55 protein-coding genes and 3 pseudogenes (2 of these 58 cut by a window edge) are annotated in these 56,193 nt (G+C 67.1%); 30 read left to right on the plus strand and 28 right to left on the minus strand.

Annotated features, from left to right (window positions below; translation table 11 throughout):
- The 3 genes in view from EPN51_RS11245 to trmB are tightly spaced (at most 49 nt apart) and all read right to left on the minus strand, a layout consistent with a single transcriptional unit that may run on beyond the window.
- Positions 1-607 carry the beginning of an MMPL family transporter gene (locus EPN51_RS11245; protein WP_293042074.1) on the minus strand. Its footprint begins 2,267 nt before the window's first position, so only the first 607 of its 2,874 coding nucleotides appear in the window; the start codon lies at positions 605-607; the stop codon falls past the left edge of the window.
- Between the two features lie 49 nt (positions 608-656).
- Entirely contained in the window at positions 657-1,379 is a 723-nt protein-coding gene (locus EPN51_RS11250; RefSeq protein ID WP_293042076.1) for an NYN domain-containing protein, read from the minus strand.
- Between the two features lie 14 nt (positions 1,380-1,393).
- Positions 1,394-2,176, minus strand: a complete 783-nt coding sequence (gene trmB / locus EPN51_RS11255; RefSeq protein ID WP_293042309.1) for a tRNA (guanosine(46)-N7)-methyltransferase TrmB — start codon at positions 2,174-2,176, stop codon at positions 1,394-1,396.
- Positions 2,177-2,369: 193 nt separating this feature from the next.
- Here trmB and EPN51_RS11260 point away from each other — a divergent pair, with 193 nt between their 5' ends.
- From EPN51_RS11260 to EPN51_RS11285, 6 genes are all read left to right on the plus strand, one after another.
- Entirely contained in the window at positions 2,370-3,470 is a 1,101-nt protein-coding gene (locus tag EPN51_RS11260; protein ID WP_293042079.1) for a hypothetical protein, read from the plus strand.
- The gene (locus EPN51_RS11265) at positions 3,467-5,032 is read left to right on the plus strand and encodes a hypothetical protein (protein WP_293042082.1); all 1,566 of its coding nucleotides are present in this window, start codon (positions 3,467-3,469) and stop codon (positions 5,030-5,032) included. The genes EPN51_RS11260 and EPN51_RS11265 overlap by 4 nt, the downstream gene beginning before the upstream one ends.
- Before the next feature lie 139 nt (positions 5,033-5,171).
- Positions 5,172-6,998, plus strand: coding sequence for a phosphoenolpyruvate carboxykinase (GTP) (locus EPN51_RS11270; protein WP_293042084.1), 1,827 nt, complete (start codon positions 5,172-5,174; stop codon positions 6,996-6,998).
- 173 nt (positions 6,999-7,171) lie between these two features.
- Entirely contained in the window at positions 7,172-8,713 is a 1,542-nt protein-coding gene (gene fadD4 / locus EPN51_RS11275) for a fatty-acid--CoA ligase FadD4 (protein WP_293042087.1), read from the plus strand.
- Between the two features lie 3 nt (positions 8,714-8,716).
- The gene (locus EPN51_RS11280; protein WP_293042090.1) at positions 8,717-9,658 is read left to right on the plus strand and encodes an enoyl-CoA hydratase/isomerase family protein; all 942 of its coding nucleotides are present in this window, start codon (positions 8,717-8,719) and stop codon (positions 9,656-9,658) included.
- Between the two features lie 249 nt (positions 9,659-9,907).
- Positions 9,908-11,281 (plus strand): HNH endonuclease signature motif containing protein, encoded by a 1,374-nt coding sequence (locus EPN51_RS11285; RefSeq protein ID WP_293042092.1) that lies wholly within the window; start codon positions 9,908-9,910, stop codon positions 11,279-11,281.
- 46 nt (positions 11,282-11,327) lie between these two features.
- On the opposite strand, the gene EPN51_RS11290 is transcribed toward EPN51_RS11285, so the two are convergent.
- Both EPN51_RS11290 and EPN51_RS11295 read right to left on the minus strand, forming a co-directional pair.
- Positions 11,328-11,798: a CD225/dispanin family protein gene (locus EPN51_RS11290; RefSeq protein ID WP_293042095.1), complete on the minus strand. Its 471-nt coding sequence runs from the start codon at positions 11,796-11,798 to the stop codon at positions 11,328-11,330.
- Positions 11,799-11,883: 85 nt separating this feature from the next.
- The gene (locus EPN51_RS11295; RefSeq protein ID WP_293042097.1) at positions 11,884-13,029 is read right to left on the minus strand and encodes an acyl-CoA dehydrogenase family protein; all 1,146 of its coding nucleotides are present in this window, start codon (positions 13,027-13,029) and stop codon (positions 11,884-11,886) included.
- 134 nt (positions 13,030-13,163) lie between these two features.
- Here EPN51_RS11295 and EPN51_RS11300 point away from each other — a divergent pair, with 134 nt between their 5' ends.
- From EPN51_RS11300 to EPN51_RS11310, 3 genes are read left to right on the plus strand one after another with little or no spacing between them, the layout of a single operon-like run.
- Positions 13,164-14,180, plus strand: a complete 1,017-nt coding sequence (locus tag EPN51_RS11300; protein WP_293042100.1) for a MaoC family dehydratase — start codon at positions 13,164-13,166, stop codon at positions 14,178-14,180.
- Positions 14,181-14,203: 23 nt separating this feature from the next.
- The gene (locus EPN51_RS11305; RefSeq protein WP_293042103.1) at positions 14,204-15,394 is read left to right on the plus strand and encodes a CoA transferase; all 1,191 of its coding nucleotides are present in this window, start codon (positions 14,204-14,206) and stop codon (positions 15,392-15,394) included.
- Positions 15,388-16,701 carry an amidohydrolase family protein gene (locus EPN51_RS11310; protein ID WP_293042105.1) on the plus strand — a complete coding sequence of 438 codons (1,314 nt, stop codon included), beginning with the start codon at positions 15,388-15,390 and terminating at the stop codon, positions 16,699-16,701. The genes EPN51_RS11305 and EPN51_RS11310 overlap by 7 nt, the downstream gene beginning before the upstream one ends.
- A 7-nt stretch (positions 16,702-16,708) precedes the next feature.
- Here EPN51_RS11310 and EPN51_RS11315 read toward each other — a convergent pair whose 3' ends face one another.
- On the minus strand, positions 16,709-17,608 hold the full coding sequence (locus EPN51_RS11315) for an alpha/beta hydrolase (RefSeq protein WP_293042108.1): 900 nt from the start codon (positions 17,606-17,608) through the stop codon (positions 16,709-16,711).
- A gap of 50 nt (positions 17,609-17,658) precedes the next feature.
- Between EPN51_RS11315 and EPN51_RS11320 the strand changes: the two genes are divergently transcribed.
- The 7 genes from EPN51_RS11320 (at position 17,659) to EPN51_RS11350 (ending at position 25,161) form a co-directional block, all read left to right on the plus strand.
- Positions 17,659-18,492, plus strand: coding sequence for an alpha/beta hydrolase (locus tag EPN51_RS11320; protein ID WP_293042109.1), 834 nt, complete (start codon positions 17,659-17,661; stop codon positions 18,490-18,492).
- 251 nt (positions 18,493-18,743) lie between these two features.
- The gene (locus EPN51_RS11325; RefSeq protein ID WP_293042111.1) at positions 18,744-19,406 is read left to right on the plus strand and encodes an SAM-dependent methyltransferase; all 663 of its coding nucleotides are present in this window, start codon (positions 18,744-18,746) and stop codon (positions 19,404-19,406) included.
- A 168-nt stretch (positions 19,407-19,574) separates the two neighbouring features.
- Entirely contained in the window at positions 19,575-20,780 is a 1,206-nt protein-coding gene (locus tag EPN51_RS11330) for an alpha/beta hydrolase (RefSeq protein ID WP_293042113.1), read from the plus strand.
- Between the two features lie 44 nt (positions 20,781-20,824).
- Entirely contained in the window at positions 20,825-22,234 is a 1,410-nt protein-coding gene (locus EPN51_RS11335) for a wax ester/triacylglycerol synthase family O-acyltransferase (protein WP_293042116.1), read from the plus strand.
- Positions 22,235-22,364: 130 nt separating this feature from the next.
- Positions 22,365-23,150, plus strand: a complete 786-nt coding sequence (locus EPN51_RS11340) for a crotonase/enoyl-CoA hydratase family protein (RefSeq protein WP_293042118.1) — start codon at positions 22,365-22,367, stop codon at positions 23,148-23,150.
- Positions 23,151-23,308: 158 nt separating this feature from the next.
- Positions 23,309-24,844 (plus strand): long-chain fatty acid--CoA ligase, encoded by a 1,536-nt coding sequence (locus EPN51_RS11345; protein WP_293042120.1) that lies wholly within the window; start codon positions 23,309-23,311, stop codon positions 24,842-24,844.
- A 20-nt stretch (positions 24,845-24,864) separates the two neighbouring features.
- Positions 24,865-25,161, plus strand: coding sequence for a hypothetical protein (locus EPN51_RS11350; RefSeq protein WP_293042122.1), 297 nt, complete (start codon positions 24,865-24,867; stop codon positions 25,159-25,161).
- Between the two features lie 5 nt (positions 25,162-25,166).
- On the opposite strand, the gene EPN51_RS11355 is transcribed toward EPN51_RS11350, so the two are convergent.
- The 4 genes from EPN51_RS11355 to EPN51_RS11370 form a co-directional block, all read right to left on the minus strand.
- Positions 25,167-25,754, minus strand: coding sequence for a TetR/AcrR family transcriptional regulator (locus EPN51_RS11355; protein WP_293042312.1), 588 nt, complete (start codon positions 25,752-25,754; stop codon positions 25,167-25,169).
- An 89-nt stretch (positions 25,755-25,843) separates the two neighbouring features.
- Positions 25,844-25,975: a hypothetical protein gene (locus EPN51_RS11360; protein ID WP_293042125.1), complete on the minus strand. Its 132-nt coding sequence runs from the start codon at positions 25,973-25,975 to the stop codon at positions 25,844-25,846.
- A 297-nt stretch (positions 25,976-26,272) separates the two neighbouring features.
- Positions 26,273-27,742 carry an aldehyde dehydrogenase gene (locus EPN51_RS11365; protein WP_293042314.1) on the minus strand — a complete coding sequence of 490 codons (1,470 nt, stop codon included), beginning with the start codon at positions 27,740-27,742 and terminating at the stop codon, positions 26,273-26,275.
- 92 nt (positions 27,743-27,834) lie between these two features.
- Positions 27,835-28,596 carry a class I SAM-dependent methyltransferase gene (locus tag EPN51_RS11370; RefSeq protein ID WP_293042317.1) on the minus strand — a complete coding sequence of 254 codons (762 nt, stop codon included), beginning with the start codon at positions 28,594-28,596 and terminating at the stop codon, positions 27,835-27,837.
- 125 nt (positions 28,597-28,721) lie between these two features.
- Between EPN51_RS11370 and EPN51_RS11375 the strand changes: the two genes are divergently transcribed.
- Positions 28,722-29,951: a TerC family protein gene (locus EPN51_RS11375; RefSeq protein WP_293042127.1), complete on the plus strand. Its 1,230-nt coding sequence runs from the start codon at positions 28,722-28,724 to the stop codon at positions 29,949-29,951.
- Between the two features lie 46 nt (positions 29,952-29,997).
- Here EPN51_RS11375 and EPN51_RS11380 read toward each other — a convergent pair whose 3' ends face one another.
- Both EPN51_RS11380 and EPN51_RS11385 read right to left on the minus strand, forming a co-directional pair.
- A complete protein-coding gene (locus EPN51_RS11380; protein WP_293042130.1) occupies positions 29,998-30,810 on the minus strand; it encodes a class I SAM-dependent methyltransferase in 813 nt (270 codons plus the stop codon).
- Positions 30,807-32,390, minus strand: a complete 1,584-nt coding sequence (locus EPN51_RS11385) for a radical SAM protein (protein WP_293042133.1) — start codon at positions 32,388-32,390, stop codon at positions 30,807-30,809. The genes EPN51_RS11380 and EPN51_RS11385 overlap by 4 nt, the downstream gene beginning before the upstream one ends.
- Positions 32,391-32,574: 184 nt before the next feature.
- Between EPN51_RS11385 and EPN51_RS11390 the strand changes: the two genes are divergently transcribed.
- Both EPN51_RS11390 and EPN51_RS11395 read left to right on the plus strand, forming a co-directional pair.
- A complete protein-coding gene (locus tag EPN51_RS11390) occupies positions 32,575-32,943 on the plus strand; it encodes a DUF427 domain-containing protein (RefSeq protein WP_293042136.1) in 369 nt (122 codons plus the stop codon).
- Complete coding sequence (locus EPN51_RS11395) at positions 32,940-33,329, plus strand: hypothetical protein (protein ID WP_293042139.1); 390 nt, start codon at positions 32,940-32,942, stop codon at positions 33,327-33,329. Before EPN51_RS11390 ends, EPN51_RS11395 begins: the two co-directional genes overlap by 4 nt.
- A 58-nt stretch (positions 33,330-33,387) precedes the next feature.
- Here the strand turns inward: EPN51_RS11395 and EPN51_RS11400 are convergent, their stop codons facing one another.
- Positions 33,388-33,783 carry a metalloregulator ArsR/SmtB family transcription factor gene (locus EPN51_RS11400; protein WP_293042142.1) on the minus strand — a complete coding sequence of 132 codons (396 nt, stop codon included), beginning with the start codon at positions 33,781-33,783 and terminating at the stop codon, positions 33,388-33,390.
- Between the two features lie 103 nt (positions 33,784-33,886).
- On the opposite strand from EPN51_RS11400, the gene merA reads away from it, so the two are divergent.
- Positions 33,887-35,293, plus strand: coding sequence for a mercury(II) reductase (merA, locus tag EPN51_RS11405; RefSeq protein ID WP_293042145.1), 1,407 nt, complete (start codon positions 33,887-33,889; stop codon positions 35,291-35,293).
- 23 nt (positions 35,294-35,316) lie between these two features.
- A complete protein-coding gene (merB, locus tag EPN51_RS11410; protein ID WP_293042148.1) occupies positions 35,317-36,108 on the plus strand; it encodes an organomercurial lyase MerB in 792 nt (263 codons plus the stop codon).
- On the opposite strand, the gene EPN51_RS11415 is transcribed toward merB, so the two are convergent.
- The 6 genes from EPN51_RS11415 to EPN51_RS11440 all read right to left on the minus strand — a co-directional run bounded on the left by EPN51_RS11415 (position 35,998) and on the right by EPN51_RS11440 (position 39,485).
- Positions 35,998-36,315, minus strand: a complete 318-nt coding sequence (locus tag EPN51_RS11415; protein ID WP_293042151.1) for a glutaredoxin domain-containing protein — start codon at positions 36,313-36,315, stop codon at positions 35,998-36,000. The two genes, merB and EPN51_RS11415, sit on opposite strands and share 111 nt — an antisense overlap.
- 16 nt (positions 36,316-36,331) lie before the next feature.
- On the minus strand, positions 36,332-36,544 hold the full coding sequence (locus tag EPN51_RS11420; RefSeq protein ID WP_293042154.1) for a hypothetical protein: 213 nt from the start codon (positions 36,542-36,544) through the stop codon (positions 36,332-36,334).
- Between the two features lie 65 nt (positions 36,545-36,609).
- Positions 36,610-37,488, minus strand: coding sequence for a cytochrome c biogenesis protein CcdA (locus EPN51_RS11425; RefSeq protein ID WP_293042157.1), 879 nt, complete (start codon positions 37,486-37,488; stop codon positions 36,610-36,612).
- Positions 37,485-38,033 (minus strand): protein disulfide oxidoreductase, encoded by a 549-nt coding sequence (locus EPN51_RS11430; protein WP_293042160.1) that lies wholly within the window; start codon positions 38,031-38,033, stop codon positions 37,485-37,487. Before EPN51_RS11430 ends, EPN51_RS11425 begins: the two co-directional genes overlap by 4 nt.
- Positions 38,030-38,602 (minus strand): peroxiredoxin-like family protein, encoded by a 573-nt coding sequence (locus tag EPN51_RS11435; RefSeq protein ID WP_293042163.1) that lies wholly within the window; start codon positions 38,600-38,602, stop codon positions 38,030-38,032. The genes EPN51_RS11430 and EPN51_RS11435 overlap by 4 nt, the downstream gene beginning before the upstream one ends.
- Positions 38,603-38,750: 148 nt before the next feature.
- Positions 38,751-39,485 carry a Crp/Fnr family transcriptional regulator gene (locus EPN51_RS11440; RefSeq protein ID WP_293042166.1) on the minus strand — a complete coding sequence of 245 codons (735 nt, stop codon included), beginning with the start codon at positions 39,483-39,485 and terminating at the stop codon, positions 38,751-38,753.
- Between the two features lie 448 nt (positions 39,486-39,933).
- Here EPN51_RS11440 and EPN51_RS11445 point away from each other — a divergent pair, with 448 nt between their 5' ends.
- Positions 39,934-40,986 carry a heme-binding protein gene (locus tag EPN51_RS11445; RefSeq protein ID WP_293042169.1) on the plus strand — a complete coding sequence of 351 codons (1,053 nt, stop codon included), beginning with the start codon at positions 39,934-39,936 and terminating at the stop codon, positions 40,984-40,986.
- Here the strand turns inward: EPN51_RS11445 and EPN51_RS11450 are convergent.
- Positions 40,979-41,176: a hypothetical protein gene (locus EPN51_RS11450; RefSeq protein ID WP_293042173.1), complete on the minus strand. Its 198-nt coding sequence runs from the start codon at positions 41,174-41,176 to the stop codon at positions 40,979-40,981. The genes EPN51_RS11445 and EPN51_RS11450 overlap by 8 nt on opposite strands.
- A 76-nt stretch (positions 41,177-41,252) precedes the next feature.
- On the opposite strand from EPN51_RS11450, the pseudogene EPN51_RS11455 reads away from it, so the two are divergent.
- The 3 genes and pseudogenes from EPN51_RS11455 to EPN51_RS11465 form a co-directional block, all read left to right on the plus strand.
- Positions 41,253-41,402: pseudogene (locus EPN51_RS11455) on the plus strand (hypothetical protein); the annotation flags it as partial.
- 179 nt (positions 41,403-41,581) lie between these two features.
- Positions 41,582-42,002, plus strand: a pseudogene (locus EPN51_RS11460) (transcriptional repressor).
- Complete coding sequence (locus EPN51_RS11465; protein ID WP_293042176.1) at positions 41,999-43,450, plus strand: catalase; 1,452 nt, start codon at positions 41,999-42,001, stop codon at positions 43,448-43,450. Before EPN51_RS11460 ends, EPN51_RS11465 begins: the two are co-directional and overlap by 4 nt.
- A 135-nt stretch (positions 43,451-43,585) precedes the next feature.
- Here the strand turns inward: EPN51_RS11465 and EPN51_RS11470 are convergent, their stop codons facing one another.
- Together EPN51_RS11470 and EPN51_RS11475 are read right to left on the minus strand one after the other, a co-directional pair.
- Positions 43,586-43,936, minus strand: a complete 351-nt coding sequence (locus EPN51_RS11470; RefSeq protein WP_293042179.1) for a respiratory nitrate reductase subunit gamma — start codon at positions 43,934-43,936, stop codon at positions 43,586-43,588.
- A gap of 3 nt (positions 43,937-43,939) precedes the next feature.
- On the minus strand, positions 43,940-44,269 hold the full coding sequence (locus EPN51_RS11475) for a cupin domain-containing protein (protein ID WP_293042321.1): 330 nt from the start codon (positions 44,267-44,269) through the stop codon (positions 43,940-43,942).
- Between the two features lie 337 nt (positions 44,270-44,606).
- Here EPN51_RS11475 and EPN51_RS11480 point away from each other — a divergent pair, with 337 nt between their 5' ends.
- From EPN51_RS11480 to EPN51_RS11490, 3 genes and pseudogenes are all read left to right on the plus strand, one after another.
- On the plus strand, positions 44,607-46,436 hold the full coding sequence (locus EPN51_RS11480; protein ID WP_293042182.1) for a pyruvate kinase: 1,830 nt from the start codon (positions 44,607-44,609) through the stop codon (positions 46,434-46,436).
- 76 nt (positions 46,437-46,512) lie between these two features.
- Positions 46,513-46,620 (plus strand): annotated as a pseudogene (locus tag EPN51_RS11485) (acyl-CoA dehydrogenase N-terminal domain-containing protein); the annotation flags it as partial.
- Between the two features lie 203 nt (positions 46,621-46,823).
- Positions 46,824-47,963, plus strand: coding sequence for an FAD/NAD(P)-binding oxidoreductase (locus EPN51_RS11490; RefSeq protein WP_293042185.1), 1,140 nt, complete (start codon positions 46,824-46,826; stop codon positions 47,961-47,963).
- 70 nt (positions 47,964-48,033) lie between these two features.
- On the opposite strand, the gene EPN51_RS11495 is transcribed toward EPN51_RS11490, so the two are convergent.
- The 5 genes from EPN51_RS11495 to EPN51_RS11515 all read right to left on the minus strand — a co-directional run bounded on the left by EPN51_RS11495 (position 48,034) and on the right by EPN51_RS11515 (position 52,213).
- Positions 48,034-48,180, minus strand: a complete 147-nt coding sequence (locus EPN51_RS11495) for a hypothetical protein (protein WP_293042187.1) — start codon at positions 48,178-48,180, stop codon at positions 48,034-48,036.
- Between the two features lie 134 nt (positions 48,181-48,314).
- Entirely contained in the window at positions 48,315-49,586 is a 1,272-nt protein-coding gene (locus EPN51_RS11500) for a dihydrolipoamide acetyltransferase family protein (RefSeq protein WP_293042189.1), read from the minus strand.
- A gap of 12 nt (positions 49,587-49,598) precedes the next feature.
- Positions 49,599-50,582, minus strand: coding sequence for an alpha-ketoacid dehydrogenase subunit beta (locus EPN51_RS11505; protein WP_293042323.1), 984 nt, complete (start codon positions 50,580-50,582; stop codon positions 49,599-49,601).
- Between the two features lie 5 nt (positions 50,583-50,587).
- Positions 50,588-51,655, minus strand: a complete 1,068-nt coding sequence (pdhA, locus tag EPN51_RS11510) for a pyruvate dehydrogenase (acetyl-transferring) E1 component subunit alpha (RefSeq protein ID WP_293042192.1) — start codon at positions 51,653-51,655, stop codon at positions 50,588-50,590.
- 51 nt (positions 51,656-51,706) lie between these two features.
- Entirely contained in the window at positions 51,707-52,213 is a 507-nt protein-coding gene (locus EPN51_RS11515) for a CBS domain-containing protein (protein ID WP_293042195.1), read from the minus strand.
- Positions 52,214-52,590: 377 nt separating this feature from the next.
- On the opposite strand from EPN51_RS11515, the gene EPN51_RS11520 reads away from it, so the two are divergent.
- Complete coding sequence (locus EPN51_RS11520; protein ID WP_293042198.1) at positions 52,591-52,950, plus strand: DUF488 family protein; 360 nt, start codon at positions 52,591-52,593, stop codon at positions 52,948-52,950.
- 149 nt (positions 52,951-53,099) lie between these two features.
- Complete coding sequence (locus EPN51_RS11525) at positions 53,100-55,469, plus strand: glycosyl hydrolase family 65 protein (RefSeq protein WP_293042201.1); 2,370 nt, start codon at positions 53,100-53,102, stop codon at positions 55,467-55,469.
- A 340-nt stretch (positions 55,470-55,809) separates the two neighbouring features.
- On the opposite strand, the gene EPN51_RS11530 is transcribed toward EPN51_RS11525, so the two are convergent.
- A protein-coding gene (locus tag EPN51_RS11530; RefSeq protein WP_293042204.1) for an NAD(P)H nitroreductase crosses the window boundary here: on the minus strand, positions 55,810-56,193 show its 3' end. It continues 600 nt past the right edge of the window; only the last 384 of its 984 coding nucleotides appear in the window; its start codon lies beyond the right edge, outside the window; it ends in the stop codon at positions 55,810-55,812.

The raw sequence follows: 56,193 nt of genomic DNA on the forward strand, positions 1-56,193 counted from the left end.
GGAACAGCACCACCGCCACCAGCGGCACCGCAAGGACCTCCATGCGGCGCTGGTCGGTGGCGATGGTCCCCGTCAGGGCGTTGGCGATCGGCTCGAGGCCGGCGAGTTGGACCGTGCCGCCATTGAGTTTTTGCAGATCCGGTGCGACGGCCTTGTAGTTGTTGAGGATGGTGTCGTCGTCGTCGCCCTTCAGCGGAACGCTGACGAAGGTGTGCTTCTTGTCGTCGCTGACCATTCCTTTGATGAGCGGGTTGGTGCTGTCCGGAGCCGCCAGCCAGCCGGCCCAGCCGACGACCTGGTCGGGATGATCGGTCTTGAACTTGTTGAGTTCGGCGACGAGTTTGTCCCGCCACGCCGAATCATCGACCGTTTTTCCGTCGGGAGCGGTGAACGTGGCCACGACGTGGCTGGTGCGGTCACGGCCGTAGGTCTGGTCACCCAGCACCGAGGCCTTGACGGATTGACTGCCTTCGTCGTAGAAGCCGCTCTGTGTAACATGCTTGCCCAGGCTGATTCCGAAACCGCCGCCGAGAAGACACAGAGCTACCGTGACCCCGATCACGATGTACCGATATCGGTACACAGTTCGACCCCACCAGGCGAACACGCAAGCTCCTTACTGGATCGTCAACGACCCGCGCACTGGTTTTCCAGTGTCACACACGCGCGGTCAACAGCGCTGACAGCGGCCGGAACGGCTGCAGCCACGCACCCTGATCAGGCAGCGAATCTAGTCCGATCCGCGGCAACGGTTCCCGGAAGACGCCGGCGATGTCCTCTAGGTCAACGAAGTCCAAGGTATCCGACGCTAGCGCCCAACTCGCATGTTCGCGAAATCCGATCACTTGGACGCTGATTCCGGTTCGGGCGATCTCCTCCAGCGGTTGGCGGAACGCTTGGCCGTCGGCCGAAGCCACCACCAGAGCCGCCAGCCCTTCGGTGCGGCGCAGGTCGATATGGGCCAGCATGTCGCGGTCGACGTCGCTGTCCTCGTCGATCTTCGGTTTGGCGAACACCGCGAACCCCACGTTCCGAAGGGCGTCCACCCAGGGCCGGACGACGTCGGCGCTGCCCGGCGCGATGTTGGTGAAGACGGTGGCCTCGGGCTCGATCACGACGCCCGGGCGCTCGGCGCTGACCTCGGCGGTGCGGGACAGTAGCCAGCGGCCCAGCGCGTCGAACCGCGGGCGCTCCAGCGCCGTCGGGCGGCGGCCCAGGATCGAACCCAGGCCCATGTCGAGGTTGGGGGCGTCCCAGACCAGCAACACGCGCCCACCCGGAGGCGAAAAACCACCCAGCGCCGCGACGGCATCGCCGGACAGCGCCGCCGGCGGCGCGGCGGGTTCCGCTCCGGCGGCGGCCGCTTCAGTCAGGCTCATCACTCATCGCCTACTCATCGTCTAACCCAAACGAACTCGGTGACGGCGCTGCCCGCTTCCTGGGCCTTCGTCTCGTACTTGGTGGTCGGGCGGGCGGTCGAGATGGGCAGCCGGTCGCCGGGGTCGGCCCGGCGCAGCCCGAACTCGCCCGCGCTGAGGGCGGCGATGTGTTCGGCGTAGCCGGCGTGGTCCGTCGCAATATGCAGGACACCACCGGGGAGTAGCCGGTTGGCTATCAAGCCAACTGTGCCCGGCTGCAGGAACCGGCGTTTGTGATGCCGCGCCTTGGGCCACGGATCGGGGAAGAAGACGCGGACCCCGGCCAGCGAGGCCGGGGCGATGAACCGCTGCAGCACGTCGAGCGCGTTGCCGCGGATCAACCGGATGTTGCTCACGTTGTCGCGGTCGATCGCGCACAGCAACTGTGCCAGCCCCCGCCGGTAGACCTCCACCGCGATCACATCGACATCGGGCTCGTCCTTGGCCATCGCCAGCGTCGATATACCGCTGCCGCAACCGATTTCGAGCACCAGCGGTGCCTGGCGGCCGAACCACGAGCGGGTGTCGAGCGGCGGTTCGTCGCCGTCGGGTTCGTCGGCCGGAGCGCCCACCGACAGGCCGAGTTCTGGCCAGCGCCGTTCCCAGGTCTGGCGCTGGGCATCGGAGAGGGCGGATCGTCGTGACCGGAACGCGGTCGCCGGGAGATAGCGAGCCTCGGGGCGGCCCGATTCCCCGATCGGCGTGTCGGCAGGCATTGCCGCCCCGCGCTGCGCGTGCATTTGTCCATGGTGGCCCATAAACCCCGGATGTAGCCGCCCCTGGTCCGGATTGATATCCAACAGTTGCCTTCAACTGGTAACTGATAAACGGTGGCTCGCATCTTGGTGACGTGGATGCCACCATTCGGTGGGACCGCCCGGCACCGGCGCTGCACGCAGTAGCGGCAAAGCCGGCCGGGCGATCGGGTCATTCGGACCGGACAGGCGGGATATGAGGGGACAAGGACACCAGAGTTTCGTCGATGAGCTGGCCCGGTTCGCCGACGGCCTCGTCGACCCGCGCGTGACGGCGATCGCCCGGCGAGCCGCCGCGCCCCTGCGCGTGGTCGTTCGCGGCCGCCGGGGCGTCGGTCGCCGCACGGTCGCCCGCGCCCTGGACCGGGCCGGAAGCGCGTCGGGGATCTCGGCCGACCTCCCGGTGCCGTCGCCGGCGCCCGACCCCGGCGCCGACGCGGTGGTCTACGTGGTCGCGGAGGTGGTCAAGCCCGAGGACGCCCACGCCATCGCGGCCGCCGAGCACCCCGTGGTGGCGGTGCTGAACAAGGCCGATCTGGCGGGCTCGTTGTCGGGCCGGGGCGGCGACGGGCCGGTCGCGGCGGCGCGGGCGCGGTGCGCCGATCTGTCGGTGCTGATCGGCGTGCCCATGGAGCCGATGATCGGCCTGCTGGCGGTCGCGCTCGACGACCTGGATGACGGTCTGTGGGAAGCGCTACATGCGCTGGCCACTCATCCCGGCGCCGCCGCGTGCCTCGACGGCTCGTTCGCCGGGTTCCTGGCGGCGGACGGCCCGGTGCCGACCGGCGTGCGTCAGCGCTTGCTGGACACCCTGGACCTGTTCGGCACCGCGCTGGCGGTCGCCGCCATCCGCCAGGGCAGGACCCCGGCGCAAGTGCGCACCCTGTTGCGCCGGATGAGCGGCGTCGACGCTGTCCTGGCCAAGATCGGCGCGCTCGGCGCCGAGGTTCGGTACCAGCGGGTGCTCGAGGCCGTCGGGGAACTGGAGGCGCTGGGCGCGGGCGGGGGCGGGCTCGGCGAGCAGATCGGCGGATTCCTGTCCCGCGACGACACGGTGGTCGCCCGGATGGCGGCGGCCGTGGACCTGGCCGAGGCGGCCGGGTTGGATGCGGACAATTCCGGGTTGGCCGACGCGGATCGCGACCCGTCCGCGCACCTGCCCCGCGCGGTGCGATGGCAGCGCTACAGCCGCGCCTCGGTGAGCGAACTGCACCGCACCTGCGCCGCGGACGTCGCCCGCGGATCGCTGCGGCTGTGGTCGCGGGCCTGCGCGTCGCTGCCGGGGGAATCCTGGTGAGCGGCGAGGGAAACAACGATCCCGTCGCACAGGTGGACGCCCTGGTGGCAGCGGTCGCGCCGGGCCTGGATCCGCCGGCCGTTCACCGCAGCGACGTGGTGCTGGTGACCGGCCCGTGGATGGCCGGGGTGAGCGGGGTGGCCGCGGCGCTGCGGGAGCGGCTGCCGCAGCACAAGTTCGTGGAGTCGACGGACCTGGGACCCGGCGAGGTGCCGATGGCGGTGGTGTTCGTCGTGTCCGCGGCGGCCCACCTGACGGGCTCCGACTGTGCCCTGCTGGAAGCCGCGACCGAGCACACCGACGCGGTGGTGGGGGTGGTGTCCAAGATCGACGTGCACCGCACCTGGCGTGAGGTGGTCGCCGCCAACCGCGCCGCGCTGGCCGCGCACGCGCCGCGCTATGGCCGGGTGCTCTGGGTGGGTGCGGCGGCGCTGCCCGATCTGGGTGAGCCGGACGTCGACGAGCTGGTCGACGCCGTCTCGGCGCAACTCGACGACGCCGACCTCGCGCGGCGAAACAGGTTGCGGGCGTGGGACTCTCGCTTACGGGCGGTCAAGGGGCGGTTTGACCGCGACGTCGAGGGCTCCGGCCGGCGGGCGCGGGTCGAGGCGCTGCGCGAAGAACGCAGCACCGCGTTGCAGGAGCGGCGCCAGGCCAAGAGCGAACGCACCATCACGCTGCGCGGTCAGATCCAGCAGGCCCGGGTGCAGTTGTCCCACTCCGCACGTAACCGGTGCGCGACCGCGCGCACCGAACTGCAGGAACACGCGGCGGGAATGTCGCGGGGCGACATGTCCGGCTTCGAGGCGCACGCGCGCGCCCGGCTCGACGAGGTGGTGGCCGAGGTCAGCGACGGCACCGACACGCAACTGGCCGACATCGCACGGGTGGTGGGTGTGCCGATGGACCTGCCTGCGCTCGAGAAGCTCCCGGAGGTGGACGTCTCGGCGCCGCCGCTGAAGCCGCGCCGGCAGGAAACCTGGTTGATGATCCTGCTCGGCGTCGGGTTCGGACTCGGGGTGGCGCTCACGCTGAGCCGGCTGATGAGCGGCGTGGTCTCGCGGCTCAACCCCGCACTGGCCGTCGTCGCGGCCGTGGTGTGCGTCGCGATCTCGGTGGCGCTCACCTTCGTGGTGATCAACATCCGTGGCCTGCTGCGCGACCGGGCGCTGCTGGACCGCTGGGCGGGCGACGCGACATCCTCGCTGCGGTCGGTGGTCGAGGAGCTGGTCGCGACCCGGGTGCTGGTCGCCGAGGCGTTGTTGAGCAAAGCGTTGCTGGCCCACGACGAGGCCGAGAACGCGCAAGCGTCCGCCGCCGTCGACGTCATCGACACCGAACTGCGCGAGCACGCGCTGGCGGCGGCGCGAGCCGCGGCCGCGCGGGATCGCGAGATGCCCGCCGTCGCCGCCGCGCTGCAGGCCGTGCGTGCAGAACTCGGAGAACCGGGTATACAACCGCCTGAAAGTCCAGCCGAAGACGTCGGCGGTGAGGAGACCGAAAAACCCGCTGCGAGGAGCGAAGATGGCGACCCGTCGGGAGCTTCTGAATCGTTGTTGTGAGAAGGCTTATACCCGCCCGAGACTTCCCCGACAAGTTCCTCACGATAACCTGTAGTTAACGCCACCAAGTCCTTAATTATGTGGGCGACGGCATACCGAGCAGCACCAGCCCGATACGCAACGAATCCAGGAGAGTTCGATGACCTCAGCGACCATTCCCGGTTTGGACACAGCACCCACGAACCACCAGGGCCTGCTGTCATGGGTGCAGGAGGTTGCCGAGCTCACCCAGCCCGACCGGGTGGTTTTCGCTGACGGCTCCGATGAGGAGTTCAACCGGCTGGCCGGGCAACTGGTCGAGGCCGGCACCCTGAAGAAGCTGAACGAGAAGAAGCACCCCAACTCCTACCTGGCGCTGTCCGACCCGTCGGACGTGGCGCGGGTGGAGTCGCGGACCTTCATCTGCTCCGAGCGCGAGATCGACGCCGGCCCCACCAACAACTGGATGGACCCGGCCGAGATGCGGGCCACCTTGACTGACCTGTACCGCGGCTGCATGCGTGGCCGCACCATGTGGGTGGTGCCGTTCTGCATGGGTCCGCTCGGCGCCGACGACCCGAAGCTGGGTGTGGAGATCACCGACTCCGAGTACGTCGTCATGTCGATGAAGGTGATGACCCGGATGGGCAAGGCCGCCCTGGAGAAGATGGGCGACGACGGGTTCTTCGTCAAGGCGCTGCACTCGGTCGGTGCGCCGCTGGACGAGGGCCAGAAGGACGTGCCGTGGCCGTGCAGCGAAACCAAGTACATCACCCACTTCCCGGAGACCCGCGAGATCATGAGCTACGGCTCCGGCTACGGCGGTAACGCGCTGCTGGGCAAGAAGTGCTACTCGCTGCGGATCGCCTCGGCGATGGCCCACGACGAGGGTTGGCTGGCCGAGCACATGCTGATCCTCAAGCTCATCTCCCCGGAGAACAAGGCGTACTACTTCGCCGCGGCGTTCCCGTCGGCGTGCGGCAAGACCAACCTGGCCATGCTGCAGCCCACCATCGAAGGCTGGCGCGCCGAGACGCTCGGCGACGACATCGCGTGGATGCGCTTCGGCAAGGACGGCCGGCTGTACGCGGTCAACCCCGAGTTCGGCTTCTTCGGCGTCGCACCGGGCACCAACTGGAAGTCCAACCCCAACGCCATGCGCACCATCGAGGCGGGTAACACCGTCTTCACCAACGTGGCACTCACCGACGACAACAACGTGTGGTGGGAGGGCCTGGAGGGCGACCCGCAGCACCTGATCGACTGGAAGGGCCGCGACTGGACGCCCGAGTCCGACGAGAAGGCCGCCCACCCGAACTCGCGCTACTGCACGCCGATGTCGCAGTGCCCGATCCTGGCCCCGGAGTGGGACGACCCGCAGGGCGTGCCGATCTCGGGCATCCTCTTCGGCGCCCGCCGCAAGACCACGGTGCCGCTGGTGACGCAGGCGCGCGACTGGCAGCACGGCGTGTTCATGGGCGCCACCATGGGCAGCGAGCAGACCGCCGCCGCCGAGGGCAAGGTCGGCACCGTGCGCCGCGACCCGATGGCCATGCTGCCGTTCCTGGGCTACCACGTCGGCGACTACTTCCAGCACTGGCTCGACCTGGGCAAGAACGCCGACGAGTCCAAGATGCCGAAGGTGTTCTTCGTCAACTGGTTCCGTCGCGACGCCGACGGCGGCTTCCTGTGGCCGGGCTTCGGCGAGAACAGCCGGGTGCTCAAGTGGATCGTCGACCGCATCGAGCACCGGGCCGGCGGCCAGGACACCCCGATCGGGATCGTGCCGAAGGCCGAGGACCTCGACCTGGACGGGCTCGACGTCAGCAGCGACGAGGTGGCCCAGGCGCTGGCGGTCAATGCCGCCGAGTGGCGCGAGGAACTGCCGCTGATCGAGGAGTGGTTCGACTTCGTCGGCGAGAAGCTGCCGACCGGCGTGCGCGACGAGTTCGAGGCGCTCAAGCAGCGGCTGTCCGAAGCGGGCTGAGCCCGCGGCGTGCGGATCGGTTGATCAGCCGTCCAGCCGGCGAATCGGGGCAGGGTCAAAGGCGGTCTACCCGACTGCATTATGGCTGGTGAAGCACGCCGCGCACCGGGCTCGCCCATCGCCGGCCGCGACCACTTAACACCCGTCAAGTTCGGCGGCGGTACAGTCTGCGCATGCAGATCCGCCCGTACACTTCCGGTCACGGAGGCGCCGACAAACCTGCTGTCATCCTGTACCCGTCCGGGACGGTCATCACCTTCGACGACCTCGAGGCCCGCGCCAATCGATTGGCGCACCGGTTCCGCCAGGCGGGTCTGCGCGAGGGTGACACGGTCGCCATCCTGATGGAGAACAACGAGCACATCCACGCGGTGATGTGGGCGGCTCGACGCAGCGGCTTGTACTACGTGCCCATCAACACCCACCTGACCGCGGCGGAGGCCGCCTACATCGTCGACAACAGCGCGGCCAAGGCGATCATCGGCTCGGCCGCGCTGCGCGAGACCTGCGCCGGCCTGGCCGAGCATCTGCCGCGCGGGCTACCGGAGCTGTTGCTGATCGCCTCCGGGCAAGGGGACGCCGACCTGCCGGGCTGGGAGCGTTACCCGGAATGCGTTGCCGGCCAACCGGATACCCCGATAGATGACGAGATCGAGGGTGACCTGCTGCAGTACTCGTCGGGAACCACCGGCCGGCCCAAGGGCATCAAACGCGAATTGCCGCACGTCCCCCCGGCCGAGGCGCCCGGCATGATGTCGGCGCTGGTCGGTTTCTGGATGACGCCCGATTCGGTCTATCTCAGCCCGGCCCCGCTGTACCACACGGCGCCGTCGGTGTGGTCGATGAGCGCGCAGGCCGGCGGCATCACCACGGTGGTGATGGAGAAGTTCGACGCGGAAGGCTGCCTGGATGCCATCCAGCGCCACCGGGTCACCCACGGCCAGTTCGTGCCGGCGATGTTCACCCGCATGCTGAAACTGCCTGAGAAGGTTCGTCATTCATACGATCTGGGCAGCCTGCAGAGGGTGATGCACGCGGCGGCACCGTGCCCGGTGGAGATCAAGAAGCAGATGATCGACTGGTGGGGGCCGATCATCGACGAGTACTACGCCTCCTCGGAAGCGATCGGCGCGACGTTGATCAGCGCCGAGGAGTGGCTGGCGCATCCGGGTTCGGTCGGCAAACCGATGGACTGCGAGACGCACATTCTCGACCAAGACGGCAACGAGCTGCCGCCCGGCCAGGCCGGCGAAATCTACTTCGAGGGCGGGCACTCGTTCGAATACCTCAATGACCCAACCAAAACCGCGTCATCGCGTTCCAAGCACGGCTGGGCCACCGTCGGCGACATCGGCTACCTCGACGACGAGGGCTACCTGTATCTGACCGACCGGCGCCACCACATGATCATCTCCGGCGGGGTGAACATCTACCCGCAAGAAGCCGAGAACCTTCTGGTCACCCACCCCGAGGTGATGGACGCGGCGGTGTTCGGTGTTCCCGACGACGAGATGGGCCAGCGCGTCGTGGCGGTCGTGCAGACCGTCGATCCCGCGGACGCCACCGACGCGTTCGGCGAGGAGCTGCTGGGCTGGCTGCGGGATCGCTTGGCGCACTACAAATGCCCGCGATCGATCGCCTTCGAAGCGCAGCTGCCACGCACCGACACCGGCAAGCTCTACAAGAACGGGCTGATCGAGAAGTACTCGGTGTGACCGATGCTGCGGGTGGTCGACCTGTCGAGCGCGCCGGCGGACGGCCCGGCGTCACCGCCCGGCGTGATCGTCGCCGTCGGCTCGGCCGCCGACATCGCTCTCGCCGGATTCTGGCTTGACGCAGCGACTTTCACCCTGACCGAGGACGCCTGCGCCGACCGCCGGGTCGTCACCGTCGATTCCGTGTCCGATGCGCTGGGCGAGCTGACCGAACGCTGCCGACGCTGGCCGCACGCCAGCGGGATCTGTGACGACGTGTTGCGCGCGGTGGACCCGCGGGGGCCGACGCTGTCGGCGGTCGTGACCGAATCGTTGGGGTATTCGACGCTGCAGGCCGGCCCGGAGTTCGCACGGTGGCTCCACGAACGTGGCCCGGTCCGCATGCCCGACATCACCGACCCGGTGCGCGCGCGCCGCGACGGCGACATCGTGCGCATCGCCTTCAACCGGCCGCAGCGCCACAATGCGTTCTCCACCGATGCGCGCGCCGCGCTGTTGGAGGCGCTGGCCGTCGCGCAGCTGGACCCCTCGGTGGCCGGTATCGTGTTGAGCGGCAACGGTCCGTCGTTCTGCAGCGGCGGGGACCTCGCCGAATTCGGCACCTTCGCCGACCCGGCCAGTGCCCATCTGGCCCGCACCCGCTACAGCCCCGCGCTGGCACTCGATGCGCTGACCACCCGGCTCGGCCGGGCGTGCCGCGCCGAGGTGCACGGCCGGGTGATGGGCAGCGGCTTGGAGATGGCGGCCTTTTGCGGGTGGGTCACCGCTCGCGGCGACACGGTGTTCGGCCTACCCGAATTGTCGCTGGGGCTGATCCCCGGCGCCGGTGGCACCGTCAGCGTCACACGCCGGATAGGACGTTGGCGCACAGCGTATCTCGTGCTCTCCGGCCACACCGTCGACGCCGAAACCGCGCTGGCCTGGGGGCTGGTGGACGAGGCCTAGCGAGCAAGGTCCGCTCGTCCCGCATCCCACGTCCCGCATCCCACGTCCCGCATCCCACGTCCCGCCTCCCACGTCCCGCCTCGCCTCCCGTGTCCCGCCTTCCGCGTCGCGCCTCGCGCCTCGCGCCTCCCGCGTCCCGTGGACAAGATTACGGATATCGAAAACATATATCGAAATCCCTTGTGTCACTGTCGTTTGAGGGGTAACAATGCGCCGGTTCTTGTCGGTGGGCCCCGATAGTTTCGCTGTATGAGTTCGGGCGCCATCATCGATCGGGACGCGATCACCGCGGTCTTCGATGCCCTCGATGACGCGATCGAGGGCGTGGGGGCACTGTGTTTCGACGCGTTGACCCCCCGAGAGTGCCTGGCGCTCTTGGAGCGCTGCGAAAGCGTACGTCGGCGGCTGCCGGTCCCAGAGCATCAGTTGATCAATCACCTTGCCCGCCAAGCCAGCACTCAAGAACTGGGCGGCAAGCTCGATCACGCGCTAGCCGATCGGCTCAGGATCAGCCGCGCCGAGGCCGCCCGACGCGTCAAAGAGGCCGCCGATTTGGGTCCACGCCATGGCCTTACCGGTGAACCGTTGCCGCCGTTGCTGGCCGCCACCGCCGCCGCCCAACGCCGCGGCGAACTCGGCGCCGGTCACGTCGTGGTGATCCGCCGCTTCTACCGCCGCCTGCCCGGCTGGATCGACCAGGGCACCCGCGAGCGCGTCGAAGCCGACCTGGCCGGCCACGCCGCCCACCACCGGCCCGAGGAACTCGACGGCTTGGCCTACACCCTGGCCGATTGCCTCAACCCCGACGGCCTCTACCGCGACGAGGACCGGGCCCGCCACCGCGCCCTGACCCTGGGTCGCCAGCAACCCGACGGCATGTCGGAACTGCGCGGCCTGATCACCCCCGAACTACGCGCCACCATGGAAGCCGTCGTCGCCAAACTCGGCGCCCCGGGCATGTGCAACCCCCTCGATGACACCCCGTGTGTCGATGGCGCACCCAGCCAAGACGCCATCGACCGCGACCCGCGCTCAGCGAGCCAACGCAACCACGACGCGGTCAATGCGGCACTGCGCGCACTGTTGGCCTCGGGCGAGCTCGGCCAGCACAATGGGTTACCGGCCTCCATCATCGTCACCACCACCCTGGCCGAACTGGAGGCCGCCGCCGGGTGGGGTCTGACCGGTGGGGGCACCATCGTGCCGATGAGCGATGTGATCCGCCTGGGCCGCCACGCGCATCATTACCTGGCGATCTTCGACAAGGGCAAAGCCCTGGCGCTCTACCACACCAAACGCCTCGCCTCCCCCGGGCAGCGAATCGTGTTGTACGGCATGGCCCGCGGCTGCACCGCACCGGGCTGCGACGTCAAGGGCTACTACTGCGAGGTCCACCATGTCACCGACTACGCCACCTGCGGAACCACCGACATCAACAACCTCACCTTCGCCTGCGGCCCGCATCACCGCATACTCGTGCCCGGCGGCTGGAGCACCCGCAAAAACTCCCGCGGCGACACCGAATGGATCCCACCCCCACACCTCGACCGGGGACAACCCCGCACCAACACCTTCCACCATCCCGAAAAACTGCTACACGACGGAGACGACGACCCCGGTTGACGTTGGGACAGAGCGCCTTCGGCGTCGCAGGCTATTGACGCTCGGCTCAGAAGCCCGAATAGGTGGTGGTGGTCGTCGACGGGATGGACGAAACGATCGCTGCGAACATGGCGAACCACAGCACGACGCCGATCACCACGGCGACCGCGCCCACGATCGCGCCGATGATCGCCCACCTCTTGGCGTTGTTGGCCGCCTCGTGCGCCTCGGCGTAGCGGCCCTGCGCCCATAGCCCGGAGACCTTGGTGGAGTAGACGATCGAGACGATCCCCAACGGCAGGCAGCACAGCACCGTGCACAGGATCGCCCAGACCAGATAGTTCTCGGGCTCCTGCTGGCCCTGCCAGCCCGGCTGGGGCGGTGGCCATCCCGGTGGCTGGCCCGGCCACCCCGGTGGCTGCTGCGCCTGATACCCCGGCGGCGGCTGGCCTCGCCAGTCCGGTTGCTGGCCTTGCCATTCCGGTTGCTGACCCGGCCATTCTGGCGAACCTCCGGGCGGCGCGGGAGGATAACTCATGGCGGCTGCCTTTCCCTTGGGTTCAGAAGTCAGGTAAATATACTCCCAAACCTCTTTCTCGGGCCGCGAGATTGGCGACGCCGGGTCAGATCCCACCCCGCGTCACCAGTTGCCGGGCAATCACATTGCGCTGGATCTCATTGGTGCCCTCGCCGACGATCATCAGGGGCGCGTCACGGAAGTAGCGTTCGACGTCGTATTCGGTGGAATAGCCGTAGCCGCCGTGGATTCGCACCGCGTTCAGCGCGATTTCCATCGCCACCTCCGAGGTGAACAGTTTGGCCATCCCGGCTTCCATGTCGCAGCGTTCGCCGCTGTCGTAGCGCTCGGCGGCATAGCGGGTGAGCTGACGCGCCGCGGTGAGTTTGGTCGCCATGTCGGCCAGGTAGTTGCCCACCGACTGGTGCTGCCAGATCGGCTGCCCGAAGCTCTCCCGCTGCTGGGCGTAGGCCAGCGCGTCCTCGAGCGCGGCGGTGGCCACGCCGAGGGCGCGGGCGGCCACCTGGATGCGCCCCGTCTCGAGACCCTTCATCATCTGTGAAAAGCCTTCGCCCGCAACGCCACCCAGTATCGCGGTTTCCGGTACCCGGAAACCGTCGAACGACAGCTCGCAGGACTCCACGCCTTTGTAACCCAACTTGGGCAGATCCCGGGAAACCGTCAGGCCCGGCCCGTGCTCGACGAGCACGATCGAGATGCCCGTGTGGCGCGGCTTGGCGTTCGGGTCGGTCTTGCACAACAGGGCGATCAGCCCGGAGCGGCGGGCGTTGCTGATCCAGGTCTTGGAACCGTTGATCACCAGTCCACCCGTGTCGTCGCTGAGCGCGGTGGTCGCCATGTTCTGCAGATCCGATCCGCCACCGGGCTCGGTCAACGCCATGGTGGCGCGCACCTCGCCGCTGGCCATCCGCGGCAGGTAGGCCCGCTTCTGGTCCTCGGTGCCGAACAGCGTCAGCAGCTTGGCGACCACGGTGTGCCCGCCCATCGCACCGGCCAGGCTCATCCAGCCGCGCGCCAGTTCCTCGGTGACCCGCACGTAGCACGGCATGGACACCGGCGAGCCGCCGTATTCGTCGGGCACGGCCAGCCCGTAGATGCCTATTCGTTTCATCTGCTCGATCCACGCCTCGGGATAGGTATTGGCGTGTTCGACCTCGCGAACGCTCGGTTTGACCTCACGGTCGACGAACGCCCGCACCGTGGCGACCAGCATGTCCTCTTCGTCATTCACCTGTGAGCACCTCACCGATTTGCGCCGAACGTCGACTTGATGAGCAAAAACCAGCGAATTGACACCAACAAGCCGACGTTGGGGGCTTGATCCGGATTGACCCCCGATTCCACAGCCTGCCAGCATGTGGCGTTGTGACTAGTGATGGGTATGCGCGGATTCGCGAGGGTGGACCGTACTTCGACGACCTCTCGGTGGGGCAGGTGTTCGACTGGGCGCCATCGACGACGCTGTCGTCCGGCTTGGCGGGCGCGCACCAGGCGATCGTGGGAGACCGGCTGCGCCTGGCGCTGGACGCCGACCTGTGCACGGCCGTGACCGGCCTGCCCGCGCCGCTGGCGCACCCGGCGCTGGTGTGCGACGTGGCGATCGGGCAGTCGACGCTGGTGACGCAGCGGGTCAAGGCCAACCTGTTTTACCGCGGCCTGGTGTTTCACCGGTTCCCGATCATCGGTGATTCCCTCTATACCCGCACCGAAGTGGTTGGGCTGCGGGCCAATTCGCCCAAGCCGGGCCGGGCCCCGACGGGTCTGGCGGCGCTTCGGATGATCACGATCGACCAGGCCGATCAGTTGGTGCTCGACTTCTACCGCTGCGGCATGCTGCCTGCCGGCCCGGATTTCCATCCAGACAACGCGCCGCACGACGATCTGTCCACGATCGGCGCCGACGTGCCCGGCCCGGCCCACGATCCGGCCGCGCAATGGGACGGCGAGGTTTTCCGCACCAAGGTGCCCGGGCCGCACTTCGATCCCGGCCTGGCGGGCTCGGTGCTGCACAGCACCGCAGACGTCGTCAGCAGCGCCCCCGAACTCGCCCGGCTCACCCTGAATATCGCTGCGACCCATCATGATTCGCGGGTCGGCGGGCGCCGGCTGGTGTACGGCGGGCATACCATCGGCCTGGCGCTCGCGCAGGCGAGCAGACTGCTGCCCAACCTGGTGACCGTCCTGGGTTGGGAGTCGTGCGATCACACCGGTCCGGTGCACGAGGGTGACACCCTCTACAGCGAGCTGCACGTCGAATCCGCCGAGCCGACCGATCACGGCGGCGTGCTGGGGCTGCGGTCGCTGGTGTATGCGGCCGGCGACGCGGCGGGTGAGCCGGGCCGGCCGGTGCTGGACTGGCGGTTTCGCGCGCTGCAGTTCTGACGCCGATGTGCGCCACGAGCACAATGGGGGGCGTGAGCTCGGCCGCAACCGACTGGGGAAGTAGCGGGCTGGCATACCTGACCGGCCTGCCCGGCGGGCCCGCCGACTTCTCCCGCGCCCGCGTGCTGTCCCGTGCGCACGAGGTGGCCGGGGCCGTCGCCGACCGGTGGGACATCGGCGTCGACGCGGCCGGGCTGCTGACCGGACGTGCCGCCCTGCTGGGGTTGACCCGCGCCGGCCGGGTGTCACCGGGCGGGGCCACCCGCTTGCTGGCGGCGTGCGACGGCTGGTGCGCGCTCACCCTCTCCCGCGCCGACGACCTCGCTGCCGTCCCCGCGCTGCTGCAGGTCGACGAGGTACCCGTCGACCCGTGGCCGGTGCTGCAACGGTGGGCGGCCGCCCGTGCGGTGTCCGGGATCGTCGAGCGGGCGGCGCTGCTCGACATCCCGGCGGGTGGCCTGGGCGAGGTGACGGCCGCGCCGCCGCGCATACGGCGAACCGGACCGCCGGCGGGGCCGCGTGCGCCGCGGGGTCTGCTGGTGGCCGATCTGTCCTCGATGTGGGCGGGCCCGCTGTGCGGGCAGCTGCTGGCCCGCGCCGGGGCGACCGTCGTCAAGGTGGAAAGCCCGCGGCGCCCGGATGGCACCCGGGCCGGCGACCGCTCCTTTTTCGACTGGATGAACAGTGAAAAACTTTGCTATGGAATCGATTTCGATAACCAAACCGACGAACTGCGCGAGCTGCTCGCCGTCAGCGACATCGTCATCGAAGGCTCCCGCCCGGCGGCGCTGGCGCGCCGGGGCCTCGGGCCGGACGACGTCGCACCGCGGCCTGGCCGAATCTGGTTGCAAGTCACCGGTTATGACGGACGCAGGCCGGGATTCGGGGACGACGCCGCGGTGGGCGGCGGCCTGGTGGGGACCAGCGCCGAGGGGCCGGTGTTCTGCGGCGACGCCATCGCCGACCCGCTGACCGGGCTGCAGGCGGCGTGGGCGGTGGCGGAATCCCTGGCCCGGGGCGGCGGTGAGCTGATCGCCCTGTCCATGGCGGCCGTCGCCGCGACCTACGCGGCGTTGCCGATCGAGCCGTCGGTCTCGCCGGCTCCCGTGTCGGCCCCGCCGGCGCCGCCGGCATCGCGGCCGGCGTCCGGGCCCGGCGCCGACAACGGGGCCGTGCGCCAGCTGGTCGGCCAAAGGCGTTGCCTGCCATGCTGATTCAGCGGGCAACCCTGCTGGACGGGACGGTGACCGACATCCGGGTGGGCGCGCAGATCGAGGAGATGGCGCCTCCGGATGAGGGTCTGACCCCCAGGGCGGGGGAGGGTGTGCTCTACGCGCGCGGCGGAACCGTGCTGCCCGGGCTGCACGACCACCACGTGCACCTGCGCTCGGCGGCCTCGGCGCTGGATTCGTTTTTCGTCGGGCCGCCCGGGGTCAGCACCGAATCACAGCTCACCCAATTGCTGGCGAACGCCACACCGGGACCCGACGGGTGGATTCGCGCTGTCGGCTACCACGATTCGGTCGCCGGAGAACTCGACCGGACCGCGCTGGACGCGATGGTCCGCAACGTTCCGGTGCGCATCCAGCACCGCAGCGGCGCGCTGTGGATCCTCAACTCCGAGGCGCTGGGCCGGGTCGGCTTGGCCGAACACCCCGACGGGCGCCTGCGCAGCGCCGACCGCGGGTGGTCGCAGGCGCTGGACCGACGCGAAACCGACCTCGCCGAACTCAGCCGCCGCATCACCGCGACCGGCGTCACCGGCGTCACCGACGCCACCCCCGATCTCGACGCCGACGACATGGCCTCGCTGTCCGCGGCACACGGCCGCGGCGAGTTTCGGCCGCGTCTCAGCTTTTTGTCCCCGGGCAAGAAAATTCTGTACGACGACCGCCTTGACCTCGATGACCTCACGGAATGGATTGTCCGGCAGCACAACACGGGGCAGGCGGTCGCCGTGCACTGCGTCACCGCCGCCCAGCTGGTGGTGACCATCGCGGCCCTGCGCGCGGCCGGTGGCCACCCGCAAGACCGTATCGAGCACGCCGCGGTGGTGCCCGACGAGAACTTGGCCGACCTGGCCGACCTCCAGATCACGGTGGTCACACAGCCCAACTTCGTCGTCGAGCGCGGCGACCAATACCTCGCCGAGGTTCCCGCCGACGAGCACGATCAGCTGTGGCGCGTCGCCGCGCTGCGCAACGCGGGGGTCCCGGTCGCGCTGTCCACCGACATGCCGTTCGGCCACGGCGACCCGTGGACGGCGATGCGCGCCGCGGTGCACCGCACCACACCGAGCGGTGCCGTCCTGGGTGGCGGCGAATGTGTCTCGGCGTCAGCGGCTTTGGCGATGTTTCTGGGCCGGCCGGATCAGCCGGACCGGGTGCGCGCCGTGCATACCGGGCAGCCCGGGGACCTGTGCGTGCTCAGTGAGCCACCGGCGACGGCGCTGGCCGAACTCGACGCCGGCATGGTGGCGGCCACCGTCATCGGCGGTGAGCTGGTCTACTTCGGGATGTGACCGGCGATCAGGGAGCCGGGGTGAGCGCCGAGCGCAGAATATCGCATTGGCTGTCGAAAAACTGTTGCGACACTTGCAGTTTCGGTGCGATCAGATCGAATCCGTGGAAGGCGCCCGGAATGATCTCGACCTGGCATGGCACCCCGGCTGCCCTCAGCCGTTCGGCGTAGGCCAGGTCTTCGTCGTGGAACAGGTCGTGCGTGCCCACACCGATCCACGCCGGCGGCAGTCCGCTCAGGTCGTCGCGCCGTGCGGGCACGGCGACCTGCGGGTCCGCGCTGCCCAGGTATGCGGCCCAGCCGAATCGATTGCTGCGGTTGTCCCACAGCCGGTAGTTCGCGCTGGGCGCGGTGGCCGAACTTCGGTCGTCGAGCATGGGATAGGTCAACAGCTGGAACGAGGGGCTCACCTCGGCGCGGTCGCGGGCCAGCAGGGCCAGGGCCGCCGCAAGGCCGCCGCCGGCACTGGCGCCCCCGATGGCAACCCGGTACCGGTCCACCGACGGCAGTCCGGCCAGCCAGGTCAACGCGGAATAGCAGTCTTCCAGCGGCGCCGGATACGGATGTTCGGGCGCCAGGCGGTATTCCACCGATGCGACGGTGATGCCCAGCCGCCTGCTGAACCCGCTGCACAACCGGTCGTCCTGCCGGGCGTCGCCGATCACGTATCCGCCGCCATGGATCCACAGCAGCGCGGGCGCCGGCTCGCTGACGCCGACGGGCCGGTACAGCCGGACGCCGGTCCCCGAATTCAGCGTGATCACCTCGACGTCGCGGACGGGCTTGCCGAGGCGGCTACGCAGCGGCATCAACGCCCGCATGATCGGCAAGCTCCTGGGGCCGACGAGCCGCCGGGGGGCGAAACGGGCAATTCGTCGCAGGTCGGGGTGAACATCGTTGTTCGGCACCGATCAAGTATCACCGACGGGGAGAATCAAAGGACCGCTATCTGTCATTCATGACATCGGGAGGCAGCGTGCCCCAGCTTGCGGCGCGGTTCGTCGACACCACCCTCGGCACGCTCAGGGTCCAGGTGAGCGAGGGACCCGGGCCCGCCATCCTGCTGTGGCCGAGCCTGCTGATGACGGGCGACCTGTGGGCCGGCCAGGCCGCCCGCTTCGGCGACAGCCATCGCCTGGTGCTCATCGATCCGCCCGGCCACGGCGGCAGCACGCCGCTGCGCGCGTCGTTCAGCTTTCCTGACTGCGCGCGCTGCGTGGTCGACCTGCTGGACGGGCTCGGCATCGATCGGGCCCACTTCGTGGGCAATTCCTGGGGCGGGATGATCGGCGGCACCTTCGCCGCGCTGCACCCGGACCGGCTCGATCGCGCGGTGCTGATGAATTGCACGGCGTCCAAAGCTGGTGTCGCGCAAAAGGTGCAGTATGCGGCCATGCTGTGGCTGGCGCGAATGCTCGGCGGCATCCGGGGGCCGCTGACGCGCTCGAGCATTCGCGCCTTCCTGGGGCCGACCACGCTGCGCACCCGCCCGGATGTCGTCGATACCGTGCGGGCGAACGTGGCGGCGGTGGACGCCGATTCGGTCCGCTGGGCGGTGCGCAGCGTGGTCTCGGCCCGGCCGGATCAGCACGCCCTGCTGGGCCGTGTCACGGCGCCGGTGCTGGTGGTCGCCGGCGCCGAGGACGCCACCTTCCCGGTGGCCGAAACCCGGGCCATGGCCGAGTCGATTCCCACCGCGTCGTTCACGGTGCTCGACGGGGTCGCGCACCTCGCGGCGCTGGAGGACCCCGCCCGCGTGAACGAGCTGCTGGAGTCGTTCCTGTTCGGATGACGGCGCGCCCACAGCGCCGCACCGCGACACATCCGTCGAACCGAAACGGCCGCCGCCACGTGGCCCCGAACGGGCCCGCGCAGGGCCCGTAAAGCAGTGGATTAACCGGGCCGCGATCGGGGTATCGGTGCAATGCTGGCGAACGTACTTGCCGTCAGCTTGTTGGGGTTTGCCGGCTCGTGTTCGCGACGTCCCGCATGGGGCCGAGCGTCCGCAGGCCGCCCGATCGGCCGCGACGCGAGGGACGTGACATGCTGGGGCAACTTTACGATCGGGCACTTGGCGGGGAGCGATGTTGGATCCGCCATGACGACGGCGAACTGCGGCCGCTGCCGGCACACCGCTGGCTGGGTGTGCGATGTCCCCCGAACGGCTCAGACGTATCCGGTGACGCCTTCGACGAGGTTTTCGACGAAGCCGTCACGCGGCTGTGCACCGGGCCGACCATCGAGCTGGGCTGCGGTCCGGGACGGTTGGTGGCGAGGCTGATCCAGCGGGGCATACCCGCGCTCGGTATCGACCGGTCCGCGACCGCGATCCAGCTGGCGGGCCGCGGCGGCGCGCCGGCCCTGTTGGGCGACGTGTTCGAGGAGCTGCCCGGAATGGGCCTGTGGCAGACGGTGTTGCTGGTCGACGGCAATGTCGGGCTCGGCGGTGACCCGCTGCGCATTCTCGGGCGCGCCTTCGAGCTGCTGGCCCGTGGCGGCCGCTGCGTCGCCGAATTCGAGGCCGAGACCATCGGCATCCGGTCGCGATGGGTCCGCCTCGAGTCGGCGTGCGAGGTCGGGCCCTGGTTTCGCTGGGCGACCGTCGGGGTGGACAGCGCCGCCGCGCTGGCCGCGCAGGCGGGACTCACGCTGACCGGTGTCCGCCTGATCGGCGACCGGGTGATCGCCAGCCTGGCGGCGGTGTGAGCGTGTCGTACGCAGCTAAATCTGCTTTGCGCAGCGAACCGCCAAATATGTTCCAAACAGGGTGAATAGCCCGTTTAGCGACACCGTCGGGCAAAGCGTGATCGCAACCACGGCCGGTTCTGGGTAAACGTCGGTTTCGGCGACCTACCCGGGGGTACAGTTCCCGACATGACGGCGAACCAACGGGGCATCACACCGTGGGTGAAATGGTTGCTGCGGGCCGGTCCCGCCGACTATGCGCTGGCGCTGAGCGTGGCCGGGGCGTCGCTGCCGGTGGTCGGCAAACACCTCGAGCCGCTGGGCGGCATCACCGCGATGAGTGTGTGGGGTGCGCGGCACGCGCCGGAGGCGATTTCCGCCGCCACCAAGGACTGGTTCACGCCGGGAATCGGCGACGTGCGGCGCCGGGACCGGGAGAGCACGCAGCAGGTCTCCCTCGCGGCGTTGCGGGGGGTCGTGTCGGCGGCGGACCTCGAGATGGACTGGCCCGCGGCCGAACGGACACCGCCGATTTGGGACAGCCTGCGCCAGCGCCGCCACCTGTATCGCCGCGGCGTCCACTACGGGGACCACCCCGCGCAGGTGCTCGACGTCTGGCGTCGCAAAGACCTTCCCGCGCAACCCGCGCCGGTCCTCATCTTCCTGCCGGGCGGCGCCTGGGTGCATGGCAAGTGCATGGGTCAGGGGTCCGCCCTGATGTCGCGGCTGGCCGAGCAGGGGTGGGTGTGCCTGGCGGTGGACTACCGCGTCGCGCCGCACCACCGCTGGCCCCGCCACATCGTCGACGTCAAAACCGCCGTCGCGTGGGCGCGCGCCAATGTCGACAAGTTCGGCGGCGACCGCAATTTCGTTGCGATAGCGGGGTGTTCGGCCGGCGGTCACTTGTGCGCGCTGGCCGGGCTGACCCCCGACGACCCGCAGCATCGGGCGAAGCTGCCCGAGGGCGCGGACACGTCGGTGGACGCGGTCGTCGGGATCTACGGCCGCTACGACTGGGAGGACCGCTCGACGCCGGAGCGGGCCCGGTTCGTCGATTTCCTGGAGCGGGTCGTGGTGCGAAAGTCGATGGCCCGTCACCCCGAGGTTTACCGGGCCGCGTCGCCGATCGCCCGCGTGCACCGTAATGCGCCGCCGTTCCTGGTGATTCACGGCAGCAAGGACAGCGTCATCCCCGTCGAGCAGGCGCGCAGCTTCGTCGAACGCCTGCGGGCCGTGTCGCATTCGACGGTGGGCTACCTGGAGTTGCCCGGCGCGGGCCACGGATACGACCTCATCGACGGCGAGCGCGCCGGCGCCGCGGCCCACGTCGCCTCGCTGTTCCTCAACCAGGTTTATCGCACCAAGACCCGGATCGCGGCAAAAGAGGTTATCTGAGCTGGCGCCGCTGAGTATTGTCCCTCTATGGGTAAGGGGCAGCGGTGAAGAGGCTTAGCGGCTGGGACTCGGTGCTGCTGTACAGCGAAGCACCGAACGTGCACATGCATACCATCAAAGCCGCCGTGATCGAGCTGGACGCCGATCGGCGTTCCTTGGACGTCGACGCGTTTCGCGAAGTCATCGGCGGTCGGCTGAACAAGCTCGAGCCGTTCTGCTACGAGCTCATCGAGGTGCCGCTCGACTTCCACCACCCGATGTGGCGGGAGAACTGCGAGGTCGACCTCGACTACCATATCCGCCCGTGGCGGTTGCCGTCGCCCGGAGGCCGCCGCGAACTGGACGAGGCGATCGGGCAAATCGCCAGCACCCCGCTCGACCGCAGCCGCCCGCTGTGGGAGATGTACTTCGTGGAAGGCTTGGCCAACAACAGGATTGCGGTGGTCGGCAAAATTCACCACGCGCTCGCCGACGGGGTCGCGTCGGCGAATTTGTTGGCCCGCGGCATGGACCTGCAGCCGTGCCCGGAGGGCCGACCGTACCTGTGCGACCCGCCGCCCACCACGCGGCAACTCGTGGCCTCGGCGTTCGCCGACCACGTGCGCCACGTCGGGCGGCTGCCGCACACCATCCGCTACACCGCGCAGGGTGTCGGCCGGGTGCGCCGCAGCGCCCGCAAATTCTCCCCGGAACTGACGCGGCCGTTCGAACCGCCGCCGACTTTCATGAACCACAAGATCACCCCGGAGCGGCGGTTTGCCACCGCCACGCTGGCGTTGGCCGATGTCAAGGAGACCGGCAAGCGGCTGGGGGCGACGATCAACGACATGGTCCTGGCCATGTCGACCGGCGCGCTGCGCACCTTGCTGTTGCGCTACGACGGCCAGGCCGTACCGCTGCTGGCGTCGGTGCCGATGAGCTTCGACTTCTCGCCCGAGCGGATCTCCGGCAATCGTTTCACCGGCGTGCTGGTGGGCTTACCGACCGATTCCGACGATCCACTGGAGCGGGTGCGGTGCAGCCACGAGAACGCCATCGCGGCCAAGGAAAGTAACCAGTTGATGGGACCGGAGCTGGTCAGCCGGTGGGCGGCCTACATGCCACCCGGTCCCACCCAGGCCTTCTTCCGGTGGGCGTCCGGCCGCGACGGCCACAACAAGATCCTCAACCTGAACATCTCCAATGTCCCCGGACCGCGGGAGCGCGGCCGGGTGGGCGGGGCGCTGGTCACCGAGATCTATTCGGTGGGCCCGTTGACCGCCGGCAGCGGGCTCAACATCACCGTGTGGAGTTATGTCGATCAGCTCAACATCTCGGTGCTCACCGACGGGGCCACGTGCGAGGACCCGCACGAGGTGACCGAAGCCATGGTCAACGACTTCATCGAAATACGCAGGGCCGCAGGGATTTCGGAAAACCTCACCACCATCGACGCGGCGATGGCGCCGGCCTGATCGGCTCGGGTCGGTCGGTAACGGGGCCCGGCGGTAACCCGAATCTCTCCGGGACGTTAACGCCATTCCCGTCGACCGCTACCATCGGTCCGACAGGAGCCACCGATACCTGAAGGAGCCGTGCGGCACCGTGAGCAGCGAAAACCAAGAGGCCAACGAACCCGAAGTCCTGGTCGAACAGCGGGACCGGATCCTCATCATCACGATCAACCGGCCGAAGGCCAAGAACGCGGTCAACTCCGCGGTGGCCAACGGCCTGGCCGCCGCCGTCGACCGGCTCGACGACGAACCCGGGCTCTCGGTGGGCATCCTCACCGGGGCGGGCGGCTCGTTCTGCGCGGGCATGGATCTCAAGGCCTTCGCCCGGGGCGAGTTGCCCATCGTCGAGGGTCGCGGCATGGGCTTCACCGAACGCCCACCGGTCAAGCCGCTGATCGCGGCGGTCGAGGGCTACGCGCTGGCCGGCGGCACCGAACTGGCATTGGCCACCGACCTGATCGTGGCCTCCAAGGACTCCGCGTTCGGCATCCCGGAGGTCAAGCGGGGCCTGGTCGCCGGGGGCGGTGGGCTGCTGCGGCTGCCGCAGCGCATCCCGTCCGCGATCGCCATGGAGCTGGCATTGACCGGTGAAAACCTGAGCGCGGAGCGCGCGCACGCGCTGGGCATGGTCAACGTCCTGGCCGACCCGGGCTCGGCGCTGGATGCGGCGATCGCACTGGCCGAGAAGATTGCGGCGAACGGGCCACTGGCGGTGGCCGCTACCAAGCAGATCATCGTCGAGTCCCGCGGGTGGAGCCCCGAGACCATGTTCGCCGAGCAGAACAAGCTGCTGGCTCCGGTGTTCTCCTCCAACGACGCCAAGGAGGGCGCCATCGCCTTCGCGGAGAAGCGCCCACCCAAGTGGACGGGCACCTGATCCATCGCTGGGCGGTTCGATCCCGGCCGGAGTGTCTGCAGGGTCTTCGCTGTCCTCGACGGTGCCGGGCCGCACGTTCCCGGCGTGATCTAAACTACAGTCGAGCATGACACTTTTGGCCAGCTTTGTAACGCGTTGATACCGGAGATAGATCGAGGATGAGCATTTCGTTGCTGCTCGAGATGGCCGCGTCGGGCGACGCCGAGCGCACGGCGGTGGTGTCCGGGGACTTGCGGCTGACCACGCAACAGCTCAGCGATCTTGCCGACGGCGGCGCGGGGGTGGTCGCGGCATCGGGTGCCAAGCACCTGGTCTACGTGGGCACCGGTGGCGCGATGCTGCCGGTGCTGATCTTCGCCGCGGCGCGTGCCGGGGTGGCCTTCACGCCGATCAACTACCGGCTCTCCGCCGAGGGCATCCAGGCGTTGATCGAGCGGCTGCCCGAGCCGCTGGTGGTCGTCGACAGCCGGTACCGGGAGGCGATCGGCGAGGTGTCGGACCGGGTGATGGTGTCCGACGACTTCCTCGAGGCGGGCCGCACCGCCGAGCCCGCGGCGGAGTTTCCCGACCCGGACTCGGTCGCGGTCGTGCTGTTCACCTCGGGCACCACCTCGCAGCCCAAGGCCGTCGAACTCTCGCACAACAACCTGACCAGTTACATCACCGGGACGGTGGAATTCGGGGCGGCCTCCGACACCGACGCCGCCCTGATCTGCGTGCCGCCCTATCACATCGCCGGGGTCAGCGCCGCGCTGTCGAATCTGTATGCCGGCCGCAAGATGGTGTATCTGCCCAATTTCGATGCGCAGGAATGGGTTCGGCTGATCAACGCCGAGCACGTGACCACCGCGACGGTGGTGCCGACCATGCTCGACCGGGTCGTCACCGTGCTGGAGAACGGCGACGGGGCGGCCGTCGAGCTGCCGTCGCTGCGCAACCTGGCCTACGGCGGCTCCAAGGTCGGCTTACCGCTGGTCCGCCGAGCCCTCGAGCTGCTGCCCAACGTGGGCTTCGTCAACGCCTACGGCCTGACGGAGACCAGCTCGACGATCGCGGTGTTGACTCCCGACGACCATCGGGCCGCGCAGGCGGCGCAGGCGGCGGAGGCGCCGGACCAGAAAGGCTGGGCGAGGCGGTTGGGGTCGGTCGGGCAAGCGGTGGCGGGCATCGAGCTGCAGATCCGCGACGAGGCCGGAAATGTGTTGCCGCCGGGCGAAACCGGCGAGTTGTTCGTGCGGGGCGAGCAGGTCTCGGGCCGCTACACCGGGATCGGCTCGGTGCTCGACGAGAACGGCTGGTTTCCCACCAAGGACATCGCGATGCTCGACGACGAGGGCTACCTGTTCATCGGCGGGCGCAGCGACGACACCATCATCCGCGGCGGGGAGAACATCGCGCCGGCCGAGCTGGAAGAGGTCCTGGTCGAGCACCCCCACGTGCGCGACGTCGCCGTGGTCGGTGTCGAGGACCCGCAGTGGGGCCAGGCGATCGTCGCGGTGGTGGTGCCGGCGGCGGGCGTCGCCCCCGACCCCGAAGAACTGCGTGAGTTCGTCCGCAAGAGTTTGCGCGGATCACGCACTCCCGACGAGGTAGTGTTTCGCGACGAGCTGCCCACCACCGCCACCGGCAAGGTCTTGCGCCGGGAGATCATCCAGACCCTCACTCCGATTGCGCGTCGGACGGCCCAGCAGTAAGCGATCAAGGACGGAAATCAATGGTCAAGAACGGAACTCGGCTCGCCAGCCAGGTATGCGACACGCAGGTGATCGTCGTCAGAAGCGCCGACAGCCTCGATGACCTGCGGTGTGGCGGTGTGCCGATGGTGCCGGTGGGCGCCGATCGCTCGGGCGAATTGGACCCGTCGTTCTCCGACGGCACGGTCATGGGCAAGCGCTACGTCGACGAAGCCGGCGCCGAGGTGCTGGTGACCAAGCCGGGCGCGGGGAGCCTGAGCATCGGCCAGACCGCGCTGCACCTCAAAGAGGTCAAGCCGCTACCCGCCAGCGACTGAGAAGGTCACCGCGAGCCGTCATGCTTGCCCGGAATTTTGTTCCGGACAACGAATTCTCTTGCCTTGATCAGGAATTCGAGCTGCTCGCCAACTTGGTGTAGTGGGCCCGCGTTGCGGGTCGAGCGGGAGAGCACGATACCGCCCTCCAGCGCGGCGATCGACGTCACGGCCAGCGACGCGGCATCGGCGTCGTCGAAGCCGTCGTTGACGAACGCGCTGGTGAGCGCGGTGCACCAGCGGCCCAGGATGGCGCCGGCCTCGGTGGAAAGCTTGGGACCATCGCCGTCGGAACAGCCGATCGCCGCCGCCACGACCGGGCAGCCGGCGGTGAAGCCGCCGTCGGTGAGCAGCCGCTCCCAGAAGCCGATGAACTCCTGTAACAACGCCCGGGCGCCCCGCCCGGCGGCGTCGTCGATCATGGCGGTGATGGAGTCGCCCGAGTAGCGCAGCGCTTCGGTCAGGATCTGATTGCGCCCGTCGGGAAAGTGGTAGTAGACCGAGCCACGCGGGGCGCCGCTGCGGGCGAGCACCGCGTCGATGGTCAGGCCCGCCGCTCCGCGCTCACGCATCACCTCAGCGGCGCTGGCCAGCATCTTTGTCCGCGTGCCGCCACGCTTTGTCGGGGCCTGCTCCTTGGTGGCTTCACCGCTCGTCGGCACTGTCGTACCTCCTGGGGACGGCGTCACGCAACCGGCGAATGCCGCGCCGCCGGCCAGTGCATATGGCGCGGGCTGAAGCGGAATGTCCGGCGCCGCAAGTCTGGCATCTCGCGGGTGAATTGATAGCCGGCGACGTTGAGCTCAATGATCCACATGGTGTTCTCCCGGCCTGTGTGCGGCCCTTGATTATGCTATGAACCATATAAGACATCCGTAAATTAAGCAATTTCTCGGGCGCGATGTGACGTAAGCCGCAGATACCGGCCGGTCGCCGTGCCGCCCACCGCATTGACGGCAGCGAAAATCCGCGAAAAATATGCTCTATTACATAATCGAGAGGGCTCGGTTCCCCGGGCGCGCGGTCACCACTGGCAAGACGCCGAACGTGCCCTCACGGCGAAAAAGCTAAGACGGGAATTTCGCCGTGAGCGCACGTTCGGCGCGCGCAGTGCCTAGGCGTCGACGGTGTAGCCCATCGGCATCAGCACGCTCTTCTGCTGCGTGAAGTGCTCGACGCCCTCCGGGCCGTTCTCGCGGCCGATGCCGGAATTCTTGTAGCCGCCGAACGGGCAGCACGGGTCGAACGCATACCAGTTGATGGCGTAGGTCCCGGTGCGGATCTTCTCCGAGATCTCGATGCCCTTGGGGATGTCGGTGGTCCACACGCTGCCGGCCAGGCCGTAGGCTGAGTCGTTGGCGATCTTGATCGCGTCCTCCTCGGTGTCGAACGGAATGATGCTCAGCACCGGCCCGAAGATCTCCTCCTGGGCGATCGTCATCTTGTTGTCGACGTCGGCGAACACCGTGGGCTGCACGAAGAATCCATTGTCCAGGCCCTCGGGACGGCCGCCGCCACAGACCAGCCGGGCGCCCTCCTCGATGCCCTTGGCGATGTAGCCCTCGACGCGGGCGCGCTGCTTCTCCGAGATCAGCGAACCGATCTGGGCGGCCGGGTCCGACGGTCCTCCGACCGGCAGGGCCTGCACGAATTCGCTTACGGCGTTGACGATTTCGTCGTAGCGCGAGCGTGGCGCCAGGATGCGGGTCTGGCCGACGCAGGCCTGCCCGGTGTTCATGATCCCGGAGAACACCAGCATCGGGATCGCCGACGCCAGGTCGACGTCCTCGAGGACGATGGCCGCCGACTTACCGCCGAGCTCCAGCGTGCACGGCTTGAGCATTTCCGCGGCGCGCCGGCCGATCTCCTTGCCGACGCCCGAGCTGCCGGTGAAGGTGAACAGGTCGACGTCGGGGTTCGAAGTGAGCGCCTGACCGGTCTCGATACCGCCGGGCACCACCGACAGCACACCCTCGGGCAGGCCGGCCTCGGCGAAGATCTCCGCCAAAGCGTTTGTGGTCAGCGGGGTTTCGGCGGCCGGCTTGAGCACGACGGTGCAGCCGGCCAGCAGCGCGGGGCCCAGCTTGTTGACCGCCAAGAACAGCGGCACGTTCCAGGCGACGATCGCGCCCACCACGCCGATCGGCTCGCGGTGCACGATGGTCTGCCCGTAGGAGCCGTTGCGGATCTCCCGCCACTTGACCTGGTCGACGGCGGGGCCGGCGAAGAAGTTCATCGCGCCCATCGAGCCCATCCAGTGCATCGTCTCGATGGTCGTCGGCGGCTGGCCGGTCTCCCCGGCGAGCAGAGCGCTCAGCAGCTCCTTGCGCTCCTCCATCAGCTTGACCGCGTTGGCGATGACGGCCGCGCGTTCCTTCGGCGGCGTCGTGGGCCAGGGGCCGTTGTCGAATGCGGCACGGGCCGCGGCGACCGCGGCGTCGACGTCCGCCGCCGCCGCCATCGGCGCCTTGCCGAAGTACTCGCCGGTGGCCGGACAACGCACCTCGATCACCTCAGAGGTGGACGGCTCCGTCCACTTGCCGCCGATGAAAAGCTTGTCGTATTCGGTCTTGATGTCGGTCATCTTCCGCCGCTCCTCCTCATGGCTTCGCTCGGCGCCGTCGCCGGCGGGCATGGCGCCACCCTACCCAAGCGAAAACGAAACGAGAACACGTTTCACTCTTGCGGTGAAAGCACCAGCACGAGATTGCTCACCAGGAACTCGCGCAGCACCGGCACGCCCGTCAGCCACCACGCCCATCGCGGGTGGTAGCGCGGAAATACGGCCAGCAGCGCCCCGGTGTTCGCGGCCCAGCTCAGCCCGTCGGCCGCGGACACCGCGAACAACGACGACCCGTAGTCGTTCTTCGGCGGGTGGCCGTGTTTGCGGGCGTAGCGCGCGGCGGCGCGCGCGCCGCCCAGGTAGTGGGTCAGGCCCATCTCGTGGCCGCCGAACGGGCCCAGCCAGACGGTGTACGAGAGGACGGCCAGGCCGCCGGGCTTGGTCACCCGCAGCATCTCGGCGCCGAGTTGCCAGGGCCGCGGCACGTGTTCGGCGACGTTGGACGACAGGCAGATGTCCACCGAATCGTCGGCGAACGGCAGCGCCATGCCCGACGCCCGCACGAAGGTTCCCGTCGCCGCGGCTATGGCGGGTCCGCCCGCGTGCATCTCCCTCGGGTCGGGCTCGACCCCGATGTAGCCGACGCCGGCATCGGCGAAGGCCGCCGCGAAATAGCCCGGGCCGCCTCCGACGTCGAGCAGGGTGCGGCCGGCCGGGGAATCCCCGTGGGCGGCCCGCCACAGGTCGCCCACCATCGCCGCGGTGTCGGCGGCCAGCGCGCCGTAGAAGCGGTCCGGATCGGACTGCTCGTAGCGAAACTGCGACAGCAGCCGCACCGAGCGGGCCAGCGTCGCCCGGCGAGCGAAGACCCGCATGGGATTCGGCGTCACGACCACCGGCCAACCCTACGGCCGGCGACACACATACTGTGGCGGCAAAGAGGGTAAGGAAGCGTCGACGGCACAGACGACGGCTCCGACGAAGGTGGTTCAGGCAGCGAATGGATGTCCCCGATTGGGTATGGGCCCTGACCGTCCTGGGCATCGTCGGCCTGTTGGCCTTCGACTATTTCTTTCATGTCCGCAAGGCTCACGTTCCGGCGCTGCGGGAGGCCGCGGTCTGGTCGGCCGCCTATGTCGGCGTCGCGCTGCTGTTCGGCGTGGCCTTACTCGTGTGGGGAGGCCATGAGGAGGGCCCGGAGTATTTCGCCGGGTACGTCACCGAAAAGGCGTTGTCGGTCGACAACCTGTTCGTCTTCCTGATGATCATGGCCAGCTTCCGGGTCCCGCGCGAGGATCAGCAGAAGGTGCTGCTGTTCGGGATCGTCTTCTCCCTGATCGCTCGCACCGGCTTCATCTTTCTCGGTGCCGCGCTGATCAACACCTTCGCGTGGGTCTTCTACCTGTTCGGGTTGATCCTGCTGATGGCCGCCGGCAGCATCCTGCGGCCGGACGACGCCGAGGAGTCCCGCAGGGCCGACAACGTCGTCATCCGGATGGCGAAGAAGGTCCTGCACACCTCCGAGCACTATGACGGCGACAAGTTGTTCACGACGGTCGACGGCCGGCGCGCCATGACGCCCATGCTGTTGGTGATGGTCGCCATCGGCGGCACGGACATGTTTTTCGCGCTGGACTCCATCCCGGCGATCTTCGGTCTCACCCAGAACGTCTACGTCGTCTTCACCGCGACGGCGTTTTCGCTGCTGGGGCTGCGGCAGCTGTACTTCCTCATCGAGGGCCTGCTGGACCGTCTCGTCTACCTCTCCTATGGGCTCGCGGCGATCCTCGGTTTCATCGGCATCAAGCTGATCTTGCATGCCCTGCACGAGAACAACGTCCCGTTCATCAACGACGGCGAGCGGGTGACCCTCGTCGAGATCAGCACCTACCTGTCGCTGGGCGTGATCGTCGGTGTCCTCTTCGTCACCATCGTCACCTCGTTACTCAGCCCCATGGGCAAAGCCCGGACGGCGATCGCCGGCGCCCGGCGGCACGCGACCGCCTACCTCGACTCCGAATACACCCACGATCCCGCCGAACGCGAGCGCATCTTCCGCAAGCTGCTGGGCGAGCGCGATCAGATACTCGCGCTCGGCCCGAAGTACCGCCAGCTGGTCCACGAAGAGCCGGCCCTGATCGACCTGTTCGACCGCGCGGCCGCCAAGCATGACGAAGCCGTCGGCCGCGGCGAGGCCGAGCCATTCAGCAAAACGGGGCTGGCCATCTGAGCGGCGGCTCGTCCCCGCGACCGGGGCGGGTACTGTGGCACCATCGCTATAGCCCGCCGGATCTGGGCCCTGTTTTCTCCGCGGTGATGAGCGTGTATCCGATGTGTCCGGCCTTGACCGCGTCGGCCACCAGCCGCGTGTACGCCAGCACGGCATCGGGTGCAACGCCGTTGTCGGCGAGAAGCTTTGGCGCTATGACGCGCAGCGCGGTGATCCGGGCGTCGATACGGTCGATCATTTTCAGCAGACTGTCGTGGTGAGATTCGATGTGGCGCAAGTGAAGTCCTGCCCGCTCCAGGATGCCGGTGTAGTCGGTGAGCGTGCGGGCGTCGGCGACGCAGGCGACCCAGGCGGTCAGTGAGGTCAACTCAGCCGGCAGTCCTGCCTCGGTGATCGTGACATCGGTGATACCGGCCAGGCCACCCGGACGCAGAATCCGCGCGAACTGGCGCGCCGCGGCGTCCTTGTCCGGAAACGTGCATAGCGCACATTCGCACACTAGCGCGTCGAACGTGTTGTCGGGCAACGGAAGTTCTTCGGCGTCGCCACGGTGGAATCGCACCTGCTCACCCAGCCCGGCGGCCGCCGCGGCGGTTCGGCCGCGGTCAACGTTGATCTCGCCGAGGTCGACGCCGTCGACGGTGACGTCGTATTCACTCGCGAGTAGGCGGGCGGTGGCGCCAGGTCCGGAAGCGATATCGGCTACCCGCTGCCCCGATCGCAGCCCAAGCACCTCGGCCAGCCTGCGGGTCAAGGATGCACCGCCCGGGTGATAGGACTCGCCGAGCAGCAACGCGACGATGTCGCGGGAATACGCGTCGGCGCAACACGCTTTGATCCGGTGCGGCTGCACGGTCATCGGTGCACCGCCGGTTGTCCAGTGTTGGTCGCGTCGCGCGCAACCCCCTTGCGCCCCAAGGCATCAGTGCTGGCGTGTTTGGAGCCATGCGGAGAGTCGGTCAACACCGCGGCAAGCGGGGCGGCGTTGGGCACGATGTCGGGCACCGGCACACCGGTCAGCTGTTCGCGGACCTGCTCTCGATAACCAACGGAGTTGTACGCGCAGAACGGGATCAGTCGTCCATCGGGAACCACTTGCTGGACACAGCATTTCATCAGCTGTTTGACGTTGAGGGTGTACGGATCCTGGAAGTCTTGGATGACGATGGCGAACACCCGATCGGTGAGCTGTGCGAGCGCCTCGGGCAGGTTGATCCCGCACGCGTCGGCGCACTGCAAAACGTCGGCCGCCCGTCGCAACTGCTCGATCGTGGCATCGGTGCCCAGCACCGCCGATGCCGACCACAGACCCTCCAACGCGTGCCGGATCGCCAGGTCGGGAATGACCCGGTTGGAGATGTAATCGAGGTAGTCCTCGACGTCGAGCAGCCGCGGAATCGGGACCACGTGTTCGCCGTCGGTGAGCAGGTAGGTGATGGATCGGCAGCTGGGGAAACAGCAAGGCACGGGGAAGAAATCGTCGGCCTGAAACCACTCCGGCAGCTGCGCGGCGATGCCGTGGATGATGTCGGAGTTGGTCAGCCGGGTCAGCGGATCGAACTGTAGATGCCGGCCGGCGTGGGTGACCGGCTGGAACACCACCGATTGCACCGCGGGTTGCGTCATGCCGTGGCGGATGATCGCGCCGAGCTCGTGATCGTTGACACCGCGTTCGACCGCGGCGACCAGGCTCACGGTCAGGCCCACCGCCGCGCAGTTGTCCAGTGCGCGGGCCTTGACGTCGCGCAGGTCGCGGGCCCGCAGCTGGTGGTGTGTGGCTTCCTCGAGGCCGTCGAACTGCAGATAGATATGTACGGGGCGACCGGGCCGATTGCGCGCGGCGAGGTCGTCGACAAATCGCCGATCCGATGCCAGCCGGATGCCGTTGGTGTTGAGGATGACGGTTTTGACCGGGCGTGCTTGGGCGGCGTCGACGAACTCGAGGATCCGTTTGTGGATCGTGGGTTCGCCGCCGGAGAACATCACGACTTCGGGTTCACCCTCGGCGGCCACGAACGCGTCCAGCATCCGTTCGCACTGCGCCAAGGTGATCGCATACCCGTCGAGCTGATGCCCCGAGTCGGCGAAACAGATCGGGCAATCCAGATTGCAGTGCGTGTTGACCTCGATCAGGCCCAGGCAGGCGTGCTGTTTGTGGTCGGGGCACAGGCCGCAGTCGCTGGGGCAGCCGTCGCGGATCTCGGTCTGGAATTGCAACGGAATGGTACCCGGCTTGTTGAATCGCATTGAGTCCATGTACATCTGGGCGTCGCCGTATACCAGGGCCTCGAACTCGCCGTGGTCGCGGCATCGCTTGCGCAGATACACCTTGCTGTCGCGGACGTTGACCTGGGCGTCCACCACCACCTTGCACACCGGGCAGATGCTCTTGGTGTACTCGATGAACACCTCGTCGCGATCTCGCTTCGTCGCCGCCACCCGATGCCCCACTTCCCGTCGGCCCGTCCGACCGGCCCACCTCATCACGGCGCGCCCGTGTGCGGTGAGCAACTGTCAGGAGCCGAACACTCCGCTGGTTGTGTCACCCAGACGACAGTTCGCGTGCACACCGCACCACAACAGCGTGCTATAGCGGAAAGATGATGGCAGGAGATGAGCGAGAATGATTCGTGCTACCTGGAACGGGGCTGTGCTCGCCGAAACGCCACGCACCGTGCGCGTAGAGGGCAATCACTACTTTCCGCCCGAATCGCTGCGCCGCGAGCATCTGATCGACAGCCCGACGAAATCGATCTGCCCGTGGAAGGGCCTGGCCCGCTATTACACCGTGGCGGTCAAGGGCGACACCAACCCGGACGCCGCCTGGTACTACCCCCACCCGAGCCCATTGGCGCGCCGGATCAAGAACCACGTCGCGTTCTGGAACGGCGTGCACGTCGACGGCGAACCCGAAGGCGACCGACAGGGGATCGCGCAACGGGTGGCGGCATGGCTTGGCGCCAATGCGGCTCGCCGCGGCGGTCGAACATGAAGCGCCCAACTGTGATCGAAGATCTCACCGAGAACCCCCAGGCGGCAGGTAGCCGGGTGCCGATGTGGCGCATCGGTATCACCGGCGGTGTGGTCGGCATCCTCTGCTGCGCCGGTCCCACTGTCCTAGCGATCTTTGGAATCATCAGCGCCACAACGGCATTAGCGTGGTCCAACAATCTCTACGGCAACTATGCGTGGTGGTTTCGCCTCGGCGGCATCGGTGTTCTCGCGCTGCTGGTGTGGATTGCGTTGCGGCGACGAAATCAGTGCAATATCAATGCGATCCGGCACCTGAGATGGCGACTGGCCGCGATGCTCGCGATCGCGGTCGGCACCTACGCCCTCTTATACGCCGTGACGACCTGGCTCGAAAGGTTCGCCTAAACGGCCCTGCACCGCCTCGATCAAATGCCGTCTTCGAAGCGAGCCCGGCGGGTCGTCCTCATCCGCGCGTTGTCTGGCCGATGCGGCGGGGCGCGGGGGTGATGCGCATGCAGGCGGCCAAGGCGGCGAAGTTGTCTGCGGCCAGCGATCGGGCCAGCAGCACCAGCTCGGCCACCCGGGGATCGGTCACCGTGTAGTGGGAGAACCGTCCCTGCCGGCGCATCTGCACATAGCCGCAGTCCGACAGGCAGGCCAGATGCGACGAGACGCGCCCCTGCGCGAGGCCCACATGCGCGACGCATTCGGTGACGGTGTGCTCGTCGTGCAACAGGAACTCCAGCAGCCGCAGCCGGACCGGGTCGCCCAGGGCCCGGAAGAACTTCGCCACCACCTCGACGCCACCGGGGTCGGTGGGCAGCAGCGCAATCCGTTCGCGACCCTGCGCGTCGGTCATTGGTCAGCCACCTTCACAAGTTCCATTCATCTCCGGACGAATCGAGCGTAGCATCGTGATATCCGGGTATCCGGATATATCACGGGTTACGGGAGGGGGGCTGTTGCAGTACGACCTGGCGATTATCGGCTCGGGGGGTGCGGGGTTCGCGGCGGCGATCGCGACCCGCGGCAAGGGGCGCAGTGTGGTGATGATCGAGCGCGCCACGATCGGTGGGACGTGCGTGAACACCGGGTGTGTGCCGTCCAAGGCTCTGCTCGCCGCCGCGCAATCCCGCCACGTCAGCCTCGACGGGCGCTTCCCCGGGATCCTGGTCGCACCGTTCGGTGTTGACCCGCCGGCGTTGTTCGCCGCCAAGAACGACCTCGTCGCCGCGCTGCGCACCGACAAGTATCTGGACCTGGCCGCCGACTACGGCTGGGACATCCTGCCCGGCACAGCCCGCTTCGCCGAGGGATCCATTCTCGATGTTGCTCTCAATGCGGGTGGATCAGAGCGGGTGCGGGCCGAGCACTACCTGGTCGCCACCGGCTCGACACCCTGGGCGCCGCCGATCGACGGGCTCACCGACGCCGGGTATTTGACCTCGACCACCGCCATGGACCTCGCAACCCTGCCGTCGTCGATCATCGTGCTGGGCGGCAACGCGGTGGGCCTGGAACAGGCCCAACTGTGGAACCGACTGGGCGTGCAGGTCACCGTGGTCGAGGTGCGGGACCGGTTGGCCCCGTTCGAGGAACCCGAGATCTCCGCGGTCATCGCCGATGTCTTCGCCGACGAAGGCGTCGCCGTATTCGCCGGCACCACGATCACCCGCGTCGAGCGCGACCACGGCGGCTACCGACTGTCCTACGCCGGCCCCGGCGGGCGCGGCGAGTTGCGCGGTGAGCAGCTGTTGGTGGCGACCGGACGCCGAGCGGTCACCGCATCGCTGAACCTTGCCGCGGTCGGGGTGAAAACCGGCCCACGCGAAGAGATCCTCGTTGATGAGGGTCTGCGCAGCGACCACCCCCGGATCTGGGCCGCCGGTGACGTCACCGGAGCGCCGCAGTTCGTCTATGTTGCCGCCGCGCAGGGAAACCTGGTGGCCGACAACGCCTTTGATGGCGCTCAACGCAGCCTGGATTTCGCCGCGCTGCCGCGGGTGACGTTCACCAGCCCCGCGATCGCCACGGTTGGGCTCACCGACCAGCAGGCCCGCGCAGCGGGCTACCGGTGTGAGTGCCGGGTACTGCCGCTCGAGTATGTGCCCCGCGCGATCGTCAACCGTGACACCCGCGGATTGATCAAACTGGTCGCCGATCAAGACACGCGGCGACTGTTGGGCGTGCATGTGATCGCCGAGGGCGCCGGCGAGGTCATCGCCGCCGCCGTATCGGCGATGACCAACCAGACGACGGTGGCACGGCTGGCCGAGCAGTGGAGCCCGTATCTGACCATGGTCGAAGGACTCAAGCTCGCGGCCCAGGCGTACACCCGCGACGTCACCAAACTGTCTTGTTGCGCCTGAACCTTCACGAGAGAAGAGGCATCGTGGCCGAGCCAAACCCCATGACCGACGAGACGCTCGCGGCCCGGTTCAGCGACAAACTGTTCGGCACCCCCGACGGCGGCGCCTCCGGCGCCAAGACCCGCCTGATGCGTGTCGCGGTGCAATTGCTCGCCGACGGCGAGCCGATCACCCCCGCCCAGCTCGCGGCCGCGGCCGGTCTCGCCGAGGCCGACCTTCGGCCCGGGTCCGGGCCATTGGACATCGAATACGACGAGCTGGGCCGCATCGTCGGCTGGGGTCTGACCAGCAACGCCACCCCGCACAAATTCACCGTCAACGCCCGCCGGTTGTATACCTGGTGCGCGCCGGACACCCTGATCTTCCCGATCCTGATCGGACGCATCGCCGAGGTCGAATCGCCCTGCCCGACAACCGGAACCATCATCAGACTGACCGTTGACCCCGACGCAGGCGTCACCGCGCTCGACCCGTCCACCGCGGTGGTGTCCCTCGTCGACCCCGGCCAGGTAGACCCCGCAGCGGTGCGCGCCACGGTCTGCGATCCGCAACACTTCTTCGCCACCGCCGACGCCGCCCGCGACTGGCAATCCCGCCACCCCGGAATGACGGTGCTGCCCGTTGCCGAGGCCTACACGCTCATCATGCGGCCCCTCGCCGACGCGTTCCTCCGCGACGCTTCGCCAGGCATGAACCGGGACAGATCAGTGTCGGGGGCGTGGCCGCAGGACCGACCACCATCGGCCGGTGCGGGCCCGCTGATCGAGCAGTTCGGGCGCCCGGCTACGGACGGCGTCGAGCACCTGCGCGGGTGAGGGATTGACCATGGCCACGTCGCCGACAACCACGGTCGGTACGGTCTCGTTGCCGTCGGCGATTGCGCGGACCGTTGCAGCCGCCTCCGGATCGGCCCAGATGTTCACCTCCCGGGTCGGCAGCCCTCGCCGGCGTAACCCGGTGCGCAAGCGCCAGCAGAACGGGCAGCCCGGCCGCCAATAGACCACCACTTCGCGTTTGCTCATCGCCGCACCCTCCTGGTTACCTGGTCGACTCGGCCGGCGCTGTGCGCGGCGCGCCTACCACCAGCCCGGTGACCGCGCCGAACATGGCGTGCCCGATCGCGAACACCCACGGGGTGAACGCCGTGGCCGCGTCGGCATCGACCATCCGCCACACGCCATCACCAGCCATAGCAGAATTTCGCACCACCATGCCACCGAGCGCATCTCTGAACACGACCTGCCTGTTCATGTCACCTCCACAAGAGGATATTCCCGATCACCCAACCCCCAAGGCGCCCGGCTATCGGCGAAGTGTCAATCGCCTGACAGTGTTGTGCGCCGACGAGTTTTGCGGCGGGTCAGGATTCGCCAGGCGAGGGCGCTAGCCCACAGCGCGACGAGAACACCCAGCAACGGCCATACCCCCACCGCCTCGACCCGTCGGACCAGCCAGGTTTGCAGCGCGCCGGCGGCGTGGATGAGGGGATCGTCCGGGCCGGCGGCGGTGAAGTACAGCCGGATCTCGTAGTAGCCGTAGTACGTCACGTAGAGCCCGGTCAGCAGCACTACAGCGCCGGCGAGGCGACCGATGTAGGGCAGGATACGGCGGATCACGCCGGTGGCCGAGGACCCGGCGAAGGCCACCGCCAGCGCGGCCACCCCGACGGTGATGGCCATGCCGCCGGCGTAGACAACGAATGCCAGCACGCCCGAGAGTGTGGAGCCGTGGTGAAACGTCGTGCTGATCAATGCGAGAAAGGGGCCGATCGTGCACGAGAGCGAGGCCACCGCGTAGGCAACGCCGTAGCCGTACAGGGAGCGCAGGCGAGCCGTCGGCGCACCACCGGACAGCTTGGGTGTCACCACCGCGATATCCCGGCCGGCCAGCAACCAGCCCGCCACGGCGATCAGCACGACACCGATGATCACGGTGGCGAACGGAAGGTACTTCTGCACCGAGGTGATCAGCGGCGAAATCAGCAGCCCGAATATGCCGAACACGGTAAGAAATCCGGCCGACATGACCACTGTGGCCGCCCCAGCGCGCGCCAATGCCGCCGGGCGAGAAGTGATTTGGCTGCCCCCGGCGATCACCAAAGCCAGGTAACCCGGCAGAAACGCGAATCCACACGGATTGAGCGCGGCGACCAGCCCGGCACCCAGCGCGAAACCCAGCGGTGCCGTATCGATCACTTCGGCGTCAGTGCGGTCACCCGCGCGGTCAGCTCAGCATCCGACAAAGGGCCCTCGACGACCTCGACGCTGCCGGTGGGGCCGACGAACGCGAAGGCTGGTTGCGCCACGACGCCGAACTTCGCCCAGACAGCCCCGTCGGTGTCGGCCAGTGTGGTGACGGCGTTCAGGTGATATTTGTCGACGAACGCCTGTATGGCCGACGGTTGGTCTCGTGCGGCCACACCCACGAAGGTCACCGCCGGGTGCGCGGCGGCAACCTTGCCGATCATCGGGGCCTCGCCTCGGCAGGTCGGACACCACGGCGCCCAAAACCACAGGACCGCGGGCTTGCCCAGCAAGCTCTCGCCCGCGAACCGGCGACCATCCAGGGTCGTGGCGGTGAACTGCAGCTGCGCCGGCACGGGCGGGTGGGCACCGGGGCGGCTGGGCGAGGCGGTTGCCGGGACCGTGGGCGCCGCTGCCGGCTGAGCGTTTGAGCCTGACCCGCACGCGGCGACCACCAGGACCACCGCCGCAAGCAAAGCCATCAGGCGACCGGTCATGACACGCCGCCCAGTGAGCGCTGAATGTCCAGCAGCTCGTCGACCGACCATTGATCGTCGGCGTGACGACCATAGTGCAGGGCCACAACCTTCCCGTCGGCATCTATGAGGAAGTCGGCGGGCAGACCCAGATGCGTTGTGCCGTCGTTGGATCCGACACCCGAATAGTTCGGGTCGTTCCGGCGGCCCATTTTGGCCCGATACCCGCGGAACGCCGACGACCAGGCCCGCGGATCGGCAACGGCACGCACGCTGGTTTCCACCCCGAATTCGCGGTAGGCGGCCTTGTCCGGGTCGGCGATCACCGCGAACGGCAGCAGCGTCTGATACCCACGCAGCGCCTCGGCCGACGAGTGGAAAAATGCCACCTCGGTGACCCCGGCATCGGCGAGTTCTTCATGCCGGTCGGCGAAACTGTGCAGGTGCACACTGCAGATCGGACACCCGGCGAACCGGCGAAACTGAACGTGCGTGGTACCCGCTTCCGCTGGTAGCGACAACGATTGGCCGGTGATCGTCTCCAACCGGCGCACCGGAATGACCGCGCCCGTCGACAATTGATTACTCATCACGCTCCTAGTCCAATCGAAGGTCTGGACTGCAACCACATGTTGGTCAGCGAGCTGACAATCGTCGCCTCGGCGGCGGCCCGCATCCGCAAACCGGGCGGTCCACACCCGTGCGCGGCGATCATGTCGGCAGTCCCCAATCCCAACGTCATTGCGCGCGCTTACGCAATGCGTCAGGGTCGGTGATCTCGATGACGGCATAACCGACACTGATCAGACGCTCACGCTCGAAGTCCTTGATGACCTTGTTGATCGACGGGCGCTGAACACCGAGCATCGCCGCGATGGTGCGCTGCGCGAGTTCGACGCGGCCCTCGACGGCCTCGTCGAGAAGCAGCTGCGCCAGCTGCGCGGGCAGCGGCCGTCCCAGCAGTCCAATCAACCTGGCCTGACTCGCAGACACCCGTTGCGCCACGCTTGATAGCCAACGCCTCGAGATCGCCGGACGGGTGGCAAGCAGCCGGTCGAATGCCTCACGGTCCAGAAACAGGCAGCCCGAATCGGTCAACGCCCGCGCGGTATATGGCGGCGGCATATCCAGCAGCAGCGGAATATCGCCGTCCACATCACCGGGGCGAAGGACATCGACGACCGCGCGGCGCCGGCCGGAGCCGACCGCGAGCTCGATCTGTCCCCGCCGCACGATCCACACTCCGCTGGCAGGGTGATCGGCGACGAACACCACGGCCCCGGGAGAAAATTCCTTGGCTTGCAGGGTTTCGGCCAGCGCCGACAGATCGTTGGGGTGCAGCGGTGCCGACGCCCCGCGACCGACGCAGCGTGCTACCCAGGCTGCGTGTCGCACTTGTGCCTCCGAGGCCTGCTGTCCGCCGGTCAGCGACTGCACCAGATGCTTGATCGGACTCGCCGGGTGGTCTGGCATCGCGCCTCCTCGATGTCGCCGATCGTGTAAGCCTGCTGACAACCATCCCCGATCCTAGGGAAGCCGCGAGTTCGCTTGTTCTGGGTCGACAGGTCGGGAGGAACCCCAGCCATGGCCACCACCAAGCATTCCCGTTCGTTGGCAAATTCCCCGACCGACTCGCACTAGGACCCAAAGATAAACGGCCGCAACACCTTACACAGTTATATTGACAAGCCCGGTCAAACGCTCAAACGCGCCGCAGGTTGAAAGATCCCGACAACTCCACCCCCGGATACGATTTCACTACACCCCCGCAGCGGGGCCGCAATACGGACCATGTGCCGATTGCCCGGACAAAATCGAAGAGCACCCTTTACCGGTGCCGCCACAGGTAAGGAACGCAATGACTACTGGTAGGGCGATATCGCCTGGCCCGAAGATGGGTACCGGCCCCGACGACACCACTGTGCTGACCAACCTGGGCCCGCTCGCCGAGTTTGCCGGAACTTGGCAGGGAAGCGGCTTCAACATTGCTGCCCGCCCAGATTTCCAGAACCAAGGAAATGTAGTTCTAGAGTTGAATCTGACGTCCGACACACTGTCATTCGATCCGATACCGGCGGTGATCCACAATCGCGGATTCTCGCAACCGGATATCGAGTTATTCGGACTGTCTTATCTACAGCACTCCCACGACGTCACCACCGGCTGGCCGATACATATCGAGCCAGGGATGTGGATCAACCAGCCGTCGACGACCCAGCCGCCGGCGGACCCACCGCCGGGCGGTCAACTCGTCGCGCGCATGTGGAGCATTCCGCACGGCGCTTCGTTTGTGGCTCAAGGGTTTGCTCTGCCCTTCTCCGGCCCGCCGGTGATCAGTCCCGGCACCGACCCCAGCAGCGGGAGCAATCCCACTTTCTCGACCTTTCCGGCGTTCAATAGCACGCCACTACTGCCGGCCTTCCCAGATCCGAAGTCGGCAGTTTTCGCTGCAGGCACGTCAGAGGCTCAGGCGAAATCCGACGGCGGGTTCTCGGAATACACTTTGACCGATCGGCGGGCATTGCCCCCGACGATCACCCAACAGCTTCTCAACGATCCGGTCGTCCTACTTCAGCAGACGATCGAGCGGCAGATCGCCGACGGCTACCAGTTCGAGGGTGTGGCATTAAACGTTGCGACCGCATCGTCTATCCCGTTTCATCCAGAGACAGTGCTATTTCCAGAGCCTGGTCCGCCCGCCAGCGCGGTGAACGTACCGCAATTTGGCGGTGGAATCGCAAACCTTGGCTTCCTGCGCGGTATCTCCGATCAGAAGCCCAATTTAAGTGTCGCTCTCGTTTACGCGACTTTTTGGATCGAAAAGCTGAGCCATCCCGATGGTCGGCCTCCGATTGTGCAGCTTCAGTATGCCCAGACGGCGCTGGTGAACTTTCCGGCCCGTAACATTCCGGGGCAACCAAACGTGAGTTGGCCGCACGTCACGGTGTCGACGTTGCAGAGAACTTTCAACTGAACAACGATATCGCCGCGCTGGGGACTGAGCTCGTCGCGGCCGCACTTGCGTCTGGCGCGGCGGGATGCCCGGCCGCGACACGGGCCGTGATGGGCTTGGTCACCGATCCGGCAGTGATCTTCAGATCCAGGTAATCGATGGCCCGGATCGCCTCGGCGCCGTCGAAGTACTCGACTCGTCCGGCCGTCATCGCCTTGACGTTGACGCCGGCGTGGTGAACCGTGAAATCGTGCTGGAGAACGACGTGGCGGCATGCCGGTTGGCGTCATCACCACTGTCATTCCGGCATGCTCAACCCCGACGGCCCACCCGGTGGCCCGCCGATGGGTCCCGGAGGGTGGTTGTTCGTCTTCCCCGGCGGGCCTCCTGGCCCGGACATGGGCCCCGACGGCCCGGGTATGGGGTTGGGTGGTCCAGTCGAGCCGCCGACGTCGTCCACCGCTGCGCCCGCCACTTCGTCGCTTCCCTGGCAGGTAGCCCGGCTGAAAATCGGTGCCATTCTTTTCTTGACTCGCCCCAGAACAGGGCCCCGAGAGGTCGGGCGACCTCGGTGTCGTACGACCGACAGCCCGACGCCCTGGTGCGGGGCGCCCGGATGGGGGCCACCTCGCCGCGCATCACCTTATTGAAAGCTCTTGAAGCCCAACCGTATTCGACTGTGGAAGCGGTCGCTGATTATGTCGGCGACACGTTGGGGTCTCCACTCACGCCGGTTACGACGTGGTGTGGGCATGTGTTGGCGCCGGTCTGGCTCGCGGTATCGAACCCACGGGTTCGTCAGCGCTGCGTGCGACCCGCATCGGTGACAACCATCACCACCTGGTGTGCCGGGTCTTTGGCGCGGTCACCGACGTCGAGTGTGTCGTCGGTGAGGCGCCCTGCCTCGAGCCGGCCGATCCCACTGGTTCGAGGTCGACGACGCCGAAGTGGTCTTCTGTGGTATCTGCGCGAAATGCCGTACCAGCCCTGAGATTTCCATCGAGTCAGCCCACCACGACGAGGAGATAGCGAAATGACGGGAAGCTACACGACGAACGATGCCGGCAACCCGATACCCAGTGACGAGCATTCGCTAACCATCGGCCCCGACGGCCCGATTCTGCTGCAGGATCACTACCTGATCGAGCAGATGGCCAACTTCAACCGGGAGCGCATTCCGGAGCGCCAACCGCACGCGAAGGGCGGTGGCGCATTCGGCCACTTCGAGGTCACCAACGACGTCAGCGCCTACACCAAGGCCGCCGTGTTTCAGCCGGGCACCGAGACCGGGATGCTGGCTCGGTTCTCCTCGGTGGCCGGCGAGCGCGGTAGCCCAGACACCTGGCGGGATCCGCGTGGTTTCGCGTTGAAGTTCTACACGTCGGAGGGCAACTTCGACATGGTTGGCAACAACACCCCGGTCTTTTTCATGCGGGACCCGTTGAAGTTCCAGCATTTCATCCGATCGCAGAAGCGCCGCGCAGACAACAACCTGCGGGACAACAACATGCAGTGGGACTTCTGGACTCTCTCACCGGAATCGGCTCACCAGGTGACGTGGCTAATGGGCGATCGGGGGATCCCGAAAAGCTGGAGGCAGATGAACGGCTACTCCAGTGACACCTACAGCTGGATCAACGCCGACGGCCAGATCTTCTGGGTGAAGTACCACTTCAAGACCGATCAGGGCATTGACTTCCTCACCCAGGAGGAGGCCGACCTGCTGGCCGGCGAAGACGCCGACTACCACCAGCGCGACCTGTATGAGGCGATCGAGCGCGGCGAGTATCCCAGCTGGACGCTCAAGATGCAGATCATGCCGTTTGAGGAGGCCAAGACCTACCGGTTCAACCCGTTCGACCTGACCAAGGTGTGGCCGCACGGCGATTACCCGCTGATCGAAGTCGGCAAGATGACGCTGGACCGCAACCTCTCCGATTACCACACCGAGATGGAGCAGGCGGCGTTCGAGCCGAACAACCTGGTGCCCGGCACCGGGTTGAGTCCGGACAAGATGCTGCTGGCGCGCGGGTTTTCCTACGCCGACGCGCACCGTGCGCGGCTGGGGGTCAACTACAAGCAGATCCCGGTCAACTCGCCGAAGGTGGAGTTGCACAACTACTCCAAAGACGGGGCGATGCGGGTGAAGAATGTCTGCGATCCGGTGTATGCGCCCAACTCCTACGGTGGTCCGCAGGCGGACCCGTCGCGCGCGGCGGAGGTGCGCTGGTATGCCGACGGCGAGATGGCCCGCACCGCGTATACGCTGCGAGCCGACGACGATGACTGGGGTCAGGCCGGCACCCTGGTTCGCGACGTCATGGATGATGCGGCACGAGAGCGATTGGCTCACAACATCATTGGACACGTCTGCAATGGTGTGAAAGAACCGGTACTGTCGCGGGTGTTCGAGTATTGGCGCAACGTCGACCCCGACCTCGGCAAGGAGGTCGAGCAAGGCATTCAAGCCAACCTCCACACTTAACCGATCTGCGGATCACCGAAGGCGGCCCCGATCATGTAGGTCTGGTTGGTCGGCAGCTTGTGTTGAGATGTGGCTGACAGCCACGTCAAGTCCTCAGACGGCACTTCGATCGCATCGATCGCAGGTGTCGGCCGATCATCTGCGAAGCATCGACGCTAGCCTGATCCGGCGTGGCAATGAGAAACTAACGGTGGCCCGAAAATCAATAGGGGACACCGATTTTCGCCACTTCCGCCCGCCGGTGCCCGGCTCTTCCGGGGGTCTCGCGACGCGACTGCGGACGACAATACAGGGCCGCCACAAATACCAGAGCGGATAGCTCCAAGCGTGGACGAGACGGCTGAACGGCCAGACGATGAAGATTGCCCAAGCCGCCGCGGCGTGGACCGGGTAAAGGACCGGCGCTCTGGCGATCGCGGCCACGTTCGGGTGTAAGGCGAACAGACTGCGGCCGGCAGAACCTACCGATGGTGTCCTAACGCGCACCAGTCAGGGCAGTTTGGCGACGGTCAACAACACCGCAGAATCCTCCAGCGCCTCCAAGCTGTGACGCTCATTGGGCATCTTCAGCAAATCACCCGTCCGGCCCTCCCACGATGTAGCGCCGGAGACCAACCGGACACGACCCCGTAAGACGTATACGCTGGCCTCCCCCGGATTTAGGTGATCGCCCAGCGTCGATCCCGCGATCAAACCGACCACCGTTTGGCGCAGCACGCGTTCATGACCACCCACCACGGTGTCAGCGGCACGCCCGCCATGGGAAGCCGCCAGTTCGAGTTGCTGTCGAGCCAAAGCCGCTAAGGAGATCCGCTGCACGTGCACCATTGCATTCCAGTCAGCTACCCGAGTCAACCGCCGATTCTCTCGCAGGTCTCAACATCGACCGCAGGTGTTGGATGCGATCCGCCGAACGCCCGCCAGCGCGACCGCGTCCGGCCAGGGCGTGGACAACGGCGGCCGGCGAAAGGCATCATCGATGTGAGGTACCGATTCCACTTTGGATCACCCCGTGGTCCATGCCTACCAGCGTGTGAGGAAGGCCCGAGTGGACGACGATCGCGCCGCCTTCGCGGAAAGCATGTCGCATGCCGGCCGGCTGCTCGATCAGCGCCAAGGCCTCGGTGGGGACCGTGCAGTCTGAACTGGTGCCGCTATGGTGGACCTGAATGCCCAGCAACTGGTACGTCTGCTCAACGACGTGCAGCAGCTGCTGGCCAGTTTGCCGCAAGCGGAGTACACCTGGTCGCCGTCGCTGACCGCGGTCGCTGCTGAGCATCGCGTGAGCGCTCGAAACCTTGTGCACTACTGGGCTGTTCGGCAAAACGATCTGCGCGATCTGCAGTCCCGGCTGGCTGTATTTGGGTTGTCGTCGCTGGGCCGCAGCGAGGCACATGTGCAGGCCACGCTGTCGTTGGTGCGGTCGGCGATCTGGGCGATGCTCGGAGGCCAGTGGCAGCCTCCCCGACCGCCGGCGGTGCGGATTGAGGACAGCTCGCAGCTGCTTCGTCGGCGCACTGTCGACGTCTTGGGGCCGGCACCGGCGGGCCGGGTGACTCGCATCATGGTCACGCTGCCGTCGCAAGCCGCGGAGAACCCGGACATGGTGCGCGGATTGGTCAAGCGGGGGATGAACGTCGCACGCATCAACTGTGCGCACGACGACGCCCCGGCATGGCGGGCGATGGCCGAAAATGTGCGGCGCGCCACCGCATCGACCGGCAGGACTTGCCTGATCGCCATGGACCTGGCGGGCCCCAAGTTACGCACCGGTCCGTTGGAGCCCGGGCCTCAGGTCGTCAAGCTGCATCCACGCAAGGACCTGCTGGGCAGGGTCAGCGCTCCGGCGCACGCACGGCTGGTGTCGGCCAGTGATCCAGCGAGCCACTCACCAACCGGCCTGGCGTGTATTCCGGTATCCGGGCAATGGCTGGGCCGCCGACATGACGGAGACGTCCTGCAACTAGACGACAGCCGAGGATCGGATCGCCAACTCATCCTGCATACGGCTCAAACATCCACCGCTGGACTAGGATTCGTGATCGAGGCAGCCGAGACGACGTATCTGAGCACCGGAACGGTGCTGCGTGTCCACGGATGCGACGATCCCGTTGAGGTGGGTGAGCTTCCACCGGCCCAGCAGAGCCTGATGCTGCACCGCGGGGACACCCTGGAGTTGACCAGAAGCGATGCTGCCGCGCCGGTGGCTACCGACGGTGTCGCCCGCATCGGCTGCACTCTGCCGGAGATCTTCGATCACGCCCGCACCGGTGAAACGGTCCTATTCGACGACGGCCGCATCAGCGGCCAGATCATTGCGACTAGCCCCGACCAGATCACCATCCGGGTTGAACACGCCGCCGAGCAGGGCTCCAAACTGCGAGCCGACAAGGGCATCAACGTTCCTGACACTGTCCTTCCGATCTCCGCCCGGACCTCCAAGGACTTAGCCGACCTATCGGTCGTCGCCGAACTGGCAGACCTGGTCGAAATGTCGTTCGTGCGGAACTCCACCGATGTCGAGCACCTCGTCGCACACCTGGACCGGCTCGGCGCAGACCATCTCGGAGTCATCTTGAAGATCGAGACCCGCCAAGCGTTCGAGCAGTTACCCCAGCTATTGCTCACCGCCATGCGCCGACAGCGGGTCGGGGTGATGATCGCGCGGGGTGACCTCGCCGTGGAGTGCGGCTATTACCGGCTGGCCGAACTTCAAGAAGAAATCCTATGGCTGTGCGAGGCGGCCCACCTACCCGTGATCTGGGCGACCCAGGTGCTCGAGCAGCTCGCCAAAAAGGGCAATCCGTCACGCGCGGAGATCAGCGACGCCGCGATGAGCGAGCGGGCCGAATGCGTGATGCTCAACAAAGGCCCGTACATCGACGAGGCGGTCGTGGCACTCGACGCGATACTGCGGCGCATGGCCCAACATCAATACAAGACCAACACCCTGTTGCCGCCCTTGGGCTCATGGCACCCAACATGACGAGGTGGGCGGCAACCACCGTTTTAGCCAATGGATTCGGGTTACCCGTGCCCGGTCGGATCGAAAGGCGCTCGCAATGGGTCACTGCAAGGGCAACGTGCGGGACCAGGAGTTCAACTTCTTCGAGATGCTGGGTCTGGAGAAGATTCTTCCCACCGGCGCGTTCGGTGACCTCGACGGCGACGCCGGTACATCTGCGCGACATCTGGCCATCGAAGGGGGTCACGGTGCTCCAGCGACTGCCCGCAACAACTGGCGTGATGATGCACGCCGGCCATTCCCAGTCCTCGCCGCGAGACCTCCTGCCCCATACAACTATCGGCGGTCCTCCGAAATCCTTCGCGCCGAGCCGGCGAAGGGACGCTATGCCTCTACTACGGTGGGGACATGGATCCGCTGCGTGTGGTGATCTGCGGTGGCGGTTTCGCTGCCGCGGAGTGTTTACTGCGTCTACATCGGTTGGCCGGCGAGCGGGTCGCCATCAGACTGCTTGCCCCCAACGAGTACCTGAACTATCGTCCGCTCACCGTGCTGGTCCCGTTCGGGGAGAGCCGGCCGGCGCAGTACCCGATCGGCGAACTGGCCGCCGCCGCCGGTGCGCAATGGGTCCATGACCGTGCGGTGGCGATCGAACACCGTGACCACATCGTGCACACGGCAAACGGACGCTCGTTAAATTATGACGCACTGTTGCTGGCACCGGGCGGCAAGGAGCGCAAGCCCGACCCGCACGTGGCCGTGTTCACCGACCGCACCGGCGGTCACACCTACCACGGCATCGTCGAGGCAATCGACACCGGCAGGATTAGCAGCCTGGCACTGATCGACCCGCACGGCCCGTCATGGCCGCTGCCGCTGTACGAGTTGGCGCTTTTGACGGCCAAACACGCACGCGAGCGCCGGCTACCTCTCCAGATCACCATGATCACCCCCTATCCGCACCCGCTGTATCCGTTCGGCGACGAGGTCGGCGCCACCGTTGTGCACCTGCTGGAGAGCGCCGGGATCACGCTGTACATGAAAACCAGCAGCCATTTCGCGGGGGACCATCTGATTCACCTGGAACCTGCCGGCGTTGACCTACACCCCGATCGAATCGTGACGGTGCCGACAATCACCGGGCCCAACCTGCCGGGTGTGCCCGGCGACGCGCGAGATCGGTTCATTCCGGTCGACGAGCACTGTCGGGTTGTCGGCACCGACGGACACGTCTTCGCCGCCGGCGATGCCACCGATCTGACCGTCAAGCACGGCAGCCTCGCCGCCCAGCAAGCCGATACCGCCGCTGCAGGTATCGCCTACTTGGTTGACGCAGTACCGGCCCCCGAGCCGTTTCGGCCGGTACTGCGCGGCACGCTGCTTACCGGCGATGCACCGCTGTACCTGCAGGCGAACCTGGTCGCCGGGACAAGTTGGGGTGCACAGCTATTGACCGAACCGACCTGGCCGTCTGATCAACTCGTAGCCGCTCAGGAGCTTGCAGCCTATCTCGCCGAACACCCGGCCCAGAAGGTGTCACAAGAATAGGGGCGGTCACCGGTGGGACGCTGGCTGCAGTGGCATCGGCGTCGGCGGAGGCCGAGGGCCATGACGGCGGTCAGGGCTCCTGGTGGGCCAGTGCGGTCAGCACGTCGTGGTGGTAGCGAGAGATTACGTCGAGTTGGATGCCCTTGGGGCACACCGCGGTACATTCGCCGATCTGAGTGCAGCCGCCGAACTCCTCGGCGTCATGCTGGTCGATCATGGCCAGCGCGCGGGCGCGGCGTTCGGCTTGGCCCTGCGGCAGGTTGCCGAGGTGGGTGATCTTGGCGCCCAGGAACAGTGCCGCCGAGGCGTTGGGGCAGCGACCGGCCAGTAGTCGGTCAGGGCGCTGGCTGCTTACGCGAGGATGCGCAGGGGGTGTTCGAGCTGACCGACCAAGGCCTGCAAAAACACCGCGGCAGTGGCGCCGTCGAGCACGCGGTGGTCAATGGAGAGGGTGAGCTTGAGTGTGGTGGTGGCGGTGAGCTGGCCATCACGCACGACGGCTTCCTCCTGGGCGGCACCGACCGCCAGTATGGCGGCCTCGGGCGGGTTGATGACGGCGGTGAAGTGGTCGATGCCGTACATACCGAGGTTGCTGATCGTGAACGTACCGCCACTCAACTCGTCGGGGGTTACCTTGCCGACCCGTGCTCGCTCAATCAAAGAGTGTGCCTCGGCAGCGATCTCGGTGAGACTCTTCTGATTCGCATCACGGATAACCGGCACAACCAGCCCATTGTCGGTGGCGACAGCGCAGCCGATGTTCACCTGATTGTGCCGGACCAGGTGATCGCCACCCCAGGATGAATTGACCTCGCCATGAGCCGCAAGGGTGATCGCGCACGCCCGGATCAACAGATCCGTGACGGTGATCTTCAGCCCGCCGATGGGCAAGTCCGCGTTGAGATCCGCACGCAGCTTCTCCAACGCACTAACATCGGCAACGGAGGTGAGGTAAAAGTGCGGGGCCGCAGCGCTTTCCGTGAGCCGCTGTGCCGTGATGCGCCGTATCGACGTCAGTGACACCCGCTCGTCACCGTCAAGGCCACGAATAGCCGGGCCAGACCCTGCCGCGGTGGCGGGTTTCGTCGAGGGCGGCTGCACAGCAACACCGGTGCGCTTAGCGATCGCGGCATCGATGTCGACCCGAACGATCCGCCCGCCGGGGCCGCTGCCGGCGATGGTCGTCAAATCGATGCCGTGCTCACGGGCCAGCGACCGCACCAGTGGAGTGGCACGCACCTTTGCCGCCGTCGCGGGCGGATGACCCGGCGGTGTCCCGGCGGGCTGCGGTACGGGCGGTAACGGACCGCCGGCTGCGTGCGTGACCTCACCAGATGTGGCGGTGACTTGCGTTGGGCTGCTTATTGTTTCGGCCTCGGCGGCGGTAGCCGGGCTGTCAATGACGGCGATGGGCTGACCGATCGGCACCGTGCTGCCCTCTTCGGCGATAATTCGGGTCAACACACCGCTGTCGTACGCCTCGAGCTCCATGGTGGCCTTGTCGGACTCGATCTCGGCGAGCACGTCGCCACGCTGGACGGTGTCCCCCTCCTGCTTGAGCCATTGGCCGACAACGCCTTCGGTCATGGTGTCCGACAACCGCGGCATCAGCACGTCTGGCATGACGGTCCCTCCCTAGTAGACGAACCGGCTGGCGTCGAGAACTTCACCGATGACCTTGGTCAGGTCCGCGGCGTCGGGCAGGGCCGCCAGCTCGAGCGGCTTCGCATAGGGCAGAGGCACTTCGGCGGCCGCGACCCGGCGGATCGGGGCGTCGAGATAGTCGAAGGCGCCTTCGGCGATCGTTGCCGCGATCTCGGCCCCGACGCCGTAGCTGAGCCAGTCGTCCTCGAGGATGACGGCCCTGCTGGTTTTGCGCACCGAGGCGCAGATGGTCTCGCGGTCCAGGGGCCGCAGGCTGCGCAGGTCGACCACTTCGATGGACACGCCGTTGGTTTCGAACTGGCGGGCGACATCCAAAGCGATCACCGTTGCCCGCGAGTAGGCGATGACGGTGAGGTCGGTGCCGGGCTTGATGACCGAGGCGGTGCCGATCCGGCCGATCTGCTCGCCGTCGGGAACCTCGCCCTTGGTGTTGTACAGCGCCAGGTTCTCCAGGAACAACACCGGGTCGTCGTCGCGCACGGCCGCGGTGAGCAGCGCTTTGGCATCGGCCGGGGTGGCGGGAGTGAGGACTTTCATCCCGGGCACGTGGGCGTAGAAGACCTCCAGGTTCTGCGAGTGCGTCGCCGCCAGTTGTTGCCCACCTCCACCCGGTGTGCGGATCACCAGCGGCACCGAGACCTGACCCGCGAACATGGCGTGCATCTTGGCGGCGTGGTTGACGATCTGGTCGAGCGCCAACAGGCTGAAGTTGATCGTCATGATCTCCACGATCGGTCGCATGCCGAGCATTGCCGCGCCGATCGCGGCGCCGACGAATCCCCCCTCACAGATCGGTGTGTCCACCACCCGGGTGGGCCCGAACTCCGCCAAGAGACCGGCGGTGATCTTGTAGGAACCTTCGAAAACGCCGATCTCCTCGCCCATCAGGAACACCGACTCGTCGCGCAACAGTTCGGCGCGCAGGGTGTCGTGCAGCGCCTGCCGATAGGTCATGATCGTCATGGCTGTTCCACCGGCCCGGAAACCACGGGATCGCCCGGAAGCTGTTGTGGCGCATTGGGTATCGCCGTGGCGTAGACGTAGTCGAATAGCTCGTTCGGCTTCGGGTCGGGGCTGGTGTCGGCGAACTCCACCGCGCCATCGACCTGCGCCTCGGCCTGTTCGTCGATCTGCTGTGCCGTCGTGTCGTCGAGGATGCCGGCCTCGAGCAGTCGCGCGCGAAATGCCGGAACGGCGTCGAGCCGGCGCAGCCGCTCCGTCTCCTCGCGGGAGCGGTACTTGGCCGGATCCACCACCGAGTGGCCACGCAGCCGCTGGCAGATTGCCTCGATCAGCCCGGGCTGACGCTCGGTCCGGGCACGCGCCAACGCGGCGCGAGCAGCGTCGCGCACCGCCACGACGTCGTCGCCGTCGACCCGCTCGCCGGGGATCCGGTAGGAGCAGCCACGCTTATACAGGTCGGGTTCGGCGGCCGCCTTCTCCACCGGGGTTCCCATACCCAAGCCGTTGTTGACGATCACGTACACGATCGGCAATCGCCACAGCCCGGCCAGATTGAGCGATTCGTGAAATGTGCCGATGTTGGTGGTGCCGTCGCCCAGCACACACATCACCGCCTCGGCATCGGGACCGGGTGGTCCGCGGTGCGTCAGCGCAAGCGCCGCACCGGTGGCCGGCGGGATCTGGCCGCCGACGATGCCGTATCCCCCGAGTAGGCGCACCTTGCGATCGAACAGATGCATGGACCCGCCGCGGCCCCCGGACACGCCGGTGGCCTTGCCGAAAAGTTCTGCCATGACTCGGCCCGGCTCGAGCCCGCGGGCAAGGGCGTATCCGTGGTCGCGGTAGGTCGTGAAGAGGTAGTCACGTGGCTGCAGCGCCGCCATCAGGCCGACCACAGTGGCTTCCTCGCCCAGGTTCAGATGGCAGTAACCACCGATTTTCGCCCGCTGGTACATCTGAGCGGCCCGCAGTTCGAACACCCGGATCAACGCCATCTGGCGGTAGTAGTCGCGCAGCGTCTCCGCGGGTTCGTCGGCCACGGTCGGAGTGGGCTCGACTGGCATACCCCCTGCTTCCCTGCTGTCGCCCAACGGATTAGGCGGTGAGACGGTTACTTACGCACCCGGTGGTTGTGCCTGCAACTCGAATTGCGTACTCGTTGCGTGACACTTCGGACATGTGGGAGGCGGATGTTCACCCCGGACCGGCTCGCCACAGACCTGGCAGACCCATTCGGTGGCCATCGCTGCCACCAGGTCGTGGCGGCTCACGATCCCGACCAGCCGGCCCTCGCGTAGCACCGGAACCCGGCGGATGCGCCGGTCGATCAGAAGGTGCCGGATATCGTCGGCGGCGCTGTCCACCGTCACGCTGATCACCGCCGTCGTCATCAGGTCACTCGCCACCGCACCCGCCTTCGACAGCAGATCGTGCTCGCTGACAAGCCCCAAAAGGGTGCCAGCCCGATCGACCACGGCCGCCGCGCTGATCCGGTGGCGAGTCAGGGTGTCGGCCACCTGTTGCGTTGCCGCGTCGGCGAGGACCGTGACGACCGGCGAGGTCATGATGTCGCCTGCTGTCACGTGTGGCAGCGAAACCGCGTTGCTGTCCTGCGGATCCACCCTCGCAGGGTACGCCCGATGCGCGCCGGAGATTAAGCGTATGCGTGAAAGGTGAACGTCCTGGCCCACATCGTCACCGCTCGCTCCCTTGCTTAACGGTCATCGGCGGGACGAATGGTGGATGTGTGGAATACGTGCACCGGCAAACACGTGCCGAAACCGTGTGCGACGTGACTACATGCATCGCCTTCGGCGGGGCGGACTTTCGGCCAATCCCCAACCCACGCATGGCGGTACGCACTAGTCAGCGAGGTCGATCGGGGGGATAGTTCAATAAGGTCGAGAAGGTGCGGTTGCCACCATTTCACCCGAGCATGGCTACCCGGCTAATGCGCGCGGGAGGAGCGGTCGGGACGGCGATCGGGTGGAGGCAGCAAATGAGTACCAAGAAAGTACAGGTGCGCCGAGTCTACGACGCTCCAGCCCGTGGGGACGGAAACCGTGTGCTGGTAGACCGGATCTGGCCGCGGGGCTTAACCAAGGAAAAAGCAGACCTGGATGAGTGGTGCAAGGCGATCGCCCCCTCCACCGAGCTGCGCAAGTGGTACCACCACGACCCGCAACGCTACGCAGAGTTCGCGCGACGCTATCGAGAGGAGCTGGTCGAACCCGACCGAGCCGCAGCGCTGGCACATCTGCGGACGCTGGCGAAGGACAGAAAAAACCTGACTCTGCTCACGGCAAGTAGGGCCGTCGATATCAGCGAGGCCACCGTGCTTGCCGAGATGCTGAGTTAGGCGAGTGCCCGCGACGATAGTCTCACCGACACTGGCTACACGGCGAGCCGAGAGTGGTCGGGGTAGACACGCCCCGACAAGCCGGTCAACGCGCGGTCGCGTGGCACCGACACAATGGTTAGCTTTCCCGCGGAACTGATGAGTCACTGATGATCAACCATCCCGCGTTCAGCGTCGAACCCTGGTGCCTGCGCTGCACAGGGCTCGACCGGGAAGTGCTGGCGCAGACCGAATCGCTGTTTGCGCTGTCGAATGGGCACATCGGTTGGCGTGGCAATCTCGATGAGGGAGAACCACACGGATTGCCCGGCAGTTATCTCAACGGGGTTTACGAGCAACGGACCTTGCCGTACGTCGAACCCGGCTACGGCTATCCGGAGTCTGGACAAGTGGTTACCAACGTGACCAACGGCAAGCTGATCCGCCTGCTTGTCGACGATGAGCCCTTCGACGTCTCGTATGGACGGTTGGATACCCACGAGTGGTGCCTGGATTTCCGTGAAGGCGTCCTCCGCCGACGTACCCACTGGGTGTCGCCGTCGGGGTGTGCGGTGCGGGTGTCCTCGACTCGGCTGGTGTCGTTGGCGCAGCGTGCGATCGGCGCGATTCGCTATGAGGTCGAGGCGATCAACCGTGCGGTTCGGGTGGTCATCCAGTCCGAACTCGTCGCCAACGAAGCGCTGCCCGGACCACCGCCTGATGACCCGAGGGCGGGTCTGCCGCTGCTCCCGCCGCTGATCGCTGAGGAACATGCAGCCAAGGGGACCCGCGCGGGGTTGGTGCATTCCACGACGAACAGCAGGCTATGCATCGCCGCGGTGATGGAGCACGTTGTCGACGGCCCCGCCGACGCGGCGGTGAACTCCGAAAGCTTCCCGCACCTGGGCCGAACGACCATCACGGCAAAACTCGATCCCGGTGAGCGGCTACGCCTCGACAAGTTCGTCGGCTACGGATGGTCGGGGCACCGGTCGTTGCCAGCGGTGCGCGATCAGGCCGACGCGGCCCTGGCCGGTGCGCAACACACCGGTTGGGACGGTCTACGTGCCGCCCAGCGCGCCTTACTCGACGAATTCTGGGCCCGAGCCGACATCGAACTCGACGGCGACCCCGAGATCCAACACGCGGTGCGATTCTCCCTGTTCCACATACTGCAGGCCGGCGCTCGCGCGGAGGGTCGGGCGATCCCCGCGAAAGGACTCACCGGACCCGGATACTTCGGTCACAGTTTTTGGGACACCGAAGCCTATGTGTTACCGGTGCTGACCCAGGTCGCCCCCGATGCGGCCGCCCACGCGCTGCGCTGGCGACACTCCACCCTGCCGCTGGCCACCGCACGCGCAACCCAGCTTGGGTTGGCCGGTGCGGCATTCCCGTGGCGCAGCATCCACGGGGAGGAATGCTCCAGCTATTGGCCCGCGGGCACCGACGCCTTCCATATCAACGCTGCCGTGGCCGACGCAGTCATCCGTTACTGCGACACCACCGGTGACGCCGCTTTCGAACGCGAGACCGGCGTCGAACTGCTCACCGAAACCGCCCGGCTCTGGATGTCTCTGGGCCACCACGGCGTCGACGGCCGCTTCCGCATCGATGGGGTCACCGGCCCCGATGAGTACAGCGCGATGGCCGACAATAACGTCTACACCAACCTGATGGCGCAGCGGAATCTGCGCGGTGCCGCCGATTCCGCCGCCCGACACCCGGATCGTGCGCGCGAACTTGGCGTCGACGACGTGGAGACCGCCCGCTGGCGTAAGGCGGCTGAAGCCATGTACGTCCCGTACGACGAGGCGCTCGGTGTGCATCCGCAGGCCGACGGGTTCACCGCCCATCAGGTCTGGGACTTCGCCGCCACCCCGGCCGAGCAGTACCCCCTGTTACTGCACTTCCCGTACTTCGACCTCTATCGCAAACAAGTGGTCAAACAAGCCGACCTGGTGTTGGCCATGCACCGCCGCGGCGACGCCTTCACCGTCGAGCAGAAAGCCCGCAACTTCGCCTACTACGAACCGCTCACCGTGCGGGACTCCTCCCTGTCGGCCTGCACCCAGGCAGTCATCGCCGCCGAAGTCGGGCACACCGCGCTGGCCTACGACTACCTTGGCGAGGCCGCACTGATGGACCTCGACGACCTGGAACACAACACCCGCGACGGCCTGCACATGGCCGCCCTTGCCGGCAGCTGGATCGCGCTCATCGCCGGGCTGGCCGGCATGCGCGACCAAAACGGCACCCTCACGTTCGCCCCGCGGCTGCCCGACCCGCTGACCCGGCTCGCCTTCACCATCACGATCCAGGCACGATGCCTCGCCGTCGAAGTCACGCCCGCGGCGGCAACCTACACCCTGCATAAGGGTGAACCACTGCACCTGGCCCACCACGGACACTCGATCACCCTGACCCGGGGTAACCCGATCACACAGCCGATCACCGCTTCATCGCCGACAAACCCGCCGCCGACACAACCCCGAGGCCGGGCCCCGATCCCGCGACAGCGATCCTCACCGACTCCATAACCGCCATCGTTGTCGAGCATCGAGCCCACATCGACCGAGGACCGCCGCCGACAGACAGTGCCCGCGGCGGGTGTGCAGCAAGCTCAGGCCGAAGACAGTGGTCATCACCTGTCAATCGCCGCTCAGAAGAGAAGATGATCGTGGCAATGATGCTGATGCCTTCTCGCCGTACGGAACCCGCCGCGCACGCCGCCGAAACCAGTCCAACAATAGTTGGCGTCATCGACGCGGAGCCGGCCATGTGCTTCGAACTGTCCGAAGCGGACTTTTCAGCAGACGGCTGCCAGGGTGGTCTCGAATACGTCGCGATCCCCGCAACGCACCGTGAAGATAACTCTCGTCAATTGCGCACGCGCAGAACCTCGTCGAGCCGTCGTCGCGGTGTGGAGGGTGGCACCTCTTCCATGGCCGGCGCCACGCCCACCCGTACCAAAGCTTGAGGAAGACGGTCGTAGTCGAGCAGCGCCGCGACCAGATCGCGGGTGACCCGAAGCTCGGTGAGGTACGTCGACGTGCAGGTAGCCAAGCCCGCCATGGTGCATTCGAGCAAGACCGCAGACAGTGCCTCACCGCAGGCCAACGCGTCAGTGGCGCTATCACTCTCGGTGGACAACACCACGATCTTTGCATAGTCCTCGGGAATGTCAGTGCGCCGTTCGCGATGATGCACCAAAGGGAACACCCGTCGAACGTCGACGCGCTCGCTCTCGGCGGCCGTCAGCAA

Origin of the sequence: Mycobacterium sp., assembly GCF_004298145.1 — a bacterium.
Lineage (GTDB): Bacteria > Actinomycetota > Actinomycetes > Mycobacteriales > Mycobacteriaceae > Mycobacterium.

Excerpts from the sequence above, each read along its gene's own strand:
- EPN51_RS11250 (WP_293042076.1), bottom strand. The coding sequence starts at position 1,379 with ATGAGCCTGACTGAAGCGGCCGCCGCCGGAGCGGAACCCGCCGCGCCG.
- trmB (WP_293042309.1), bottom strand. The coding sequence starts at position 2,176 with ATGGGCCACCATGGACAAATGCACGCGCAGCGCGGGGCGGCAATGCCT.
- EPN51_RS11260 (WP_293042079.1), top strand. The coding sequence starts at position 2,370 with ATGAGGGGACAAGGACACCAGAGTTTCGTCGATGAGCTGGCCCGGTTC.
- EPN51_RS11270 (WP_293042084.1), top strand. The coding sequence starts at position 5,172 with ATGACCTCAGCGACCATTCCCGGTTTGGACACAGCACCCACGAACCAC.
- fadD4 (WP_293042087.1), top strand. The coding sequence starts at position 7,172 with ATGCAGATCCGCCCGTACACTTCCGGTCACGGAGGCGCCGACAAACCT.
- EPN51_RS11280 (WP_293042090.1), top strand. The coding sequence starts at position 8,717 with ATGCTGCGGGTGGTCGACCTGTCGAGCGCGCCGGCGGACGGCCCGGCG.
- EPN51_RS11285 (WP_293042092.1), top strand. The coding sequence starts at position 9,908 with ATGAGTTCGGGCGCCATCATCGATCGGGACGCGATCACCGCGGTCTTC.
- EPN51_RS11290 (WP_293042095.1), bottom strand. The coding sequence starts at position 11,798 with ATGAGTTATCCTCCCGCGCCGCCCGGAGGTTCGCCAGAATGGCCGGGT.
- EPN51_RS11305 (WP_293042103.1), top strand. The coding sequence starts at position 14,204 with ATGGGGGGCGTGAGCTCGGCCGCAACCGACTGGGGAAGTAGCGGGCTG.
- EPN51_RS11310 (WP_293042105.1), top strand. The coding sequence starts at position 15,388 with ATGCTGATTCAGCGGGCAACCCTGCTGGACGGGACGGTGACCGACATC.
- EPN51_RS11320 (WP_293042109.1), top strand. The coding sequence starts at position 17,659 with ATGACATCGGGAGGCAGCGTGCCCCAGCTTGCGGCGCGGTTCGTCGAC.
- EPN51_RS11325 (WP_293042111.1), top strand. The coding sequence starts at position 18,744 with ATGCTGGGGCAACTTTACGATCGGGCACTTGGCGGGGAGCGATGTTGG.
- EPN51_RS11330 (WP_293042113.1), top strand. The coding sequence starts at position 19,575 with ATGACGGCGAACCAACGGGGCATCACACCGTGGGTGAAATGGTTGCTG.
- EPN51_RS11345 (WP_293042120.1), top strand. The coding sequence starts at position 23,309 with ATGAGCATTTCGTTGCTGCTCGAGATGGCCGCGTCGGGCGACGCCGAG.
- EPN51_RS11350 (WP_293042122.1), top strand. The coding sequence starts at position 24,865 with ATGGTCAAGAACGGAACTCGGCTCGCCAGCCAGGTATGCGACACGCAG.
- EPN51_RS11355 (WP_293042312.1), bottom strand. The coding sequence starts at position 25,754 with ATGCTGGCCAGCGCCGCTGAGGTGATGCGTGAGCGCGGAGCGGCGGGC.
- EPN51_RS11360 (WP_293042125.1), bottom strand. The coding sequence starts at position 25,975 with ATGTGGATCATTGAGCTCAACGTCGCCGGCTATCAATTCACCCGCGAG.
- EPN51_RS11365 (WP_293042314.1), bottom strand. The coding sequence starts at position 27,742 with ATGACCGACATCAAGACCGAATACGACAAGCTTTTCATCGGCGGCAAG.
- EPN51_RS11370 (WP_293042317.1), bottom strand. The coding sequence starts at position 28,596 with ATGCGGGTCTTCGCTCGCCGGGCGACGCTGGCCCGCTCGGTGCGGCTG.
- EPN51_RS11375 (WP_293042127.1), top strand. The coding sequence starts at position 28,722 with ATGGATGTCCCCGATTGGGTATGGGCCCTGACCGTCCTGGGCATCGTC.
- EPN51_RS11380 (WP_293042130.1), bottom strand. The coding sequence starts at position 30,810 with ATGACCGTGCAGCCGCACCGGATCAAAGCGTGTTGCGCCGACGCGTAT.
- EPN51_RS11390 (WP_293042136.1), top strand. The coding sequence starts at position 32,575 with ATGATTCGTGCTACCTGGAACGGGGCTGTGCTCGCCGAAACGCCACGC.
- EPN51_RS11395 (WP_293042139.1), top strand. The coding sequence starts at position 32,940 with ATGAAGCGCCCAACTGTGATCGAAGATCTCACCGAGAACCCCCAGGCG.
- EPN51_RS11400 (WP_293042142.1), bottom strand. The coding sequence starts at position 33,783 with ATGACCGACGCGCAGGGTCGCGAACGGATTGCGCTGCTGCCCACCGAC.
- EPN51_RS11415 (WP_293042151.1), bottom strand. The coding sequence starts at position 36,315 with ATGAGCAAACGCGAAGTGGTGGTCTATTGGCGGCCGGGCTGCCCGTTC.
- EPN51_RS11420 (WP_293042154.1), bottom strand. The coding sequence starts at position 36,544 with ATGAACAGGCAGGTCGTGTTCAGAGATGCGCTCGGTGGCATGGTGGTG.
- EPN51_RS11430 (WP_293042160.1), bottom strand. The coding sequence starts at position 38,033 with ATGACCGGTCGCCTGATGGCTTTGCTTGCGGCGGTGGTCCTGGTGGTC.
- EPN51_RS11435 (WP_293042163.1), bottom strand. The coding sequence starts at position 38,602 with ATGAGTAATCAATTGTCGACGGGCGCGGTCATTCCGGTGCGCCGGTTG.
- EPN51_RS11440 (WP_293042166.1), bottom strand. The coding sequence starts at position 39,485 with ATGCCAGACCACCCGGCGAGTCCGATCAAGCATCTGGTGCAGTCGCTG.
- EPN51_RS11450 (WP_293042173.1), bottom strand. The coding sequence starts at position 41,176 with ATGACGGCCGGACGAGTCGAGTACTTCGACGGCGCCGAGGCGATCCGG.
- EPN51_RS11465 (WP_293042176.1), top strand. The coding sequence starts at position 41,999 with ATGACGGGAAGCTACACGACGAACGATGCCGGCAACCCGATACCCAGT.
- EPN51_RS11480 (WP_293042182.1), top strand. The coding sequence starts at position 44,607 with ATGGTGGACCTGAATGCCCAGCAACTGGTACGTCTGCTCAACGACGTG.
- EPN51_RS11490 (WP_293042185.1), top strand. The coding sequence starts at position 46,824 with ATGGATCCGCTGCGTGTGGTGATCTGCGGTGGCGGTTTCGCTGCCGCG.
- EPN51_RS11495 (WP_293042187.1), bottom strand. The coding sequence starts at position 48,180 with ATGATCGACCAGCATGACGCCGAGGAGTTCGGCGGCTGCACTCAGATC.
- EPN51_RS11500 (WP_293042189.1), bottom strand. The coding sequence starts at position 49,586 with ATGCCAGACGTGCTGATGCCGCGGTTGTCGGACACCATGACCGAAGGC.
- EPN51_RS11505 (WP_293042323.1), bottom strand. The coding sequence starts at position 50,582 with ATGACCTATCGGCAGGCGCTGCACGACACCCTGCGCGCCGAACTGTTG.
- pdhA (WP_293042192.1), bottom strand. The coding sequence starts at position 51,655 with ATGCCAGTCGAGCCCACTCCGACCGTGGCCGACGAACCCGCGGAGACG.
- EPN51_RS11520 (WP_293042198.1), top strand. The coding sequence starts at position 52,591 with ATGAGTACCAAGAAAGTACAGGTGCGCCGAGTCTACGACGCTCCAGCC.
- EPN51_RS11525 (WP_293042201.1), top strand. The coding sequence starts at position 53,100 with ATGATCAACCATCCCGCGTTCAGCGTCGAACCCTGGTGCCTGCGCTGC.